Origin of the sequence: Kineococcus gypseus (genome assembly GCF_050871305.1) — a bacterium.
Lineage (GTDB): Bacteria > Actinomycetota > Actinomycetes > Actinomycetales > Kineococcaceae > Kineococcus > Kineococcus gypseus.
Map to the genome: position 1 here is coordinate 1 of NZ_JBJLRD010000040.1, position 42,446 is coordinate 42,446.

Below are 42,446 nucleotides of genomic sequence, written 5' to 3' on the forward strand. Positions count from 1 at the left end.
ACATGCGGGTTGTGGTAATGTTTGTCGCGCGCGCGGTGGGGGCGGTAGCGGGGCCCCCGGCGGGCCCCGCGGGGGTCGCCCTGGCCCCGGAGGAGCGCAAGAGCCAGGGCCTGCTGCTCGACGAGCCGGTGTACCGCAACATCACCCTGTCGACGTTCGGGCGCTTCGCGCGCGGCCCGCTGCTCGACGAGCGCGCCGAGCGCGCGGCGGCCCGCGAGCGCATCGCCGCCCTGGACCTGCGCCCGGACGACCCGGACCGGCCGGTGCGCACCCTCTCCGGCGGCAACCAGCAGAAGGCGATGCTCGCGCGCTGGCTCGTGCACGGGTGCCGCGTGCTGCTGCTGGACGAGCCCACGCGCGGCGTGGACGTGGGCGCGCGCGCCGAGATGTACGCCCTGGTGGGTTCCCTCGCCGAGGCCGGCAACGCCGTCGTGGTCGTCTCCAGCGAGATCGAGGAGGTCCTCGGCCTGTCCGACCGCGTCCTCGTCGTCGCGGAGGGCCGCGTGCTGCACACCGGCCCGGCCGACCGCATCGACGAGCACGGCGTGCTCGACCTCGTCATGGAAGGACGTGCCGCGTGAGCGAGCAGCTGCCCCCCTCGCTGTCGACCGCGGGTTCCGTCCCGCCGGAGGCGGACCACCCCTCGCCGCTGCAGCGCGGCGGTCCGGCGCCCGGCGCCCCGGCGGGCCGGCGCGGGCGGGCGCTGAGCGGGGCGGGCGGGCGCAGCGTCGGCCTGGTCGTCGCCCTGGCGCTGCTGTGCGTCGTCGGCGTGGCCACGGCCGGCGAGCGGTTCGCCAGCGTCGACAACCTCATGACGGTCCTGCGCCTGGCGGCCGTCGTCGGCGTGCTGAGCATCGGGATGACGTTCGTCATCACCGGCGGCGGCATCGACCTGTCGGTGGGTTCCGTGCTCGGCCTGGCGTCGGTGTGGGCGACGACGCTGGCGACGCAGACGATCGCGCAGGACACCCACTGGCTGGTGATGGTGTCCACCGCGCTGCTCGTCGGCACCGCCTGCGGCGTCGTCAACGGCGTGCTCATCGCCTACGGGCGGGTCGTCGCCTTCATGGCCACCCTGGCCATGCTGGTCGCCGCGCGCGGCCTGGCGGAGATCATCTCGAACCGCCGCACGCAGATCGTGCAGGTGCAGCCCTTCCTCGACGCCTTCCAGGCCGACGTGCTGGGCATCCCGGTGCTGGTGTGGGTGTTCGCGCTCGTGGCGGTGGCCGGGTGGTTCGTGCTGAACCGCACGACGTTCGGCCGGCGCACCGTGGCGGTGGGCGGCAACCCCGAGGCCGCGCGCCTGGCGGGCATCGCCGTGCGGCGGCACACCGCCTACCTGTACGCCCTCTCCGGCCTGACCGCCGGCATCGCCGCGGTGATGATGCTGGCGCGCACCACCGCCGGTTCGTCCACCCACGGCCAGCTCGTCGAGCTCGACGCCATCGCGGCCGTGGTGGTCGGCGGCACCCTGCTCGCCGGCGGGCGCGGCAGCATCGTGGGCACCGTCTTCGGCGTCCTCATCTTCACGACCCTGACGAACGTCTTCGTGCAGAACAACCTCTCCAGCTCGGCGCAGGCCGTCGCCAAGGGCGCGATCATCGTCGTCGCCGTGCTGCTCCAGCAGCGCCTCGCCGCGCGCTCGCGGCGCACCTGACGACCCCGCACCCGAGCACGACGCCCGCTCCCGCAGCGCCACCCCGCCCAGGAACCGACCCCAGGAGGATCCCCATGCCCGCACCCCGCAGCGCGCTGCGCCGCTGGCTCGTCCGCACCGGTGCCGCGGCGGCCGCCGCCGCGCTGCTGACCGCCTGCACCTCCAACACCCCGGCCGAACCCGAGGGCGGCTCCTCGGCCGCGCCCGCCGCGGCCGCCGGCGGCAACGACGAGCCGGGTGAGCAGGTCGTCATCGGCTTCTCCGCCCCGGCCGCCGACCACGGCTGGATGGGCGCCATCACCTCCGCCGCCCGCGCGGAGGCCGAGCGCTACGAGGACGTCGAGCTGCGGGTCGCGGAGGGCACCAACGACGTCAACCTCCAGATCAGCCAGGTCGAGCAGTTCATCAACGACGGCGTCGACGCCATCGTGCTGCTGCCCTACGACGGCGCCGCGCTCACCCAGGTCGCCACCCGCGCCATGGAGGCGGGCATCCCCGTCGTCAACGTCGACCGGGAGTTCTCCAGCCCCTTCGCCGCGCGCACCACCGTCCTCGGCGACAACTACGGCATGGGCGTCTCGGCGGGCACGTACGTGTGCGAGCAGGTCGGCGACGACCCGGGCGCCGTCGTCGCCGAGATCGCCGGCATCGACTCGCTGCCCCTGACGCAGGAGCGCAGCCAGGGCTTCGCCGACGCCCTGGCCGACTGCGGCCTGGACGTCGACAACCGCGTCGCCGCGGACTTCACCGTCCAGGGCGGGCAGCAGGCCGCCGCGAACCTGCTGCAGGCCGCCCCGCGGATCGACGCGCTGTGGAACCACGACGACGACCAGGGCGTCGGCGTCATGGCCGCGATCGACGAGGCCGGGCGCGACGAGTTCGTCATGGTCGGCGGGGCCGGCTCGGCCAACGTCATGCGCGAGATCCAGGCCGGCGACTCCGTGCTCAAGGCGACGGTGATCTACCCCTCGACCCAGGCGGCCGACGGCGTCCGCCTGGCCCGGCTCATCGCCCAGGGCAAGTCCATGGGCGACCTCGTCGAGGTGGAGGTGCCCCGCACCGTCCAGCTGTACGCGCCCGTCGTCACGGCCGAGAACGTCGAGCAGTACCTGCCCACCGCGTTCGAGTCCTGAGGCCCCCGGCGCCGGCGCGGGTCAGCGCCGGCGCCGGCGCCCGCGGGCGGTCCAGCCCAGGTACGCCGTCAGCGAGCCGACGGCCGCCACGCCCAGCGCCGCCAGCTTCGTCTCGTGCGGCTTCAGGCGCTCGGGGTCGGTGGAGGCCAGCAGCGCCAGCGCCTCGATCCCGGCGGCGGTGACCATCGCGACGACCAGGCGGTTGCCGATGCGCTCGACCCGCGCCACCAGCGGGTCCAGCTCGTCGGTGCGCACCGAGACCGAGACGCCGTCGCGGTCCAGGACGTCCAGCAGCCGCCCGAGCTGCCCGGGCAGCTCCACGCCCAGCGAGGCGGCGTCCACCCCGGCCTGGCGCAGCCGGCGCGCGATGGCCACCGGGTCCAGGTGCCCGGTCACCAGCCGGCGCGCGTAGGGGCCCAGCACGCTGCCGATCTGGAAGCCGGGGTCCAGCGTGGAGCCCAGCCCCTCCGTCATCACGATCATCTTCACGACCAGGGCCAGGTTGCGCGGCAGCGCCAGGTGGTGCCGGCGCAGGATCTCCAGCACGTCGCGCACGACGTCGGCGATGCGCACCTTGCCCAGGGGCAGGCCCTCGTAGCGGCTGAGCAGGTAGCCGGCGTCCGCGGTGAGCCGGCCGCGGTCCACCCGCTGCTTGGTCACGCCGATCTCGGCGAACGCGGCCGCGATGCGCGCGGGGTCGCGGCGCTCGAACGCCGCCAGCAGCCCCGCCAGGTGCCGGCGGGTGCGCTCGTCGACCTCGCCGACCATGCCGTAGTCCAGCAGCCCGATGCGCCCGCCGGGCTCGATGAGGAAGTTGCCCGGGTGCGGGTCGGCGTGGAAGAAGCCGTGCTCGAAGACCATGTCGGCCATGAGGCGGGTCGCGCGCGCCGCCAGGGCGCTGCGGTCCACCCCCGCCTGGTCCAGGGCCTGCAGGTCGCTGATCTTGGTCCCGCGCAGCCGCTCCAGCGTGATCACCCGCGAGGTGGTGGTGTCCCAGTGCACCCGCGGGACGTGGATGTCGGGGTCGCCCTGGAAGTTGCGGGCGAAGCGCTCGGCGTTCTGGCCCTCCTGCAGGTAGTCCAGCTCCGCGCGCAGGGTGTCGGCGAAGTCGGTGGTCAGGCCCACCAGGTCGTAGTCGGCGGCCGCGGACCAGCGCTGCGCCGCGCGCGCGGCCAGCGCCCGCAGGATCTCCAGGTCCGCCTCCACCTCCTCCACCACGCCGGGCCGGCGCACCTTGACGACGACCTCGCTGCCGTCGGCCAGCGCGGCCGCGTGCGCCTGCCCGATGGAGGCGCTGGCCAGCGGCACCGGGTCGAAGCGCCGGAACACCTTCTCCGGGTCCGCGCCCAGCTCCTCGCGCACCGCGGCGCGCACCACCTCCAGCGGCACGGGGGAGGCGCGGTCCTGCAGCTTCTCCAGCTCGTGCTGGAACGCCGGGCTGAGCAGGTCCGGGCGCGTGGAGAGGATCTGCCCGAGCTTGACGGCGGTGGGGCCCAGCTCCTCCAGCACGAGGCGCACGTGCACGGCGACGGAGTGGGTCTGCTCCAGGCCCGCGCGCGCCGGGGCGCGCCGGTCGGTGCGCACCCAGCGCTCCATCCCCAGGGCGTGCACGAAGTAGCCCAGCCCGTGCCGGTACAGGACCCGGCTGATCTGGAGGTAGCGGTCCTGGTGGCGCACGGACCCCATCCTGACCCCTCGAGGCGCGGCGCGCGACGGCCCGCCCCGCTGCGGGAGCGGGGCGGGCCGTCGGTGCGCCCCCCGAGAGGGCCGAGCTCACAGCTTGCGCGAGATGAGGGCCTGCTTGACCTCGGCGATCGCGCGGGTCACCTGGATGCCGCGCGGGCACGCCTCGGAGCAGTTGAAGGTCGTGCGGCAGCGCCACACGCCCTCCTTGTCGTTCAGGATCTCCAGGCGCAGGTCCGAGCCGGTGTCGCGGCTGTCGAAGATGAAGCGGTGGGCGTTGACGATGGCCGCTGGGCCGAAGTACTGCCCGTCGTTCCAGAACACCGGGCAGCTGGAGGTGCACGCCGCGCACAGGATGCACTTGGTGGTGTCGTCGAAGCGCTCGCGGTCGGCCTGGGACTGGATCCGCTCGCGGGTCGGCTCGGCGCCCTTGGCGATGAGGAAGGGCATCACCTCGCGGTAGGAGGCGAAGAAGGGCTCCATGTCGACGATCAGGTCCTTCTCGACCGGCAGGCCCTTGATCGGCTCGATCGTGATGGGCTTGGCGATGTTGAGGTCCTTCAGCAGCACCTTGCACGCCAGGCGGTTGACGCCGTTGATGCGCATGGCGTCGGAGCCGCACACGCCGTGCGCGCACGAGCGCCGGAACGTCAGGGAGCCGTCGACCTCCCACTTGACCTTGTGCAGCGCGTCCAGCACGCGGTCGGTGCCGTACATGGTGAGGCGGTGGTCCTCCCAGCGCGGCTCGTCGTCGCGCTCGGGGTCGTACCGGCGGATGCGCAGCGTCACGTCGAAGCTGGGCACCTCGCCGGTGCCGCCGATGGTGCCGCCCTCGCGCGGCTGCGCGCCCCCGGAGCCCTCGCGGGCGCGGTCGGCGGACTTGGCCGGGCCGGCCTCGGCGTTGGTCTCGGAGGGGTCCTGTTCGGTGGTGGACATCAGTACTTGCGCTCCATCGGCTGGTACCGCGTCTGGACGACGGGCTTGAAGTCCAGGCGCATCGTGGTCTTCCCGTCGGCGCCGGCCTCTCGGTACACCATCGTGTGCCGCATGAAGTTGACGTCGTCGCGGTTGGGGTAGTCCTCGCGGAAGTGCCCGCCGCGCGACTCCTTGCGCTCCAGGGCGCCCAGGCACATCACCTCGGCGAGGTCGAGCAGGAAGCCGAGCTCCAGCGCCTCGAGCAGGTCGAGGTTGTAGCGCCGCCCCTTGTCCTGCACGGCGGCGCGCGCGTAGCGCTCGCGCAGGCGCTCGATGTCCGTCAGCGCCTGCTTGAGGGTGGCCTCGGTGCGGAACACCTGGGCGTTCAGGTCCATCGACTCCTGCAGCTCCGCGCGGATCGCGGCGATCCGCTCGGTGCCGGCGGGGCGGTCGCGCAGCTCGGTCAGCTGCGCCACCACGGCCGCCTCGGGGGCCTCGGGCAGGGCGACCCACTGCGCCTTCGAGGCGTACTCCGCCGCGGCGATGCCGGCGCGGCGGCCGAAGACGTTGATGTCCAGCAGCGAGTTGGTGCCCAGGCGGTTGGAGCCGTGCACGGACACGCACGCCACCTCGCCGGCGGCGTACAGGCCGGGCACGACGTGGGTGTTGTCCGAGAGAACCTCGGCCTCGACGTTGGTGGGCACCCCGCCCATGGCGTAGTGGGCCGTCGGGTACACCGGGACCGGCTCGGTGTACGGCTCCACGCCCAGGTAGGTGCGGGCGAACTCGGTGATGTCCGGCAGCTTGGCGTCGATGTGCGCCGGCTCCAGGTGCGTCAGGTCGAGCAGGACGTAGTCCTTGTTCGGCCCGGCGCCGCGGCCCTCGCGCACCTCGTTGGCCATCGAGCGCGCGACGATGTCGCGCGGCGCGAGGTCCTTGATGGTGGGCGCGTAGCGCTCCATGAACCGCTCGCCGTCGGCGTTGCGCAGGATGCCGCCCTCGCCGCGCGCGGCCTCGGACAGCAGGATCCCCAGGCCCGCCAGGCCGGTCGGGTGGAACTGGAAGAACTCCATGTCCTCCAGCGGGATGCCGCGCCGGTAGGCGATGCCCATGCCGTCGCCGGTCAGGGTGTGCGCGTTGGAGGTGGTCTTGAAGACCTTGCCCGCGCCGCCGGTGGCCAGCACGACGGACTTGGCCTGGAAGACGTGGATCTCGCCGGTGGCCAGCTCGTACGCCACCACGCCGGCGACGCGCTTGTCGCCGGGCACGCCGTTGCTCGGCGGGGTCTGCGCGGCCGGCTGCCCGACGGCGCCCTCGATCTCGTCGCCGGTGCGCGCCTCGCCGGCGGGCACGAGCAGCAGGTCGAGCACGTAGAACTCGTTGAAGAACTCCACCTCGTGCTTGACGCACTGCTGGTACAGGGTCTGCAGGATCATGTGGCCGGTGCGGTCCGCGGCGAAGCACGAGCGGCGCACGGGCGCCTTGCCGTGGTCGCGGGTGTGCCCGCCGAAGCGGCGCTGGTCGATGCGCCCCTCGGGGGTGCGGTTGAAGGGCAGGCCCATCTTCTCGAGGTCGAGGACCGCGTCGATGGCCTCCTTGCACATCACCTCGGCCGCGTCCTGGTCGACGAGGTAGTCGCCGCCCTTGACGGTGTCGAAGGTGTGCCACTCCCAGTTGTCCTCCTCGACGTTCGCCAGCGCGGCGCACATGCCGCCCTGGGCCGCACCGGTGTGCGAGCGCGTCGGGTAGAGCTTGGTGAGCACCGCGGTGCGGGCCCGCTGGCCGGCCTCGAGGGCCGCGCGCATCCCTGCGCCGCCGGCGCCGACGATGACGACGTCGAACTGGTGCGTCTGCACAGCTTCCTCCTTCGGTCCGGTCAGTCGGAGACGGTCGGGACCTCGTCCGCGGGGGCGCAGAACGAGAAGTCGTGGGCGGGGGAGGAGCAGGGGTCGAACGTGAAGATGACCAGGGTCCCCACGACGATCACCACGAGGGTCGCCAGGTACAGCGCCATCTTGAGCCAGAACCGCGTGCCGTCGCGCTCGGCGTAGTCGTTGATGACGGTGCGCACGCCGTTGGCGCCGTGCAGCATCGCCAGCCACAGCATCAGCAGGTCCCAGGTCTGCCAGAACGGGCTGGCCCACTTGCCGGCCACGAAGCCCCAGTCGACCTGGTGGATGCCCTCGCCCGTCATGAGGTTGACGAAGAGGTGGCCGAAGACCAGCACGATCAGCGCCAGGCCCGACATGCGCATGAACAGCCAGCCGTACAGCTCCCAGTTCGTGCGCGTGGAGCGCGTGCGCCGGTACGGCGAGCGCGGCGCCTCCAGCGCGGGCGCGTACCGGGCGCCGGGGGTCTGCTCGGGTGCACTCATCTGCGGGCCCCTCAGTGGGAGAAGACGATGGACAGGTGGCGCACCAGGAACGGCACCATGAGCACCGTCCACAGCACCACGACGCCCCAGAACAGCTTGCGCTGGTGCTGGGTCCCCTTGTGCCAGAAGTCGACGAGGATGATGCGCACGCCGTTGAGGGCGTGGAAGACCACCGCGCCGACGAGGCCGGCCTCGCCCAGGCCCATCACGGGGTTCTTGTACTGCGCGATCACGCCGTCGTAGACCTCCGGCGAGATGCGCACGGTGGCCGTGTCGAGCACGTGCACGAGGAGGAAGAAGAAGATCAGCACGCCCGAGATGCGGTGCGCGACCCAGGACCACATGCCCTCGCGACCGCGGTAGAGCGTGCCCGGCGGCTTGACCCTGGTCCTGCTGGCGCTCCCCTGGGGCGGGGTGAGGCTCGTGGCCACCGGCGTCCTCCTCGTTCGGTCCGACGCCGGGTCCCCCCGGGCTCCGGCGCACGGGTGGCGGCGTCCGTCGACCATGGTAGGCGGGCCGGGCCCGGCGGCCCCGCCGCGGAGGGCCGTGCGGAGGTTTTGTGACGAAGGACTCACGCCGGGCGAGCCGCCCCGCCCGGACGGGTGGAGGGCCCTGCCGGGACCGGCACCCCTCCGCCCGCTCGGGTGCGATCCGGCCCGCGGCACGGGGCGCCCCGGTAGGTTCGCCCCGACGTGCCATCGGACGGGGAGGGGCCTCACGTGCAGCAGGCTGGCGGGACGGACGGGACCGGCGCGACGGGCGCGACGGGCGCGACGGGCGGGGGCGACGCGGCGGCGCGGGCGGCGGCGGGCGTCGCGGGCGGCGCCGAGGGCGCCGAGGCCCGCCCGGGGGTGGTGCCCTGGTCGGCCGACGACCTCGAGCACGCCCTGATCGACCTGTCCGACTTCCACGCCGTGGTGCCCGCCGGCGGCGCGGGGACGCGGCTGTGGCCGCTCTCGCGCAGCGACCGGCCCAAGTTCCTCCTGGACCTCACCGGCCGCGGGCGCACCCTGCTGCAGTCGACCTGGGACCGCCTGCTGCCGCTGACCTCCCCGGAGCGCACCTGGGTGGTCACGGGCCGCTCGCACGCCGACGCGGTGTGCGAGCAGCTGCCCGAGCTGCCGGCGGACAACGTGCTGCGCGAGCCGTGCCAGCGCGACTCCGCCGCCGCGATCGGCCTGGCGGCCGCAGTGCTGGTGCGCCGCGACCCCGAGGCCGTGCTGGGCTCCTTCGCCGCCGACCACAACATCTCCGGCCGCGACGACTTCGAGTCCTCCGTGGAGGAGGCCGTGGTCACCGCCCGGCGCGGCTTCGTCGTCACCATCGGCATCGCCCCCTCGCACCCGGCCACCGGCTTCGGCTACATCCGCCTGGGCAAGCGGCTGCGCCTGCAGGGCGCGCCCAACGCGCGCCGGGTGCTGCAGTTCAAGGAGAAGCCGGACGCGCGCACCGCCTCGGCGTACCTGTCCACCGGCGACTACCGCTGGAACGGCGGCATGTTCGTCACCCGCGCCGACGTCCTGCTGGAGCTGCTGGCCGAGCACGCGCCGGCCCTGCACGCGGGCCTGCAGCGCATCGCCGACGCCTGGGACACCCCGCGCCGGGACGCGGTGCTGGCCGAGCAGTGGCCGGCGCTGCCGTCCATCGCCATCGACCACGCGGTGGCCGAGCCGGCGGCCGAGGCCGGCCGCGTGGCGGTCGTGCCGGCCACCTTCGGCTGGGACGACGTCGGCGACTTCTCATCCCTGGCCGAGCTGCTGCCCGCCGAGGTCGACGAGCCGCGCGTGCTCGGCGACCCCGACCTGGTGATCACCGACCAGGTCGCCGGCGGCCTGGTCGTGCCCGGCACCGGCCGCGTCGTGGCGCTGCTGGGCGTGGACGACATCGTCGTGGTCGACACCCCCGACGCGCTGCTGGTGACCACCCGCGCCCGCGCCCAGGAGGTCAAGAAGCTCGTCGAGCGCGCCCGCGACGCCGGGCTGGACTCGGTGGTCTGAGCGGGTGGCCGCGGTCGGGGGGCACCCGGCCGCGGGGGTAGCGTCCGGGGCGTGAGCAGCGAGACGGCCGGCGGCGCGCGCACGGCGCCCCCGGTGCCCGGCGCGGCCCCGGCCGCGCCGGAGCGCGGCGGGACGGCCCTGGGCGGGCCCTCGCCGCGGCTGCTGGCCGGCCTGGCCGCCGCCCACCTGCCCGCGGTGGTGGCGCTGCGCCGCGACGTGCACGCCCACCCGGAGCTGGCGCGCGCGGAGCACCGCACCACCGCGGCCGTGAGCGCGCTGCTCTCCGCCGGCGGGCTGGAGGTGCGCGCGCTGCCGGGCACCGGGCTGGTCGCCGAGACGGGCCCGGCGCGCGGGCCGGCGGTGGGGGTGCGCGCCGACCTCGACGCGCTGCCGCTGCAGGAGCTCACCGGCCTGCCGTACGCCTCCACCGTGCCGGGCGTGGCGCACGCGTGCGGCCACGACGTGCACACCGCCACCGTCGCCGGCGCCGCCCTCGTGCTGGCCGACCTGCACCGCGCCGGCGCGCTGGGCCACCGGGTGCGCCTGCTCTTCCAGCCCGCCGAGGAGGTCATGCCCGGCGGGGCGCTGGACCTGGTGGCCGCCGGGGTGCTCGAGGGCGTGGCGGCGCTGTACGGCCTGCACTGCGACCCCACCCTGGACGTGGGCACCGTCGGGCTCAAGGCCGGGCCGATCACCTCCGCCTCCGACCACGTCACGGTGCGCCTGTCCGGCACCGGCGGGCACACCTCGCGCCCGCACCTGGCCGGCGACCTCGTCTTCGCGCTCGGGCAGGTCGTCACCCAGCTGCCCGCGGTGATCGCCCGGCGCGTGGACCCGCGCGCGGGGGTGAACCTGACCTGGGGCGCTGTGCACGCCGGGGACGCCGCCAACGCCGTGCCCGCCGAGGGCTACGCCGCGGGCACGCTGCGCTGCATGGAGACGGACGCGTGGCAGCACGCCGGCGAGCTGGTCGAGGAGGTCGTGGCCGACCTGGTGCGCCCGTACGCGGTGCGCTCGGAGGTCTCGCTGGTGCGCGGGGTGCCGCCGGTGGACAACGACGCCCGGGCCACCTCGGTGCTCGAGGACGCCGCGCGCGCGGTGCTGGGCCGCGAGGCGGTGCTGCCCACCCGGCAGTCGCTGGGCGGGGAGGACTTCGCCTGGTACCTGCACGACGTGCCCGGCGCGATGGTGCGCCTGGGCACGCGCACCCCCGGCGGCCCCGTGCACGACCTGCACCGCGGCGACTACGCGCCCGACGAGGCGGCGATCGGCGCGGGCGTGCGGGTGCTCGCCGCCGCGGCCGCCGCTCCGCGCGCGCTGCTCCGGTGAGGTCGTCCTGGCGGCCCGGAGGGTCGCGCTCCGGTCACGTTGCGCGCCGAGTGGACCGGGAACGCCCAGGATGCGCACTACGATGACCGCGCGCTCGCCGGATCGCCTCCGGCGCGGGGCGCGCCCGACCCGCCGGACGACACGCCCGACGACCAGGAGGACACCACCCGTGAAGACCTTCACCCGACTCGCGCCGGCCGCCGCCGTCGGTGCCGCCCTGCTGCTGCTGGCCTCCTGCGGCGAGCGCCCGGACGACACCGCCGCCGACGGCTCCGGCGCCACCGGCGGGGGCGGGAGCTTCTCGGCCTGCATGGTGCTGGACACCGGCGGCGTCGACGACCGCTCCTTCAACCAGTCCTCCTGGGCCGGCATGGAGGCCGCCGCGGAGCAGAACCCGGACATCCAGATCGACTACGTGCCCTCCGCGGACGACGCGCAGTACACGCCGAACCTGCAGGCGCAGGTGCAGAACGGCTGCGACACCGTCATCGGCGTCGGCGGCCTGATGGCCGACTCCATGAAGGAGGTCGCCACCGCCAACCCCGACCAGTCCTTCGCCGAGATCGACTCCTCCTCCGAGCTGGAGAACGTCTACGGCCTGCAGTACAACACCGCCGAGGCGGCGTTCCTGGCCGGCTACCTCGCCGCGGGCATGACGCAGACCGGTGTCGTGGGCACCTGGGGCGGCCTGCCCATCCCGCCCGTGACCATCTTCATGGACGGCTTCTGGGAGGGCGTGCAGCACCACAACCAGCAGAAGGGCACGAACGTCCGGGTCCTGGGCTGGGACGAGAACAACCCCGGCGGCGGCACCTTCGCCAACAGCTTCGTCGACCAGGGCGCGGGCCGCTCCATCACCGAGACCCTCGCCAGCCAGGGCGCCGACATCGTCATGCCGGTCGCCGGCCAGGCGGGCCTGGGCGCCGGCGCGGCCGCGGAGGCGGCCGGCGGCAGCCTGAACCTCATCTGGGTGGACACCGACGGCTGCGTCAGCGCCGAGCAGTACTGCGACTACTTCATGTCCTCGGTGACGAAGAACCTCACCGACTCGGTGCGCGACTACGTCCTGGCCGCCGCCGAGGGCGAGGCGCCGACCGGCTCCTACGTGGGCACCCTGGAGAACGAGGGCGTGGGCCTGGCCCCGTTCAACCGCTTCGAGGACCGCGTGCCGGCGGAGCTGAAGACCGAGCTGGAGCAGGTGCGCCAGGGGATCGTCGACGGCACCATCCAGATCACCTCGCCGAACGCCGTCTCCGCCGGCTGACGCGCGCAGCACCGCAGCAGCACCCAGCAGCACGCAGCACGCAGCAGCACCGCACCGACCGACGCAGGGCGACGAGGGGAACGACGCGCACGTGGAGCTGGAACTCCGGGGCATCACCAAGCGCTTCGGGTCCCTCGTCGCCAACGACGGGATCGACCTGACCGTGCGCGAGGGCGAGATCCACGCCCTCCTCGGCGAGAACGGCGCGGGCAAGAGCACGCTGATGAACGTGCTGTACGGCCTGCACCGGCCCGACGAGGGGCAGGTCCTGATCGACGGGCGCCCGGTGGAGTTCTCCTCCCCGGGCGACGCCATGGCGGCGGGCATCGGCATGGTGCACCAGCACTTCATGCTGGTGCCCGGCTTCACCGCCACGGAGAACATCGTGCTGGGCGCCGAGCTCACGCGCGGCGGCGGTCTGCTGGACCGCCGCCGCGCGCGCGAGCGGGTGGTGGAGACCTCCCGGCGCTTCGGGCTGGCCGTGCCCCCGGACGCCCTGGTCGGCGACCTCGCCGTGGGCGTGCAGCAGCGCGTGGAGATCCTCAAGGCGCTGCTGCGCGAGGCGAGGGTGCTCGTGCTCGACGAGCCGACCGCGGTGCTCACGCCCGCCGAGACCGACGACCTCATGCGCGTCATGCGCGAGCTGGCCGATGCGGGCACCTCCATCGTCTTCATCACGCACAAGCTGCGCGAGGTGCGGGCGGTGGCCGACCGCATCACCGTCATCCGCCGCGGGCGCGTGGTCGGCTCGGCCGAGCCGAGCGCCTCGGCCGAGGAGCTGGCCGCCCTGATGGTCGGGCGCGACGTGCGCCTGGTCGTGGACAAGGCGCCGGCCGCCCCGGGCGAGGCGGTGCTGGACGTGGCGGGCCTGCGGGTGACCGACCCCTCCGGCGCCGTGCTCGTCGACGACGTCAGCCTGACCGTGCGCGCCGGCGAGGTGCTGGCGATCGCCGGGGTGGACGGCAACGGCCAGAGCGAGCTGACGCGCAGCGTCGTGGGCCTGCAGCCGGCCGCCGCCGGCGCGGTGCGCCTGTCCGGCGAGGACGTCACCGGCCTGCCGGTGCGCGAGCTGCTGCGCCGGGGCGTGGGCTACGTGCCCGAGGACCGCCTGCACGACGGCCTGGTGGCCTCCTTCAGCATCGCCGAGAACCTCGTGCTCGACCTCGTGGACACCCCCGCCTACTCCACCGGCCCGTCCGTGGACCGCGCCGCGGTCGAGCGCAACGCCGCCGAGCGCGTGGCCGAGTTCGACATCCGCGCCGCCGGGCCGCAGGCGGCGGTGTCCACCCTCTCCGGCGGCAACCAGCAGAAGGTCGTGCTGGCCCGGGAGATGTCCCGCCCGCTGAAGCTGCTCGTGGTCGCCCAGCCCACCCGCGGCGTCGACGTCGGCAGCCAGGAGTTCGTGCACCAGCGCATCGTCGCCGAGCGCGACCGCGGTGCCGCCGTCCTGCTCGTGTCCACCGAACTCGACGAGGTGCGCGCCCTGGCGGACCGCATCGTCGTCATGTACCGCGGCCGCGTGGCCGGGGAGGTCGGCCCGGACGCCGACTCCGAGCAGCTGGGCCTGCTCATGGCCGGCGCGCAGCCGCAGGGAGGAACCGCGTGAGCACCGACGCCCCGGCGAGGCCGGGAACGCCCCCGGCGGGCAGCCCCGCGCGCCGCCGCCCCTCGCGGGGCGGGGAGCTGCTCGTCACCGCCTTCGCCGTGCTCGGCGCCCTCGTCGTGGGTGCGGTGCTCATCGCGATCGGCGACGCGCGCACGCGCGCCGCGGCGAGCTACTTCTTCTCCTACCCGTGGGACACCCTCACCAACGCCTGGTACGCCGTGCGCGACGCCTACCTGGCGCTGCTGGAGGGCGCGCTGTACAGCCCGGACCTGTCCGGCAAGGGGGCGCTGGGGCCGGTCTCGGAGACCCTCGTCAACGCCACGCCGCTGGTGCTGGGCGGGCTGGCGGTGGCGCTGGCGTTCCGGGTGGGCCTGTTCAACATCGGCGCGCAGGGCCAGCTGATCCTCGGCGCGATCGCCGGGGCGTGGCTGGGCTTCGCGGTGGACCTGCCCGCGGGCCTGCACCTGGTGGCCGCGCTGCTCGGCGGCCTGCTCGGCGGCGCGCTGTGGGGCGCCCTGGTCGGCTGGCTCAAGGCCCGCACCGGCGCCCACGAGGTCATCACCACGATCATGCTGAACTACGTGGCGATCAACCTGCTGAACCTCCTGCTGACCACCCGCGGGTTCCAGCGCCCGCCCTACGGGCAGGCCATCTCCGAGCAGGTCGACGGCTCCGCGCGCCTGCCGCTGCTGCTGGGCAGCCCGCTGCGCGTGCACGCGGGCCTGCTGCTGGCGCTGCTGGCGGCCCTCGGCGTGCACTGGCTCTTCTCCCGCGCGCGCCTGGGCTTCCGGCTGCGCGCCGTCGGCGCCAACCCCGACGCCGCCCGCACCGCCGGCATGGACGTCGGCCGCCTGCAGGTGGTGGCCATGGGCCTGTCCGGGGCGCTGGCCGGGCTGGCCGGCGCCTCGCAGGTTCTCGGCGTCAGCGGCAGCGTCACCGGCAGCGTCGCCGGCACCATCGGCTTCGACGCCATCACCGTGGCGCTGCTGGGGCGCAACAACCCCTGGGGCGTGGTCGGCGCCGGCCTGCTCTTCGGCGGCCTGCGCGCCGGCGGCGTGCAGATGCAGTCGGCCACCGGCGTGCCCGTCGACCTCGTCGGCGTGCTGCAGGCCCTCATCGTGCTGTTCATCGCCGCCCCCGCCCTGGTGCGGGCGGTGTTCCGGCTGCGCGCCGGCGGTGCCGGCGTGGGCACCGAGCTGGCGGGGGGGTGGAGCCGGTGAGCGCCGCCCGGCCGCAGGCGCGGCCCGCCGAGGTCGTCACCCACGAGGTCGTCGAGCCGCCCGTCAGCCGCCGGCTGCGCGTCGTCACGGGCGTGCTGCTGCTGCTCGTGGGACTGGTCGCGGTCGTGGGCTGGGGCCTGGGCTCCGGCCCGGGCGACGCCACCTTCTCCTTCGGCGGGGGCACCGCCGTGCAGCTGCCCGACCTGACGCTGCCGGGCACGGCCACGCCCGTCGTGCTGGGCGCGGTGGTGGCCCTGCTGGGCGCCTACCAGCTCGTGCGCGGCTTCCGCGCCCGCCGGGCGCCGCTGGTGGCCGGCGTCGCGGTCCTCTGCTTCGTCGTGGCGTTCCTGGCGTGGGCCATGAGCGGCGCCGAGGGCGCCTCCATCGACCTGGTGGGCCTGCTGCGCCAGACGCTGTTCCTGGCCACGCCCCTGGTGCTGGGCGCGCTGGCCGGGGTGCTGGGCGAGCGCAGCGGCGTGGTCAACGTCGCCATCGAGGCGCAGCTGCTCACGGGTGCGTTCACCGCCGCGCTGGTCGGCTCGCTGGCCACCAGCCTGGGCGCCGGGGTGGTCGGCGGCGTGCTCGCGGGCGCCCTGGTGGGCTGGCTGCTGGCGGTCTTCGCGATCCGCTACCGCGTCAACCAGGTCATCCTCGGCGTGGTCCTCAACGCCGCCGCGCTGGGCTTCACCGGCTGGGCGTACAAGGCGCTGATGCAGTCCGACACCCAGCGCTACAACGCCCCCGGCGTGCTGCAGCCGCTGCCGGTGCCGGTGCTCTCCGAGGTCCCCGTCCTCGGGCCGCTGCTCTTCCAGGCCAACGTCGTCGTCTACCTGATGTACGTGCTGATCGTGGTGCTGCAGGTGGTGCTCTTCCGCACCCGCTGGGGGCTGCGCACCCGCGCCGTGGGCGAGCACCCGAAGGCCGCGGACACCCTGGGCGTGCCGGTGCTGCGCGTGCGCTACGTCAACGTCGTCCTGGCCGGCGGCATGGCCGGGCTGGGCGGGGCGTTCCTGTCCGTGGGCACCATCGGCCCGTTCACCGAGAACATGTCCGCCGGCAAGGGCTTCATCGCCCTGGCCGCGGTCATCTTCGGCCGCTGGACGCCGCGGGGCGCCGTGGCGGCCTCGCTGCTGTTCGGCTTCTTCGCCGCCCTGCAGACCCTCGTGGGAGTCCTGCCCTACGGCTCCGAGGTGCCGGCCAGCCTCCTGTCGGCCCTGCCGTACCTGGCCACGGTCTTCGCGGTGGCCGGCTTCGTCGGGCGGGTGCGCCCCCCGGCGGCGAGCGGGGAGCCGTACCCGTCGTGAGCGAGGGGACCACCGTGACCGGCATCGACTTCGACGCCCTGCGCGCCGCCGCGCGCGCGGCGCTGGCCCACTCGTACTCGCCGTACTCGCGCTTCCCCGTCGGGGCCGCCGCGCTCGTCGACGACGGGCGCGTGGTGAGCGGGGCGAACATCGAGAACGCCTCCTACGGCGTGACGCTGTGCGCCGAGTGCACCCTCGTGGGGCAGCTGCGCATGAGCGGCGGTGGGCGCCTGGTGGCGTTCGCCTGCGTCGACGGCGCCGGCGGGGTGCTCATGCCGTGCGGGCGCTGCCGGCAGCTGCTGTACGAGTTCGGCGGCCCGACGCTGCTGGTGGACACCCCCCGCGGGGTGCTGCCCATGACCGAGGTCCTGCCCGACGCGTTCGGCCCGCACGACCTCGACGACCCGACCCGCAGGAACGCCCCAGAGGAGCCCCGCCCGTGAGTCAGCGGTTCGCCGCCGTCGACGTCATCCGCACCAAGCGCGACCGCGGGGAGCTCTCCGACGAGCAGATCGACTGGGTGCTCGACGCCTACACCCGCGGCGAGGTCGCCGAGGAGCAGATGTCGGCGCTCGCGATGGCGGTCCTGCTCAACGGCATGACCCGGCGCGAGGTGTCCCGCTGGACCGCGGCGATGATCGCCTCCGGCTCGCGCCTGGACTTCACCGACCTGCCGCGGCCCAGCGTGGACAAGCACTCCACCGGCGGGGTGGGCGACAAGACCACCCTGCCGCTGGCGCCGCTGGTGGCCGCGTGCGGCGCGGCGGTGCCGCAGCTGTCCGGGCGGGGCCTGGGCCACACCGGCGGCACCCTGGACAAGCTGGAGTCCATCCCGGGCTGGCGCGCCTCGCTGGAGCTGCCCGAGATCCGCCGGCAGCTCACCGACGTGGGCGCCGTGATCTGCGCGGCCACCGGCGACCTCGCCCCGGCCGACAAGAAGCTCTACGCGCTGCGCGACGTGACCGGCACCGTGGAGGCGATCCCGCTGATCGCCAGCTCCATCATGAGCAAGAAGATCGCCGAGGGCACCAGCGCGCTCGTGCTCGACGTCAAGACCGGCTCCGGGGCGTTCATGAAGGAGCTGGCGCAGTCGGTGGAGCTGGCCGAGGCCATGGTGGCGCTGGGCACCGACGCGGGCGTGCGCACCACCGCGCTGGTCACCGACATGTCCACCCCGCTGGGCCGCACCGCCGGCAACGCGCTGGAGGTGCGCGAGTCCGTGGAGGTCCTCGCCGGCGGCGGGCCCGCCGACCTGGTGGAGATCACCCTGGTCCTGGCCCGCGAGATGCTCGCCGCTGTGGGCCTGGACGCCGTCGACCCCGCCGACGCCCTGGCCGACGGGCGCGCCATGGACGCCTGGCGGCGCATGGTCGCCGCGCAGGGCGGCGACCCCGACGCCGCGCTGCCCACCGCCGCGCACACCCACGACGTGCTCGCCGGCGCCGACGGGTACCTCACCGAGGTCGACGCGCTGGCCGTGGGCGTGGCGGCCTGGCGCCTGGGCGCCGGGCGGGCCCGGCGCGAGGAGGCCGTGCAGGCCGGTGCGGGCGTCGAGCTGCACGCGGTGCGCGGCGAGCGCGTGCGCGCCGGTCAGCGCGTGGCCACCCTGCACACCGACACCCCCGAGCGCTTCGCGTGGGCGCTGGAGGCGCTCGAGCCGGGCCTCGCCGTCGGCGACGCCGCGCCCGCCCCCGTGCCGCTGGTGCACCGCCGCGTCACGGCCTGAGACCGGACGGGGGAGGAGCAGCGCGGCCCGCGTGCCCCGGGCCGCGCGAGCTGACACGATCGTCGCTCGACCGACAGCCGCGACCGGACAGGGACGAGGGGACGAGATGTCGACGCCGGGGAACGAGCAGTACGGGCCGCCGCCGGGCTACGGGCAGCAGGGCGGGTACGGCCAGCAGGGCGGCTACGGGCAGCCCGGCGGGTACGACCAGCCGTACGGCGCCAGGCCGCGCAACGGCGCCGGCACCGCCTCGCTGGTGCTGGGCGTCATCGGCCTGCTGCTGTGCTGGGTCGTCGGCATCGGGCTGCTGCCGGGAGTCATCGGGCTCGTCCTCGGGATCGTCGGCCTGCGCCGCGCCCGGCGCGGGCAGGCCACCAACCGCGGCGTGGCGCTCGCCGGTGTGATCACCAGCGCGCTGGCCGTCGTGGTCAGCGCCGTCTTCCTGGCGCTGACCATCGCCGTCGGCTCCGCGTTGTGGAACAACGGTGGCGCCGACCTCACGCAGTGCCTGCGCGACGCGGGGAACGACGTCGCCGCCCAGCAGCAGTGCCAGCAGGAGTTCAACGAGAACCTCGGCGTGGACCAGGACGTCGCGCAGAGCTGAGCCGCCCGTCAGGCGGCGTCGGTGAGGGTCTTGAACTCCTCGTCGGTCAGCTGCACGTCGGCCGCCCCGAGGTTCTCCTCCAGGTGCGCCACCGAGGAGGTGCCGGGGATCGGCACGACCACGGGGGAGCGGCGCAGCAGCCACGCCAGCGCGAGCTGGCCGGTGGTGGTGCCCGGGTGGTTGCCGGCCACCGCGTCCAGCGGCCCGCCCGGGCGCGCCAGGGAGCCGGCGTCCACGGGCGCCCACGGGATGAACGCGATGCCCTGCTCGGTGCAGAAGTCCAGCAGCTCCTCGGCGCGGCGGTCGCCGAGGTTGTAGCGGTTCTGCACGGAGGCGACGGGCAGTCCCGCGGCCTGCGCGGCGCGCACCTCCTCCACGTCGACCTCGGACAGGCCGACCTGCTTGACGAGGCCCTCGTCGAGGAAGGACTTGATCTCGCCGAACTGCTCCTCGCGCGGGACCTTCGCGTCGATGCGGTGCAGCTGCCACAGGTCGACCTGCTCGACGCCCAGGCGCCGCATCGACATGAGCAGGCACTGGCGCAGGTACTCCGGGCGCCCCAGCGGCGGCCACACGTCCGGGCCGTGCCGGGTCAGCCCGCCCTTGGTGGCGATGACGACGTCGCCGTAGCCGGAGCCGTCGTGCAGGGCCTCGCGGATGAGGTCCTCGGAGACGTACGGGCCGTAGGAGTCAGCGGTGTCGATGAACGTCACGCCGAGCTCGACGGCGCGGCGCAGCACGCGCAGCGCCTCGTCGTGGTCCTTCGGCGGGCCCCAGATGCCGGGGCCGGTGATGCGCATCGCGCCGAAGCCGAGGCGGTGGACGCTCTTGCCGCCCAGGTCGATGGTGCCGCTGTCCGCGACGGTCACGGGTTTCCTCCTCGGGGGGTCGGTGGACGGCGCCCGCGGGCGCCGCGACGACGCTACGTCCGCTGCGCCACGGCCGCCACGGCACGGCGCGGGCCGGGGTTGCGGTGCCGCGCCGGGGCCCTGCGCCCGCCCGGCCGCCCGCCGCCGGGGCGCCACCAGTTGGCCGGCCCCAGCGCGGCCACCAGCGCCGGTGCCAGCACCCCGCGCACGACGGTGGCGTCGATGATGATGCCCAGCGCCAGCGCCGTGGCGAGGATCTTCACCTCCGTGGCCGGCACCCGCGAGAGCGAGATGAACGCCAGGAACAGGATGAGCGCGGCGGAGCTGACCAGGCGGCCGGTGCGCGCCACGCCGTCCACCGTGGCGGCGTCGGTGTCCCCGCTCTCGTCGTACTCCTCGCGGATGCGCGAGAGCAGGAAGACCTCGTAGTCCATCGAGAGCCCGAACAGGAACGCGAAGACCGCGATGGGCACCCACGTGGTGATCGAGCCGGAGGCGGTCTGGTCGAACAGCGCCTCGGTGAGGAACCCCTCCTGCCAGATGAGCACCGTCATCCCGTACGCGGCGGCGATGGAGACGACGTTGAGCAGCAGCGCCTTCAGCGGCAGCACCACCGAGCGCAGCGCCACCGCGAGCAGGGCGAAGGTGACGACGACGATGAGGCCGACGACCCACCAGGCGTTGCCGTAGACGGCGTCGAGGAAGTCGGCGTCCTGGGCGGGCACCCCGCCCACGCGCGCGCCGGTGGCCTCGGCCGCCGCGCGCACGGCGGCCACCGCGTCCGCGCCGGCGGAGGTGGTCGCGTCGCGCTCGGTCCACACCTCCACGATCGACGTCGTCCCGTCGCTCCACGCCGCCGGCGCGAGCGCCCCGGCCACGCCGTCCACGGCGCCGACGGCCGCCAGCACGGCGGCGGGGTCGTCGGTGAGCACCTCCACGGGCAGGGTCAGGCCCGCGCCGGGGGAGGCGCCGTCCAGCAGGCGCACCGCCTCGGCGGCCGGGCCGCCGGTGGAGGCCAGCGAGGCGTCGCTGGGCTGGCCCAGGCGCAGGCCCAGCACGGGGGAGGCCAGCGCCAGCAGCAGCGCGCTCGCCAGGACGGTGGAGACCCAGCGGTGGCGCACCACGAGCGTGCCCACGCGCCGCCAGGCGCGGCTGTCGGGGGCGGCGGCGCGCCGGTGCGGCCAGTCCAGGCGCCGCCCGGCGATCAGCAGCAGCGCCGGCAGCAGCGTCAGCGAGGTCAGCACGCTGACCAGCGGGATGAGCAGCCCCGTGAAGCCGACGCTGCGCAGGAACGGCACCGGCAGCACGATGAGCGCGGCCAGGCTGACGGCCACCGTGACGCCGGAGAAGAGCACCGAGCGCCCCGCGGTGGCCAGCGCCGCCTCCACGGCCGCGCGCGCGTCCAGGCCGTTGCCGAGCTCCTCGCGCCAGCGCGTGACGATGAGCAGGGCGTAGTCGATGGCCACGCCCAGGCCGATGAGCGAGAGCAGGAACTGCACGATGAAGGAGATGTCGGTCAGGCCCGTCAGGGCCCACACGACGGCGAAGGTCGTCAGGATCGAGGCGGCGGCCACCACCAGCGGCATCACCGCCAGCGCCGAGCCGAAGACCAGCAGCAGCACGACGAGGGCGCCCACCGCGCCGAAGAGGGTCTCGGCGAGCACGTCGGCGCCCCCGCCGCCCTCCTCCTGCCCGGCGGCCAGGGCGTCCTTGCCCGTCACCGCCACCGGCGGGCCCTGGGCGCTCGCCCGCGCCGCCACCCCCTGCAGGGCCGGCAGCGCGGCGGCGAACGGCGCCGGGCCGGGCACCGGCGGGTAGTGCACGAGCACCACGCCCAGCGTCCCGTCGTCGGAGAGCAGCTCGGGGCTCTCGGCGAAGGAGGTCGTGCGCGCCCCGGGCACCGCCGCGGTGACGGCCGCCACGAGCGGCTGCGCCGCGGCCGCCTGGACGGGGGCCGTGCCGTCGCCGACGACGAGCAGCAGCGGGGCGACGTCGCCGCCGGAGCCGAAGCGCTCGACGACCTCGCGGTTGGCCTCGTAGCCGGGCTGGCCGGGCAGGCCGAAGTCGTAGGTCAGGGCGTCGACGGCGCGCGGGGCGGCGAAGGCGCCGAACGCGGTCAGCAGGACCCAGGCGGCCAGGACCCACCAGCGGCGGGCGACGACGAGGCGGGCGAGACGGTGCACGTGGTGATCGTCGGGGGCGGCGGGCCGTCGCGCAGCCCGGGCGGGGCGATCCGGCGTGGTCCTGCCGCGCCGCGCCTCAGCGCGGCTCCGCCGGGGCCCGGCCCCCCACCCCGGCGTCCTCGCCGAGCCGGCGCTGCCACCACGTGACGTCGTGCCAGGCCCCGTGCTTGAACCCCACCCGCCGGTAGGTGCCCACCCGCTCGAAGCCCGTCGCCACGTGCAGGCCGGTGCTGGCCGGGTTCGGCTCGGTCACCCCCGCCAGGACCGCGTGGTACCCGCGCCGCTCCAGGCGCGCGAGCAGCTCGCCGTACAGCAGGCGCCCGGCGCCGGTGCGCCGGCGCCCGGTCTCGGCGTACACGCTCACCTCGCACGACCAGCGGTAGGCGGGCCGGGCCGCGAACGGCCCGGCGTACGCGTACGCCACCACCCGCGGCCCGTCCGCGCCGGCCTCCTCGGCCACCAGCCAGGCGTGCCGCTGCTGCGCCCGCGCGATGCGCCGGCCCACCTCGGCCGCGTCCGGGGGCTCCTCCTCGAAGGAGACGGCGGTGCCGCGCACGTACGGGGCGTACAGCGCCGCGCAGGCGCCGGCGTCGTCGGGCGTGGCGTCGCGGACGCTCAGCGGGGACACGCCCGCAGGTTAGGGGCGGGCGCGAGCTGCCAGGATCGGGGGGTGAGCACCCTCGACGACATCCGCGCCCTGCCCAAGGTGTCCCTGCACGACCACCTCGACGGCGGCCTGCGCCCGGCGACCATCGTGGAGATCGCCTCCGCCAACGGGCACGTGCTGCCCACCACCGACCCCGACGAGCTCGCGCAGTGGTTCCGCGAGTCCGCCGACTCCGGCTCCCTGGTCCGCTACCTCGAGACGTTCGAGCACACCGTCGCGGTCATGCAGGACGCCGAGTCGCTGGCCCGGGTGGCCACCGAGGCCGTCCTCGACCTCGCCGAGGACGGCGTGGTCTACGGCGAGCTGCGCTACGCGCCCGAGCAGCACCTGCGCGCCGGGCTGAGCCTGGACGAGGTCGTCGTCGCGGTGGAGGAGGGCATGCGCCGCGGCGAGCGGCTGGCCGCCGAGGCCGGGCGCCCGATCCGCGTGGGCACCCTGCTGACCGGCATGCGCCACGCCGACCGCTCCCTGGAGATCGCCGAGCTGACACTGCGGCACCGCGACGACCCCGACGGCCGCGTCGTCGGCTACGACATCGCCGGCGCCGAGGCGGGGTTCCCGCCCGCCCGCCACCGCGAGGCGTTCGACCTGCTGCACGCGGCGGGCTTCCCCGTCACCATCCACGCCGGCGAGGCCGCCGGGGTGGAGAGCATCGCCGAGGCGCTCTTCCCGTGCGGGGCGCAGCGCATCGGGCACGGCGTGCGCATCGTGGAGGACGTCGAGTTCGGCGGGGGCACCGACCGCCTCGGCCTGCCGAACGCCCGGCTGGGCCGGGTGGCGACCTGGGTGCGCGACCGCGGCGTCGTGCTGGAGCTGGCGCCGTCGAGCAACGTGCAGACCGGCGCGGCCACCAGCGTGGCCGAGCACCCCGTCACCGCGCTGAAGGACCTCGGCTTCTCCGTCTCGGTGAACACCGACAACCGGCTGGTCTCGGCCACCACCCTCTCGCGGGAGTTCGCGCTCCTGGTGGACGAGGCGGGCTGGACGCTGGAGGACGTCGAGCGCGCCACCATCACCGCGCTGTCGGCGTCGTTCCTGCCGTTCCCGGAGCGGCTCGCGCTGGCCGCCGAGGTGGTCCGCCCCGGTTTCGACGCCGCCGCCGGCTGAGGGGTCAGGGCCGCGGGCGGACCGCGCGCTGCTGCCGGGCGATCGCCTTCCAGCGGCCCGCGCGCTCCGCCCGCAACCGCGCGTCGGTGCGGGCGGCGAAGAACTCCCGCTCGCGCTCGAGCTTGCGGTAGCTCTCCAGGCGCCGGCGCCCGATCACCCCGGCGTCGATCGCGGCGAGCACCGCGCAGCCGGGTTCGCAGGCGTGGGTGCAGTCGCTGAAGCGGCAGTCCACCGCGAGGTCCTCCACGTCCGCGAACGCCCGCTCCACGCTGGGCGCGGGACCCTCCGCGCCCAGGCCGACGCTGCGCAGGCCGGGGGTGTCCACGAGCACCAGCCCGCCCGGCACCGCCAGCAGTTCGCGGTGCACGGTGGTGTGCCGGCCCTTGCCGTCGCCGGAGCGCACCGCCGCGGTGGCCAGGCGGTCCTCGCCCAGCAGCGCGTTGGCCAGGGTGGACTTGCCCGCCCCCGAGGGCCCGACGAGGGCGACGGTGCCGCGCAGCGCCGCGCGCAGGTCCTCCACGCCGGCGCCGCGCTCGGCGCTGACCGCGTGCACGCCCGCGCCCGGTGCGGCCGCCTCCACCTCGGCCAGCGCCTCGGCCAGCTCCGGCCCGCTCAGCAGGTCCGTCTTGGTGAGCACCACCACCGGCTGGGCGCCGGAGGCCCAGGCGAGCGCGAGGAACCGCTCGACGCGCCCGAGCGGGGCGCGGCGCGCGGGCGCGACGACCACGGCGACGGTGTCCACGTTGGCCGCCAGCACCTGCTCGTCCGAGCGCCCCGACACGTCGGCGCGCGTCACCGCGGTGCGCCGCGGCAGCACCGCGAGCAGCCGCGGCTCCCCGCCCGCCAGGCCGAGGACGACCCAGTCGCCGGTGGTGGGCTCGGGCAGCGCGCCGCGCGCGGCGGCCACGCGCTGCGGGCCCAGCGGGGTGCGCACGTCGAGCGCGCCGCGGTGGGCGCGGGTGACCCGGGCGGGCACCAGCGGCCCGGGGTGCTCGCGGTGGTGCCGCGCCAGCGCCAGCTCCCAGCCCTCGTCCCACCCGTAGGGGGCCAGGGGGTGCTGCGCGGCGCTCGTCTCCTGCGCGGGAACGGTCACGGCACGACGGTAGGAACCCGTCCCCGCGGCGGGCGACGGGTTTTCCCGCGGCCGCTACCGCGCTCGCGGCTCAGCCGGTGAGGGAGACCTCGTGGAACAGCGGCGCGAGCAGCCGCGCGTCGTCCGGTGCGGGCCCCTCCCGCGGAGGCAGCACGCGGGTGCCGGCGGCCGCGGCGGCGCGGCGCACCGCGGCGGTGAACGCTTCCCCGGCCCAGCGCGCGTCGAGCACCTCCACCCCGCCGGCCACCAGCGCCGCCGTGGCCGGCTCCTGCGGCAGCGCGGCGGCAGCCCCGTCGCCCAGCTCGGCGACCACGGCGTCGGCCAGCCGCTCCAGCGTCGCGCCGCCGGTGAGCACGCACGAGCCGCCCGCGGCCAGCACCGCCAGGGCCGTGCGCACGGTGGGCAGCAGCCGCCCCGCCCCGAGCACCCCCACCACGACCGGGGGCACCGAGCCGGGCAGGCGGGGCACCAGCAGGTCGAGCTTGTCGGCCCAGCCAGCCCAGCGCACCGCGGTGTCGATGCAGTGGTCCACCGCGGCCAGCGCCTCGGAGAGCCGGCAGCCCTCGGTGCGGCGCACCAGCTCCACCAGCTCCGCGCGGCGCGCCTCCAGGTCCACCGCCACCGACAGCAGCGCCCGCCCGCGCCGCAGCGGCGCGGTGGCGGCCACGGCGGCACCGCCCCCGGCGGCCGCGGTGAGCACCTTGCGCACCACGTCCTCGCCCACGGCGGGCTCCGCGGCGGGCTCCGCGGCGGGCTCCGCGGCGGGCTCCACCGCCTCACCCACGGCAGGCCCGCAGCAGCAGCCGCGCGTCCAGGCGCGCGTCCGGGCCGGCCGGGGCGTCCAGCCCCAGGCGCTCGCGGGTCGCGCCGGCGAGCCAGCCGCGACGCTCCGGGCCGGCGGGGCCCCACACCGTCACGGCGGTGGCGCCCTCCAGCAGCGTGCGCGGGTCCGTGCCGGCGCGCACGGTGCGCACGCCCAGCACCGGGCCGGGCGGCGGGGGCAGGGTGCGCCGGCCGGTGGCCACCACCGCCGGCGGCGCCCACCACCCGCCGCGCGGCAGGCCCAGCGGCAGCACCGCCCCGCCTGCGACCGCGGCCGCCGCGCGCGCCACCTCCGGGCGCGGGCACGGGCCCACGCGCACGGAGCGCTCCAGCGGGTCGCCCACCCGCAGCGCCGCGGCGCCGGCGTCCAGGCGCGCCACCAGCTCCTCGGCCAGCGGCTCGACGACCAGCGCGCGCGAGCCGCCCGGGCGCGCCTGCGCGCCGTCGGCCAGCCCTGCCAGCAGCGCCGGCACGACCTGCGCGAGGTCCGCCCCCTCGAGCACGACGTCCACGGCGGTGGTGCCGGGGTCGGCCACCAGGGGCGTGCCGCGGTCGGCGAGGTCCAGGGCCAGCTCGCGCAGCCGGCGCGCGTCGCCGTCGGCGCGCACGGCCAGCAGCCCCTCGCCCTCCCACAGCACCGCGTCGGCCACCGGGTCGCCGCCGGGCGCGCTGGCCACCAGACCGGGGGGCAGCCCCGCGTCGGCGCAGGCGCGCACGACGCGCTCGGCCACGGGCGCGGCCTGCGCGTCCGGGCGCAGCAGCACCCCGGCCCCGGCGGCCAGGGCGGCGGCGACGGCGGTGACCACCGCCGCCGGCGCGCTGCGCCAGCTCGTCAGCACCGCCACCGCCCCGCCCGTGCTCGCGCCGGCGCCCAGCACGTCGAGCTTGTCCGCCCACCCGGCGGTGGAGAACGCCGCGTCCAGCAGCCGCGGGCCGTCCACGGCCAGGCCGGCGGCCACGGGCCGGCCGGTGCTCAGCGCGCAGGTGACGGCCAGGGGGTGGGCGTGCTCGGCGAGGACGTCGGCCAGGGTGAACAGGTGCCGGGCGCGGTCCTCGCCGCTGAGCCAGGCCCACTCGGCGCGGCTCGTGGCCACCGCGCGGGCCAGGACGGCGCTGAGCACCTCGTGGCCGGTGTCGGCCACGTCCAGCAGGTGCTCGCCGGTGGCGGGCTGCGCCACGGGGGTGCGCGGGGAGGCGTCGTCGCCACCGGTGGCCGTCAGCTCGGCGGGCAGGCCGGCGGCCGCGGCGTCCTCGCGCGGGGGTCCCTGCCCGCGACCCGGCCGCGCCCGGAGGTGGCGGGGCGCCGCCTCCGCTGCTTCGGGTAGTGGCGAGGTCACGATCAGTGAGTCTACTGAGGCGGGGGCCGGTTCCCGGGGTGATCGCGCGACCCGGTCGGGGGGCTGGCAGGGTGAGCGCGTGCACTCCCACGGCCCCGCCGCCCCGCCCCCGCCCGTCTGGGAGAGCGTCCCGGCCTCGGCCGGCGACGAGCGCGAGGTGGCCTGGTACGCCGGCGACCACCACATCCACACCACGTTCTCGCGCGACGCGATGTACACCGTGGACGACCAGGTGCGCCGTGCGCGCGCGTGCGGGCTGGACTGGATGGTCATCACCGACCACGGCGGCCCCGACCACGCCAAGCAGTCCGTGGCCGCGCAGACCCCGCTCATCGCGCAGGCGCGCCGCGACCACCCGGTGCTGGTGTTCCAAGGCATGGAGTGGAACATCCCCGGCGCCGAGCACGCCACGTTCATCGCCCCCGAGCACGAGGGCACCCCCGGCCTGCTGGAGCGCTTCGAGCGGCTGTTCGACGGCGACGTCGTCGCCGCCGCCTCCAACCCCGCCGGCCCGCGCCTGATCGAGCACTCCGTGCAGGGCGGGCCCGAGGCCGAGCGCCTCGGCCTGGAGGCGCTGGCCTGGCTGGTGGAGGAGCTGCGCACCGGCGCCGTCGGCGAGGCGCTCGTGCTCTCGAACCACCCGATGCGCACCGGGCGCGTCTCGCCGTCGAAGGTGCGCGGCTGGCGCGACGCCGCCCCCGGGGTGTTCGTCGGCTGGGAGGGCGCCCCGGGCCACCAGGCCGCCGCGCTGCCCGCGCCGCTGGGGCGCGGGCGCGGGCGCGGGCAGTACGACGAGGTGCCCGGCCCGTGGTCGTTCCCCGGCTACGACCTCGAGCAGTACCGCACCTGGGGCGGTTTCGACGCCGCCACCGCGCGCGTGGGCGGGTTGTGGGACTCGCTGCTGGCCGAGGGCCTGCCGTGGTGGATCACCGCGAACTCCGACAACCACTTCGACCACGGCGACACGCTGGCCGTGGGGGAGGCCTCGCGCGAGCACTACGTGCGCCACGGGCACCGCGGCACCCCCGTGGACACCGGTGTCGCGCAGCACGGATACGTCGACTTCGCCCCGGGGTTCTACTCGCGCACCTGCGTCGGCGCCGAGCGGCGCGACTACCGCTCCGTCATGGCCGCGCTGCGCGCCGGGCGGGTCTTCGTCGTGCACGGCGGGCTCGTGCGGGCCGTCGAGGCGCGCGTGCGCCCGGGGGGCGAGGGGCCGGGCGTGACGTTCGGCGCGCGCACCGCCGTGCGCCGCGGCGGGGACGTGGAGGTGGAACTGCTCGTCGACCCGGCGGTGGAGCCCAACGGCAGCGGCGAGGTGCCGCGCTCGGCGCGCTGGGACGTCGTCGTCGGCACCGTCACCGGCCGCGTCGCCGACACTGAGCGGGACCTGTGGCAGGCGCCCGGCACGCGCGTGGTGGAGAGCTTCGAGGTGCCGGCCGGCGCCCGCACCCGCCAGCGCTTCAGCGTGACGCTGCGCGGGGTGCAGGACCCGTTCTACGTGCGCTTCCGCGGCGGCGACGGCCGGCACGCCGACGCCGACGGGCACCCGCTCGTCGACCGCGTCGGCGACTCCGACCCGTGGGACGACCTGTGGTGCTACACGAACCCGGTGTTCGTCGACGTGGGGTGAGGCGGCGCGGGACGGGGGGACGGACCGGGGGCCCGTCGCGCGGTGCGCGGCGGGCCCCCGGTCCGTCGGCGGGCGGGCGCGCTCAGAGGGCCAGCTCAGAGGGCCGGCTCGGAGGGCCGGCTCAGCGGCGCCGGCCCGGCCGGGGCGTCCCAGTCCACGTGGTGCCGGCGCATCCAGGCGTGCGGGTCCCCGGCGCCGCGCAGCACGAGCGGCAGCACCAGGTCCCTCATGAACCGCCCCACCGCGCCGGGCGACTTCGCCGAGCTGGTGCGCCAGCCGGTGGCCACGACCTTCTCCGCCCGCGCGCGGCGGGCGCGCTCGAACACCTCGAACGCCTGCGGCACCGGCAGGTCGCGCAGGCAGCGCGCGAGCACCACGGCCGCCTCGATCGCCTGCGAGGCGCCCTGCCCGGCGGCGGGGGAGGTGGCGTGCGCGGCGTCGCCGAGCAGGACCGTGCGCTCGTCGTGCCAGACCGGCACGTGCGGCAGGTCGTACGTGGTCCACGCCCGCAGCTCGCCGGGCGTGGCGTCGACGAGGTCGACGATCGCGGAGCGGTCCACGCCGTAGAACCCGTGCAGCTGCTCGCGCCACTGCGCGTCGGTGGTGGCCTCGATCCGCCCGGGCTCCGGCTCGGACGTCAGCGGCGGGTTCGCGAACCACCACGTCGGCCCGCCCGGGGTGGCCAGGTACCCGGCGAAGGCCTTCCGGCCGAACACCATCGTCATCCGTCCCGGCTCGGCGCCGGCGGGCACGTGCTCGGAGTACCCGGCGAGGTTGAGCACCGGCACGAACCGCGGCTGCGGGGCGGCGGGGTCCAGCAGCCGGCGCACCGTCGAGCGCACCCCGTCGGCGCCGACGAGCACGTCCGCGGTCACCGCGGTGCCGTCGTCGAACTCGGCCACCACCCCCTCGGGGGTGCGGCGCGCGCCCACCAGCCGCGAGCCGTAGCGCACGTCGACGCCCCGGCGGTGCGCCTCCTCGTGCAGCAGCCGGTACAGCTCCGCGCGCTTGAGCGAGACGCCCGCCGGGGCCGCCGGGTCGTCGACGCCCGTGCTCGTGGAACCCAGCACCCGCCCGGCGCCGTTGCGGAACTCGATGCGCGGGGTGGGCACCCCGGCCGCGAGCACCGGGCCGTCCGCGCCGATCGCGCGCAGCGCGTCCAGGCCGTTCGTCTGCACGCCGAGCCACGCGCCGACGTCGCCGGCCGGTGCCGGGTACGCCTCGTGCACCGTCGCGGCGATCCCCGCGCGCTGCAGCGCCATCCCCAGCACGGGACCGGCGATGCCGCCCCCGACCACGACCGCGCTGGCGGCGCGCACGCCGCTGCCCGAACCGTCCATGGTTCCCCCCACTCCCCGCTCGCCCCGCGTCCTCGCGGTCAGCCCTCGGCCCGGCCGTCGCGGCCGGGCGCCCCGTCGCCGCGCAGGTGCGCGGCGAAGAAGTCCTCGATGCGCCGCCACGCGTCGGCGGCCGCCTCCGGGTCCGGGCCGACGTGCAGCACCCGGCGCAGCAGCGGTCGCAGCGGGCGCGGGCCCACCATCGCGTCGTTGAGGAAGCTGTGCCCGGCACCGGGGTACTCGCGCACGTCGTGCTCGACGCCCAGGCGCTGCAGGACCTCCTCCAGGCGGGCGGCGCTGCCGCGCAGCGCCGGGTCGGCGCCGCCGTAGCTGGCGACCACCGGGCACGCCCCGGCCAGCGCCCGCTCGGGGTCCTCCGGCAGGCGCGCGTAGTTCGCCGACGCGACGTCGAAACCGCGCGAGGCGGTGAGCAGGGCGAAACCGCCGCCCATGCAGAACCCGAGCACGCCGGTGCGCCCCGTGGAACCCGGCGCGGCCGCCAGCCAGGCGCGCGCGGCCTCCACGTCCACGAACGGGCGCCCGTGCCCGGCGGCCACCGCCCGCATCGTGGAGACCAGGCAGCGGCGCGCCCCGCCGGCGGTGAACAGGTCCGGCATGAGGGTCAGGTAGCCGGCGGAGGCCATCCGGGCCACCTGCCGGCGCATGACGTCGTCGACGCCGAAGGCCTCGTGCACGACCACCACGCCGGGCCAGGGCCCCTCGCCGGCGGGGGTGCCCAGCAGCGCGCGCAGGCCGGGGGTGCCGCCCGGTCCCGGGTCGAGCACCACCTCGCTCAGGGCGGGCGCCGCGCCGGGCGCCGCGGCGGCGGTGGACCCTCCGACCGGCTCACCGGGACCGTGCACGGGGACCTCCTCGACGTGGCTGCGGGCCGAGGGTCGCAGCGGCGCCGCACCCGGGCAACGGTGCCCGGCGCGCACGGCACAGGACCGCCGCGTGCGCGCAGGTCCCTGCCAGGCGCGCCGCGAACGCGTGCGGCGCCGCTCAGCCGATGCCGGTGGCGGCGCGCACGTCGCGGCGCACCGCCTCCAGCCGCGCCGCCGCGCCGCACCGGGCGTCGGCCAGGGCCTCGTCGCCACCGCCGTCCGGCACGTCCACGACGACCTCGCAGTAGCACTTCAGCTTCGGCTCGGTGCCCGAGGGGCGCACCACCACGCGCGCGCCGTCGGCGGTGCGCCAGCGCAGCCCGTCGGTGGGCGGCAGCCCGTCCACGCCCCCGCGCAGGTCCTCCACGCTCGTCACCGCCGCGCCGCCCAGCGCGGCGGGCGGCCGCTCGCGCAGCCGCGCCATCGCCGCGCCGATGAGGGAGAGGTCGTCCACGCGGATCGAGACGGGGCCGGTGACGTGCACGCCGTCGCGGCGAGCGACGTCGTCGAGGACGTCGAGGAGCGTGCGCCCCGCGGCCAGCAGCCGGCGCGCCAGCCGGGCGGTGAGCAGCGAGGCGGACACCCCGTCCTTGTCGCGCACCACCGCCGGGGCGACGCAGTAGCCGATCGCCTCCTCGTAGCCGAAGGAGATGCCCGGCACGCGTGCGATCCACTTGAAGCCCGTCAGGGCGGGGGAGAAGCGCGCCCCGTGCGCGGCGGCGATGCGCGCCAGGCCCTGGGAGCTGACCACCGAGCACGCCAGCACCGCGCCCGGCGCGGCCAGGTGCTCGCCGAGCACCCAGCCCAGCTCGTCGCCGGACAGCTGCCGCCAGGAGGCGCGGTCCCCGCGCGCGCCGGCCGGCACGGCGGCGCAGGCGCGGTCGGCGTCGGGGTCCACGGCCAGCACCAGGTCGGCCTCCACGCGCGCGGCCAGGTCCAGCGCCAGGTCCAGCGCGCCGGGCTCCTCGGGGTTGGGGAAGGCCACCGTGGGGAACGCCGGGTCCGGCTCGGCCTGCTCGGGCACGGCGTGCACGTCGGTGAACCCGGCGCGGCGCAGCGCCTCGGCGAGCACGGGACCGCCGACGCCGTGCATCGCGGTGGTGACCACGCGCAGCTCGCGCGGGGGCGCCTGCTCATGCGCCGCCGCCTGCTCCCGCGGCAGTTCCGTGGCGGCCAGCACGGCGTCGAGGTAGGCGGCGAGGACGTCCTCGCCGAGCACCCGCCAGCCCTGCTGCGCGCGCGGCAGGTCCGCCAGCGGGCCGACCGCCGCGATGGCCGCGGCGATCTCGCCGTCCACCGGTGGCACGATCTGCACGCCGCGGCCCTCCTCGCCGCCGGCGCGCCCGCCCAGGTAGACCTTGTAGCCGTTGTCCCGCGCCGGGTTGTGGCTGGCGGTGACCATGACGCCGGCGTCGGCGCCCAGGTGGCGCACCGCGAAGGCCAGCACCGGCGTGGGCAGCGGCCGCGGCAGCAGCAGCACCTCGCAGCCGGCGGCGGTGAGCACCGCGGCGGAGTCGTCGGCGAACGCGCGCGAGCCGTTGCGCGCGTCCAGGCCGACGACCACCCGGGGCCGCTCGAAGCGCGCGGTGAGCCAGGCGCCCAGCCCGGCCGCGGCGCGCTGCACCACGGCGCGGTTCATCCGGTGCTCACCGGCGCCGATGGCGCCGCGCAGGCCGGCGGTGCCGAACTCCAGGGCGCCGGAGAAGCGGTCCGCGAGGTCCGCGGCCGCCGCCGCGTCGCCGCGCCCGGCCGCGGCCAGCAGCGCCCGCAGCTCCTCGCGGTCGCCCTCGTCGGGGTCGTCGGCCACCCAGGCCAGGGCGCGCGCCCGCAGCTCGTCGGGCAGGTCGGTCGCGGCGTCGGTCGTGCTCACGGCGACGACCCTACGACCCGGCCGGCGCGCCCCCCGCCCTCCCGGCCGGGCGCGCGGGGCGGGGAACGAGCGGCCGGGGAACGAGCGGCCGGGGAACAACGCGGACGGGTGCCGGGTTCGCCGCGGGTGTGAAGGCGATCGTCTACAGCGAGACCGGTGGCACCGACGTCCTGCGCCTGGTGGAGCGCGAGCCCGCCGAGCCCGGCCCGGGCGAGGTGCGCGTGCGCGTGGCCGTCTCGGGGGTGAACCCCACGGACTGGAAGTCGCGCCGGGGCGCCACCGCGGCCGCCCCCACCGGCGAGGTGGTGCCGAACCAGGACGGCGCGGGCACCGTCGAGGGCCTGGCCGTGGGCGACCGGGTGTGGGTCTACATGGCCGCGCAGGGCCGGCCCACCGGCACCGCCCAGGAGTCCACCGTCCTGCCCGCCGAGCGGGTGCTGCCGCTGCCGGACGGGGTGGGCTTCGACGTCGGCGCCAGCCTGGGCGTGCCGGCGATCACCGCGCACCGGGCGCTGACCGTCGCCGAGGACGGCCCGCGCCGCCTGGCCCCGGGCGCCCTGGCCGGGCGCACCGTGCTCGTCGCCGGCGGCGCCGGCGCCGTCGGGCACGCCGCGCTCCAGTTGGCGCGCTGGGCGGGTGCCACCACGATCGCCACGGTCAGCGGCCCGGCCAAGGCCGAGCTCGCCCGCGCCGCCGGTGCCCACCACGTCGTGAACTACCGCGAGGCCGACGCCGCCGAGCAGGTGCGCCGCCTCGCGCCGGACGGGGTGGACCAGGTCGTCGAGCTGGCGCTGGGCGCGAACCTGGAGCTGGACCTGTCGGTGGTGCGACCGCGCGCGAGCATCGCCGTGTACGCCAACGACGGCGGTGTGCCGGTGCAGCTGGACGTGCGCCGCACGATGGTGCTCAACACCCGCTTCCAGTCGATCCTCATGTACACGATGGGGCAGGAGAACCTCGACGCCGCCGCGCAGGACGTCACCGCGGCCCTGCGCGACGGGGTGCTGCCGGTGGGCGAGGAGCACGGCCTGCCGCTGACGCGCTTCCCGCTGGAGCGCACCGCCGACGCGCACGACGCCGTCGAGGCCGGCGCGGTCGGCAAGGTGCTGATCGACGTGGCGGGCGGCGACGGCGCCACGGGCGCGTGAGCACCGCCCCGGCCTTCGACGACCTGCTGCGCCGCGCCCTGGCCCTGCCCGGGGATCGGGTGCTGCTGGGGCTGGCCGGCCCGCCCGGGGCGGGCAAGACGACGCTGGCGCGCGCCCTCGTGGCCGCCGCGCGCCACGCCGCCGGTGACGAGCGCGCGGCCCAGCACGTGCCGATGGACGGCTTCCACCTGGCCGACGTCGAGCTGGACCGGCTGGGGCGCCGCGGGCGCAAGGGCGCCCCGGACACCTTCGACGCCGCCGGCTACGCCGACCTGCTGCGCCGCCTGCGCGAGCGGCGCCCCGGTGAGGTCGTCTACGCCCCCGCCTTCGACCGGGAGGTCGAGCAGCCCGTGGCCGGCAGCGTGCCGGTGCACCCCGCCACGCGCCTGGTCGTCAGCGAGGGCAACTACCTGCTGCTGGACGAGGGCGCGTGGCCGCGGGCGCGCGCGCTGTTCGACGAGGTGTGGTTCGTCGGGCACGGCGGCGCCGGGCGCGTCGAGCGCCTCGTGCGCCGGCACGTCGAGTTCGGCAAGGACCCGGCGACGGCCGCGGCGTGGGTCGCCGCCGTCGACGAGCCCAACGCCGCGCTGGTGCGCGCGAGCGCGCACCGCGCCGACCTGCTCGTGCCGGGGGACCTGGAGCTGCCGGAGCTCCTCGAGCGCTAGGCGCGCCCGGGGAGTTCGGGCGGGAGGTCCCGGGGTTTCAGGCCGCGGCCAGGTCGCGTTCACCGCCGGGTCACACGTGATCGCCAAGGTCCCCGGCGGCCCCGCGACCCCGCGCGGCCTACCGCCCCTCCACCCCCAGGGACACCGCTGTGCACCCAGACCGTCACCTCCAGAGCCCCGACGACGTCGAGGGCCCCGGAACCCGCACCCCGCCGCACACCGACCGGCGCACGCTCCTGCGCGGCGCCGGGCTGGTGAGCGCGGGCCTCGTCGGCGGACTGCCGGCGGTGCGGGCCACCGCCGCGAGCGCCGCCCCGGCCCGTCGCGAGCCGGCGGGCGGGTACGTGTGGCTCGCCGGCGACCACCACGTCCACACCCGCTACAGCAACGACGCGATGTTCCGCGTGGACGACCAGGCCACGCGCGCGGCGACGTACGGTCTGGACTGGATCGCCATCACCGACCACGGCAACGTCCCGTTCGCCACGCACAGCATCGAGCCGCTGCACGCCGAGATCGACGCCGTGCGCCGCAAGTTCGGCGACGACCTGCTGGTGTTCCTCGGCCTGGAGTGGAACATCCCCGGCGCGGAGCACACCTCGCTGCTGCTGGCGCCCGGCCCGCGCGAGGCCGAGGTGCTGCAGGAGTTCGTGGACCGCTACGACGCGCTGGTCGTCGGCGCCCGCGACGGCACGCCGCAGAACGAGGCGCTGGCCCGCGAGGCGCTGACCTGGCTGGCGGGCGCCGTGCGCGGGCGCCGCGTCGCCGACGCGCTCGTGCTCCCCAACCACCCCGCTCGCAAGGGGATCGACTCGCCCGCCGAGCTGCGCGGCTGGCAGGACGCCGCGCCGGACCTCGTCATCGGGTTCGAGGGCGCTCCGGGGCACCAGGCCGCGGGGCTGCCCGAGCCGGGCATGGCCCGCGGTCGCGGGCTCTACGACAGCTCCCCGGGGACGTACTCCTTCCCCGGCTACCCCGCCGAGAGCTACCGGACGTGGGGCGGTTTCGACTGGATGACCGCCACGGTCGGCGGGGTGTGGGACAGCCTGCTCGCCGAGGGCCGCAGGTGGTGGATCACGACGACCTCCGACGGGCACCAGGGGTGCGGGGACTGGGTGAAGAACCCCGTCGACCCGCTCGACGAGAGCGGCTACGCCGACACCCCCTACGACGCCGCCGGCAACACCTTCAACACCACCGGCGTCTACCCCCCGCCGGTCGACGCGGGCCGGCCCGTCACCGAGTACAGCTCGTTCCCGCCCGGCGTCTACAACAAGACCTGGGTCGGCGCCAGGAGCAGGGACCCCCTGGACGTCATGGAGGCCATGCGCGCCGGGCGGATGTGGGTGTGCTTCGGCGACCTCGTCTCCGGCCTCGACGTGCGCGTGCAGCCGCTGCGGCAGGGCCGGCGGGCCGCCTCGATGGGCGGCACCCTGGAGGTGCGCGCCGGCGAGGAGGTGGAGGTCGTCGTCAGCGTCGAGCTGACCGACGGCGTGAACCACGCCGGCCTGGTCCCCGAGCTGGCTCGGGTGGACCTCGTCGTCGGTGCCGTCACCGGGCCCGCGGCGGACCGCCAGGCCGTGCGGGCACCGGGCACCCGGGTCGTCACGTCCTGGGACACCACCGGGCGCAGCGGCACCGTCGAGCTGCGCCACACGGTGCGCGCCGACGGCCCGCTGTACGTGCGCGTGCGCGGCACCGACGGCAAGCGCGGTCAGGTGGGTTTCCACGGCGCCGACGTCGACCCCCACGGCCCCGCGATCGACGTGCCCGGCCAGGTGAACCCCTGGGAGGACCTGTGGTTCTACAGCAACCCCGTCTTCGTGAGCACGACCGGGCGGTGAGCACGACCGGGGGCTGACCGTGCCCGGCACCCGGCCGTCCTCCCGCACCGGTGGGAGGATGGCCGGGTGCAGCGCACCCCCGTCGTGGTCCTCGCCGGCTTCCTCGGCGCGGGCAAGACCACCGTGCTCAACCACCTGCTGCGCTCGGCCGCCGAGGTGCGCCTGGGGGTGGTCGTCAACGACTTCGGCGCGGTGGGCGTCGACGCGCTGATGGTCGCGGGGGTGGCCGACGACACCGTCTCGCTGGAGAACGGCTGCCTGTGCTGCAGCACCGAGGACGGCAGCGTCGAGGAGCTGCTGACGCGCCTGCTGGCACCGCGCGGCGGGCAGGCGCTCGACGCGGTCCTCGTGGAGGCCAGCGGGGTCGCCGACCCGGCCGCGATGGTGCGCCGCGTCCTGCTCAGCGACGTGCCGGGCGTCGAGTACGGCGGCCTCGTCGTGACCGTCGACGCGGTGGAGTTCGAGAGCACCCGGCTGCGCCACCCCGTGCTCGACGACCACGTGGCCATGGCCGACGTGGTGGTGCTGACGAAGACGGACCTGGTGGGCGGGCAGGACCTCGCCCGCGTGGCCGCGCGCTGCCGGGAGCTGAACCCGTGGGCCCCGGTGGTGCCCTCCGCGCGCGGGCGCGTCGACGCCCGGCTGCTCTTCGACGAGCGCCCCGCCGCCCAGCGCCAGCTCGCGCTGGGCGAGGTGCTGGACGGGCCCCCGGACGGGCCGGGCGAGCACGACGGGCACCACGACCACCTGCACGCCCTGTACGAGGCGGTGGAGTTCCGCTGCGACGAGCCGCTGGACCCGCGCGCGTTCGTGCGGTTCCTCCAGCAGCGCCCCTCCGGGGTCTTCCGCGTCAAGGGCTTCGTGCGCTTCGCCGCCCCCTCGCACCCGCAGCGCTTCGTGCTGCACACCGTCGGCGCGGCGGTGCGCTTCGAGCGCACCGCCTGGCCGCGCGGCGCGCCCCGCCGCACCGAGCTGGTCCTCATCGGCGCCGGGGTCGACGAGGAGCACCTGCTGGCCGGGTTGCGCGCCTGCGTGGCCGCGGGCCCGGTGGAGGACGAGGAGATGGCGATGATGGGCGTCCTGCGCGACACCGAGGGCGTGGACACCGGGGGCGCCGACACCGGGGACTGACCGGCACCCGTCCCGCGGCCGGCCCCGCCGGCGGGTCCTCAGCAGGCGAGGTCGCGTCGCCGGTACCGCGCGGCGCCCGCGGCCGCCAGCACCACGGCCAGGGCCGTCATCACCAGCGCCGCCGTCGCGTCGGCGGGCTCGAGCGGCACGAGCGCCAGGTGGCTGAACGGCGACAGCTCCCGCACCCAGCCCGGCGCCCCGGTGCTGTCGGCGACCGCCTGCAGCAGGAAGCCCGCCACCGCGGGCAGCGAGCCCACCAGCGCGACCGCCGAGGGGGACCAGCCGACGGCCAGGACCGCCGCGCCCAGGCACAGCAGCGCCACCGGCACCACGTTCCACGCCCCCCGCAGCGCCTCGCCCGGCGCGAGACCGCCCCCGGCGGCGGCGACACCGGCCCACGTGGCGAGCCCGGCGACCGTCACGAGCACCAGCACCCCGCCGCAGGCGGCGGCCGCCTCGGCGCCCAGCAGGCGCAGGCGCCCCACCGGGCCGGCGGCCAGCAGCACCAGGCGCCGGTCGGTCTCCGCGCGCACGAGGTCGGCGACGCGCACGGCGGCGCAGGCGCCGGCCGGCAGGGCCAGCAGCGCCAGGAGGGTGGCGGTGAAACCCCGCACGCTGCCCAGGTCGCCGAAACCCGCCCGCCCGGCCAGTTCCGACACGGCGCGCTGGTCCGCCAGGAAGTCCGTCACGGCGGGGGCGGTGGCGCCGATGAGCAGGAAGTACGCGCCCGTGCCCGCGCACCAGCCGGCCAGCGGGCGCAGCGCGCGGCGGGCGGCGAACCCGGCGACACCGCCCAGCAGCGCCGTGCGGGCCCGGCGGTGCGCCGGGCGGGCGAGCAGCCCCTCGCCCACGTCGCGGCGGCCCGCGAGCACCAGCGCCAGCGCCGCAAGCGCCGCCGCCGCGGTCAGCAGCACCAGCAGCGGCGCGAGCCGGTCGCGCCCGTACGGGCTGCTCGCGCCGAGCAGGCCGAACGGCGAACCCCACCGCAGCCACGACAGCCCCGGCACGCCCTCGGCCACCGCGCGGGTCAGCAGCCCGGCGCCCAGCACCGCGACCGCGGTGCCGGACGCGGTGGAGCGGGTGTCGAACACCTGCGCGGTCAGCGCGGCGAGCGCCGCCGAGAACAGCCCCGCGGCGGCCAGGCCCGCGCCGTGCACGAGCGCCCCGCGCCCCCCGGCGCCGGTGAGCGCCAGCGCGAGCGCCACGGCGGCGCCGGCCGCCACCGCCGTCACCGCCACGGCGAGCAGGCAGCGGCCCACCGCGGCGCGCAGCGTCAGCCGCCCGGACAGCAGCAGGTTCCAGCGGCCGGACTCCTCCTCGCCGCGGGTGGTGCGGGTGGTGGCCAGCACCGACCACGCGCCGAGCAGCACCGCCAGGACGGTGCCGGTGCGCCACACCGCGAAACCCCCGGCGAGCTCCAGCGCGACCGGCGCGCCGAACAGGGTGCGCACGGCCGGGTCGTCGGCGATGGCGCGCAGCGCCGCGGCCGCGGCGGGGTCGGCGACCACGCCGGCGTGGCTCGCCGCGACCAGGCCCGACAGCGCCGCCGCCAGCAGCACGACCACCGCGCCGCCGCGCCGCACGTGGCGCAGCGCCAGCCGCAGCACCGCGGCGCCCGGCGCCCCCGCCGCGCCCGCGGTGCCGCCCGTGCCGGCGGTCCCGGCCGCACCCCGGCGCCGGGCGGTCGCCGTGCCGCTCACCGCGCGCCCCCGTCCCCGTAGTGCTCCAGGAAGACCTCCTCCAGGCCGGGTTCGCGCACGCTCAGCGCGCTGACCCCCGCCCCGGCGAGGACCTGCAGCACCGGGCCCGGGGGACCGGTGAGGGAGAACCGCACCCGGCCCTCGCCGGCCGGTTCCACCGCCGCCACGCCGGGCACCGCCGACAGCGGCGGCGGCGCACCGGTGAACGTCACCGTGACCTCGCTGCGGTGCAGGCCGCGCAGCTCGTGCACGGGGGCGACCTGCACGAGCCGGCCGGCTCGCAGGATGCCGACGCGGTCGCACACGGCCTCCACCTCGGCGAGCTGGTGCGAGCACAGGAACACCGTGCGCCCGCGCGCCCGCGCCCCGCCGACGGCGCGGCGGAACTCCCGCTCCACGAGGGGGTCCAGGCCGCTGGTGGGCTCGTCGAGCACGAGCAGGGGCGCGCGCGAGGAGAACGCGGCCACCAGGGCCACCTTCTGCCGGTTGCCCGTGGAGTACGTGCGGGCGGGCCTGGAGGTGTCCAGGGAGAACCGCTCGACGAGCTCGTCGCGCAGGCCGGTGTCGGTGCCGGCGCCCGTGGCGGCGAGCAGGTGCAGGACCTCCGCGCCGGTCAGCCTCGGCCACAGCGCCACGTCGGCCGGGACGTGCGCGAGCAGCCGGTGCGCGCGCGCCACGTCGGCCGCGTCGACGCCGAACACCTCCGCGCGCCCGGACGTGGGCCGCGCCAGGCCGAGCAGCAGGCGGATCGTGGTGGACTTGCCGGCGCCGTTCGGGCCGAGGAAGCCGAACACCTGCCCGGGCGGGACCTCGAGGTCGAGCGCGTCTAGGGCGCTCGTGCGCCCGTAGCGCTTGGTGAGCCGGACGGTGCGCACGGCTGGGACGTCCACCGGTGCCTCCCGCGATCGAGGTGGGAGCCACCGCCGACCGGGCTCCCCGGCACTGCGCCGGTCAGGCTACGCCCGCCGCGGGGCGCGCGACAGGGACCCGCGGCGGGTGCGGCGGGCGCCGCGCGCGGGGCTCACCAGTCGGTGAAGTCGAACTCCTGGAAGTCGCGCACCTCGGTGGCCCAGCGCTGCGCCACGAAGGCGACGTGGTCGGGGTGCTCGTCGTAGGCGCGGTAGGCGGCCTCGTCGGCGAAGCGCATGGCGAAGCGGAAGCGGAACGCGCTCTTCGGGCTCACCTGGCGGCTGACGGTGAACCCCTGCACGCCGGGCACGGCCGAGAGGACCTCGCGGGCCCCGGTGAGGAACGCCCGCTCGGCGTCCGAGCCCTCGGGGTGCACCAGGGTGAAGCAGACGGTGTGCTCGATCACGTGGTCCCCGTCCTCCGGGGGCGCCGGGTCGCGCCCGGGCAGATCGTGCCAGCCACCCCGGCGCCCGGTGCGGGCGGGGCCGTCGTCCGAGGGTCGCGAGCAGCTCGGTGCGGGTGCGCGCGGTCAGCCCGGCGGCGGTTCCGCGCCGCCGCGGCGGGGTAGGTGCACGCCGAGCGGTGTTCCGCGCCGCCGGCCGGTGGGGCCGCCGGCCACCGTCGAGGGAGGGGGCCCGGTGCCGATCGAGCAGGCGTCGCTGCTGCAGGAGCTGCTGTCCGCCTACGCGCCGTGCGGGCGCGAGGAGGCGGTGCGCGCGGTGTGCGAGCGGGAGCTGGCGCCGCTGGTGGACGAGACGTGGACCGACCCGGCGGGCAACCTCGTCGGCCTGGTGCGCGGCGCGGGGGCGGGCTCCGGCGGCGAGCCCGGCGGGCGGGCCGGCGGTGCGGCGCCGGTGGTGCGGGTGATGGCGCACATGGACGAGCTGTCGATGATCGTCAAGCGGGTCGAGGACGACGGCACCCTGCGCGTGGAGCAGCTGGGCGTGATGTACCCGGGGAACTTCGGCCTGGGGCCGGTGGCGGTGCTCGGCGACGAGCGGGAGCTGACCGGCATCCTGACCCTGGGCTCGGAGCACACCACCGCCGAGACCACCCGCGTGTGGGAGACGAAACCCGACCAGGGCGACAAGGCCATGGACTGGTCGCACGTGCACGTCTTCACCGGGCTGTCCGCGCAGGAGCTGGCCGCGGCCGGGGTGCACCCGGGCACGCGCGTGTGCGTGCACCGCTCCAAGCGCACCCTGGTCGAGCTCGGTGAGCACGTCGGCAGCTGGTTCATGGACGACCGCGCCCTGATCACCGTCGCGCTCACCGCGGCGCGGCTGCTGCGCGAGGGCGGGCGGCGCCCCGCCGCCGACGTCTACTTCGTGTTCACCACCAGCGAGGAGATGGGCGGGGTCGGCGCCTCCTACGCCGCCCGCGTCCTGCCCGGCGACGTCACCCTCGCCCTGGACGTCGGCCCCGCGGAGGCGGAGTACCGCACCGCGGTGGACGAGGCGCCGATCGTGGCGTACGCCGACGCCGCCGTCGTCTACGACGTGGGCGTCGCCGACCACCTGTGCCGCCTGGGCGCCGAGCTGGGCCTGCCGCCGACCCCGGCGGTGTTCAGCTCCTTCGAGTCCGACGCCTCGCAGGCGAAGTCGAAGGGGCTCAGCGCGCAGGCGGCGCTGCTGTGCCTGCCGACGCTGAGCACCCACGGCTACGAGGTGGTCCACGCGCGGGCCATCGGCAACTGCGCCCGCCTGCTGGCGGCCTACCTGCACCGGCCCGTGCCCTGAGCGCGGGCCCGCGCCCCGAGCGCGTGCCGCGGCGGGGCGGGGCGGTCCGAGCAGGGGCGGTCAGAAGCGGAACGGGATGGGGATCGGCCCGCAGCAGCACACCCCGCGCACGTCGGTGGCCATGAGCAGCGAGGCGGCCCGGTAGCACGCGAGGAAGCGCAGCGCGCTGGGCACCGCGCCGCCGAGCACGCCGCGCCGGCGCACCAGCTCGCGCACGGCGCCGGAGCAGGAGTCGCCGCCGTGGGCGACGCGGTGGGCGCAGGAGAAGCCCTTCCGCGGCGAGACGCGGCGCTGGTAGGTCTCGCACAGGGCGTCGAACGCGCGGGCCGCGGGGCTGCTCATGCACCGACGCTAGCGGCGCCGGACCCCGGCGGCCCGCCGAGCGGGAGCGCCCGCCGCCCGCCGCCGCCCGCCGCCCGAGCGCTCCCGCCGGGTCGGCGCGGTGCCGCGGCCGTACGCTCCGCGGGGGCGCCCGGCCGCGCCCCCGCCCGCGTCGTGCAGCACCGGAACCGGAGGGGAGGGCCCGTGGCGCCGCAGCCCCCGCACCGTTGAACCCCTCCCCGCAGGCGCCCGGTCCGGGCCGCCGTCCCCGCAGCACCCCGCCCCCCGCACCGGTGACCGCCGGGGGCGGGCCGCTGCCCGCCCCCGCGAGCACTGGAGGAACCGTGTCCCCGCACGCCCCCCGCCCCGCCCACC

The 42,446-nt window shown here is 76.7% G+C and carries 37 protein-coding genes; 19 read left to right on the forward strand and 18 right to left on the reverse strand.

The window, feature by feature from the left end:
* From ACRYMN_RS14755 to ACRYMN_RS14765, 3 genes are all read left to right on the forward strand, one after another.
* On the forward strand, nucleotides 1-581 hold a 581-nt coding region (locus ACRYMN_RS14755), incomplete at its 5' end, for an ATP-binding cassette domain-containing protein (protein ID WP_432496536.1).
* Nucleotides 578-1,657 carry an ABC transporter permease gene (locus ACRYMN_RS14760; protein WP_432496538.1) on the forward strand — a complete coding sequence of 360 codons (1,080 nt, stop codon included), beginning with the start codon at nucleotides 578-580 and terminating at the stop codon, nucleotides 1,655-1,657. The genes ACRYMN_RS14755 and ACRYMN_RS14760, both read left to right, overlap by 4 nt.
* Before the next feature lie 74 nt (nucleotides 1,658-1,731).
* Nucleotides 1,732-2,790, forward strand: coding sequence for a substrate-binding domain-containing protein (locus tag ACRYMN_RS14765; protein WP_432496540.1), 1,059 nt, complete (start codon nucleotides 1,732-1,734; stop codon nucleotides 2,788-2,790).
* Nucleotides 2,791-2,811: 21 nt separating this feature from the next.
* Here ACRYMN_RS14765 and ACRYMN_RS14770 read toward each other — a convergent pair whose 3' ends face one another.
* The 5 genes from ACRYMN_RS14770 to sdhC all read right to left on the reverse strand — a co-directional run bounded on the left by ACRYMN_RS14770 (nucleotide 2,812) and on the right by sdhC (nucleotide 8,193).
* Nucleotides 2,812-4,476, reverse strand: a complete 1,665-nt coding sequence (locus ACRYMN_RS14770) for an ABC1 kinase family protein (protein ID WP_432496542.1) — start codon at nucleotides 4,474-4,476, stop codon at nucleotides 2,812-2,814.
* Between the two features lie 87 nt (nucleotides 4,477-4,563).
* Nucleotides 4,564-5,409 carry a succinate dehydrogenase iron-sulfur subunit gene (locus ACRYMN_RS14775; protein ID WP_432496545.1) on the reverse strand — a complete coding sequence of 282 codons (846 nt, stop codon included), beginning with the start codon at nucleotides 5,407-5,409 and terminating at the stop codon, nucleotides 4,564-4,566.
* The gene (locus ACRYMN_RS14780; protein WP_432496548.1) at nucleotides 5,409-7,244 is read right to left on the reverse strand and encodes an FAD-binding protein; all 1,836 of its coding nucleotides are present in this window, start codon (nucleotides 7,242-7,244) and stop codon (nucleotides 5,409-5,411) included. Before ACRYMN_RS14780 ends, ACRYMN_RS14775 begins: the two co-directional genes overlap by 1 nt.
* Nucleotides 7,245-7,264: 20 nt before the next feature.
* On the reverse strand, nucleotides 7,265-7,762 hold the full coding sequence (locus ACRYMN_RS14785; RefSeq protein WP_432496550.1) for a succinate dehydrogenase hydrophobic membrane anchor subunit: 498 nt from the start codon (nucleotides 7,760-7,762) through the stop codon (nucleotides 7,265-7,267).
* A gap of 11 nt (nucleotides 7,763-7,773) precedes the next feature.
* On the reverse strand, nucleotides 7,774-8,193 hold the full coding sequence (gene sdhC / locus ACRYMN_RS14790; RefSeq protein ID WP_432496552.1) for a succinate dehydrogenase, cytochrome b556 subunit: 420 nt from the start codon (nucleotides 8,191-8,193) through the stop codon (nucleotides 7,774-7,776).
* Between the two features lie 423 nt (nucleotides 8,194-8,616).
* Between sdhC and ACRYMN_RS14795 the strand changes: the two genes are divergently transcribed.
* From ACRYMN_RS14795 to ACRYMN_RS14835, 9 genes are all read left to right on the forward strand, one after another.
* Nucleotides 8,617-9,759 (forward strand): mannose-1-phosphate guanylyltransferase, encoded by a 1,143-nt coding sequence (locus ACRYMN_RS14795; protein WP_432496618.1) that lies wholly within the window; start codon nucleotides 8,617-8,619, stop codon nucleotides 9,757-9,759.
* 138 nt (nucleotides 9,760-9,897) lie between these two features.
* On the forward strand, nucleotides 9,898-11,088 hold the full coding sequence (locus ACRYMN_RS14800) for an amidohydrolase (RefSeq protein ID WP_432496620.1): 1,191 nt from the start codon (nucleotides 9,898-9,900) through the stop codon (nucleotides 11,086-11,088).
* 169 nt (nucleotides 11,089-11,257) lie between these two features.
* Complete coding sequence (locus ACRYMN_RS14805) at nucleotides 11,258-12,352, forward strand: BMP family lipoprotein (protein WP_432496554.1); 1,095 nt, start codon at nucleotides 11,258-11,260, stop codon at nucleotides 12,350-12,352.
* Nucleotides 12,353-12,443: 91 nt separating this feature from the next.
* Complete coding sequence (locus tag ACRYMN_RS14810) at nucleotides 12,444-13,958, forward strand: ABC transporter ATP-binding protein (protein ID WP_432496557.1); 1,515 nt, start codon at nucleotides 12,444-12,446, stop codon at nucleotides 13,956-13,958.
* Entirely contained in the window at nucleotides 13,955-15,178 is a 1,224-nt protein-coding gene (locus tag ACRYMN_RS14815) for an ABC transporter permease (RefSeq protein ID WP_432496560.1), read from the forward strand. Before ACRYMN_RS14810 ends, ACRYMN_RS14815 begins: the two co-directional genes overlap by 4 nt.
* The gene (locus ACRYMN_RS14820) at nucleotides 15,175-16,482 is read left to right on the forward strand and encodes an ABC transporter permease (RefSeq protein ID WP_432496562.1); all 1,308 of its coding nucleotides are present in this window, start codon (nucleotides 15,175-15,177) and stop codon (nucleotides 16,480-16,482) included. Before ACRYMN_RS14815 ends, ACRYMN_RS14820 begins: the two co-directional genes overlap by 4 nt.
* Nucleotides 16,479-16,925 (forward strand): cytidine deaminase, encoded by a 447-nt coding sequence (locus tag ACRYMN_RS14825; protein ID WP_432496564.1) that lies wholly within the window; start codon nucleotides 16,479-16,481, stop codon nucleotides 16,923-16,925. Before ACRYMN_RS14820 ends, ACRYMN_RS14825 begins: the two co-directional genes overlap by 4 nt.
* Nucleotides 16,922-18,208 (forward strand): thymidine phosphorylase, encoded by a 1,287-nt coding sequence (locus tag ACRYMN_RS14830; protein WP_432496567.1) that lies wholly within the window; start codon nucleotides 16,922-16,924, stop codon nucleotides 18,206-18,208. Before ACRYMN_RS14825 ends, ACRYMN_RS14830 begins: the two co-directional genes overlap by 4 nt.
* Nucleotides 18,209-18,314: 106 nt before the next feature.
* Nucleotides 18,315-18,812 (forward strand): DUF4190 domain-containing protein, encoded by a 498-nt coding sequence (locus tag ACRYMN_RS14835; protein ID WP_432496569.1) that lies wholly within the window; start codon nucleotides 18,315-18,317, stop codon nucleotides 18,810-18,812.
* Between the two features lie 8 nt (nucleotides 18,813-18,820).
* Here ACRYMN_RS14835 and ACRYMN_RS14840 read toward each other — a convergent pair whose 3' ends face one another.
* The 3 genes from ACRYMN_RS14840 to ACRYMN_RS14850 form a co-directional block, all read right to left on the reverse strand.
* Complete coding sequence (locus tag ACRYMN_RS14840) at nucleotides 18,821-19,681, reverse strand: aldo/keto reductase (protein WP_432496571.1); 861 nt, start codon at nucleotides 19,679-19,681, stop codon at nucleotides 18,821-18,823.
* A 53-nt stretch (nucleotides 19,682-19,734) separates the two neighbouring features.
* Nucleotides 19,735-21,864, reverse strand: coding sequence for an MMPL family transporter (locus tag ACRYMN_RS14845; RefSeq protein ID WP_432496574.1), 2,130 nt, complete (start codon nucleotides 21,862-21,864; stop codon nucleotides 19,735-19,737).
* Nucleotides 21,865-21,940: 76 nt separating this feature from the next.
* Nucleotides 21,941-22,492, reverse strand: coding sequence for a GNAT family N-acetyltransferase (locus tag ACRYMN_RS14850; RefSeq protein WP_432496577.1), 552 nt, complete (start codon nucleotides 22,490-22,492; stop codon nucleotides 21,941-21,943).
* A 42-nt stretch (nucleotides 22,493-22,534) separates the two neighbouring features.
* On the opposite strand from ACRYMN_RS14850, the gene ACRYMN_RS14855 reads away from it, so the two are divergent.
* Nucleotides 22,535-23,638, forward strand: a complete 1,104-nt coding sequence (locus ACRYMN_RS14855) for an adenosine deaminase (protein ID WP_432496580.1) — start codon at nucleotides 22,535-22,537, stop codon at nucleotides 23,636-23,638.
* A gap of 4 nt (nucleotides 23,639-23,642) precedes the next feature.
* Here the strand turns inward: ACRYMN_RS14855 and rsgA are convergent, their stop codons facing one another.
* The 3 genes from rsgA to ACRYMN_RS14870 form a co-directional block, all read right to left on the reverse strand.
* Nucleotides 23,643-24,731 carry a ribosome small subunit-dependent GTPase A gene (gene rsgA, locus ACRYMN_RS14860; RefSeq protein WP_432496582.1) on the reverse strand — a complete coding sequence of 363 codons (1,089 nt, stop codon included), beginning with the start codon at nucleotides 24,729-24,731 and terminating at the stop codon, nucleotides 23,643-23,645.
* A gap of 70 nt (nucleotides 24,732-24,801) precedes the next feature.
* Nucleotides 24,802-25,503 carry an aldehyde dehydrogenase family protein gene (locus tag ACRYMN_RS14865; RefSeq protein ID WP_432496585.1) on the reverse strand — a complete coding sequence of 234 codons (702 nt, stop codon included), beginning with the start codon at nucleotides 25,501-25,503 and terminating at the stop codon, nucleotides 24,802-24,804.
* Between the two features lie 4 nt (nucleotides 25,504-25,507).
* Entirely contained in the window at nucleotides 25,508-26,890 is a 1,383-nt protein-coding gene (locus ACRYMN_RS14870; protein WP_432496587.1) for an aldehyde dehydrogenase family protein, read from the reverse strand.
* A gap of 79 nt (nucleotides 26,891-26,969) precedes the next feature.
* Between ACRYMN_RS14870 and ACRYMN_RS14875 the strand changes: the two genes are divergently transcribed.
* Nucleotides 26,970-28,523 carry a PHP domain-containing protein gene (locus ACRYMN_RS14875; protein WP_432496590.1) on the forward strand — a complete coding sequence of 518 codons (1,554 nt, stop codon included), beginning with the start codon at nucleotides 26,970-26,972 and terminating at the stop codon, nucleotides 28,521-28,523.
* Nucleotides 28,524-28,618: 95 nt separating this feature from the next.
* Here the strand turns inward: ACRYMN_RS14875 and ACRYMN_RS14880 are convergent, their stop codons facing one another.
* The 3 genes from ACRYMN_RS14880 to ACRYMN_RS14890 all read right to left on the reverse strand — a co-directional run bounded on the left by ACRYMN_RS14880 (nucleotide 28,619) and on the right by ACRYMN_RS14890 (nucleotide 32,614).
* On the reverse strand, nucleotides 28,619-29,863 hold the full coding sequence (locus ACRYMN_RS14880) for an FAD-dependent oxidoreductase (RefSeq protein WP_432496592.1): 1,245 nt from the start codon (nucleotides 29,861-29,863) through the stop codon (nucleotides 28,619-28,621).
* Nucleotides 29,864-29,901: 38 nt separating this feature from the next.
* On the reverse strand, nucleotides 29,902-30,648 hold the full coding sequence (locus ACRYMN_RS14885) for a dienelactone hydrolase family protein (RefSeq protein WP_432496622.1): 747 nt from the start codon (nucleotides 30,646-30,648) through the stop codon (nucleotides 29,902-29,904).
* A 214-nt stretch (nucleotides 30,649-30,862) separates the two neighbouring features.
* Complete coding sequence (locus ACRYMN_RS14890; RefSeq protein WP_432496594.1) at nucleotides 30,863-32,614, reverse strand: phospho-sugar mutase; 1,752 nt, start codon at nucleotides 32,612-32,614, stop codon at nucleotides 30,863-30,865.
* A 128-nt stretch (nucleotides 32,615-32,742) separates the two neighbouring features.
* Between ACRYMN_RS14890 and ACRYMN_RS14895 the strand changes: the two genes are divergently transcribed.
* From ACRYMN_RS14895 to ACRYMN_RS14910, 4 genes are all read left to right on the forward strand, one after another.
* Complete coding sequence (locus ACRYMN_RS14895; protein ID WP_432496596.1) at nucleotides 32,743-33,762, forward strand: NADPH:quinone reductase; 1,020 nt, start codon at nucleotides 32,743-32,745, stop codon at nucleotides 33,760-33,762.
* Entirely contained in the window at nucleotides 33,759-34,427 is a 669-nt protein-coding gene (locus ACRYMN_RS14900; RefSeq protein WP_432496598.1) for a nucleoside/nucleotide kinase family protein, read from the forward strand. Before ACRYMN_RS14895 ends, ACRYMN_RS14900 begins: the two co-directional genes overlap by 4 nt.
* Nucleotides 34,428-34,576: 149 nt before the next feature.
* A complete protein-coding gene (locus ACRYMN_RS14905) occupies nucleotides 34,577-36,271 on the forward strand; it encodes a PHP domain-containing protein (protein ID WP_432496601.1) in 1,695 nt (564 codons plus the stop codon).
* A 66-nt stretch (nucleotides 36,272-36,337) separates the two neighbouring features.
* Nucleotides 36,338-37,402, forward strand: a complete 1,065-nt coding sequence (locus tag ACRYMN_RS14910; protein WP_432496603.1) for a CobW family GTP-binding protein — start codon at nucleotides 36,338-36,340, stop codon at nucleotides 37,400-37,402.
* Between the two features lie 38 nt (nucleotides 37,403-37,440).
* Here ACRYMN_RS14910 and ACRYMN_RS14915 read toward each other — a convergent pair whose 3' ends face one another.
* From ACRYMN_RS14915 to ACRYMN_RS14925, 3 genes are all read right to left on the reverse strand, one after another.
* Nucleotides 37,441-39,102, reverse strand: coding sequence for a polyketide antibiotic transporter (locus ACRYMN_RS14915; RefSeq protein WP_432496605.1), 1,662 nt, complete (start codon nucleotides 39,100-39,102; stop codon nucleotides 37,441-37,443).
* Nucleotides 39,099-39,992 (reverse strand): ABC transporter ATP-binding protein, encoded by an 894-nt coding sequence (locus tag ACRYMN_RS14920; protein ID WP_432496607.1) that lies wholly within the window; start codon nucleotides 39,990-39,992, stop codon nucleotides 39,099-39,101. Before ACRYMN_RS14920 ends, ACRYMN_RS14915 begins: the two co-directional genes overlap by 4 nt.
* A 131-nt stretch (nucleotides 39,993-40,123) precedes the next feature.
* Nucleotides 40,124-40,417, reverse strand: coding sequence for a Dabb family protein (locus ACRYMN_RS14925; protein WP_432496610.1), 294 nt, complete (start codon nucleotides 40,415-40,417; stop codon nucleotides 40,124-40,126).
* Between the two features lie 232 nt (nucleotides 40,418-40,649).
* Between ACRYMN_RS14925 and ACRYMN_RS14930 the strand changes: the two genes are divergently transcribed.
* On the forward strand, nucleotides 40,650-41,750 hold the full coding sequence (locus tag ACRYMN_RS14930) for a M42 family metallopeptidase (protein ID WP_432496613.1): 1,101 nt from the start codon (nucleotides 40,650-40,652) through the stop codon (nucleotides 41,748-41,750).
* A 60-nt stretch (nucleotides 41,751-41,810) separates the two neighbouring features.
* Here ACRYMN_RS14930 and yidD read toward each other — a convergent pair whose 3' ends face one another.
* The gene (yidD, locus tag ACRYMN_RS14935) at nucleotides 41,811-42,092 is read right to left on the reverse strand and encodes a membrane protein insertion efficiency factor YidD (RefSeq protein ID WP_432496616.1); all 282 of its coding nucleotides are present in this window, start codon (nucleotides 42,090-42,092) and stop codon (nucleotides 41,811-41,813) included.
* Between the last annotated feature and the right edge of the window lie 354 nt (nucleotides 42,093-42,446).

Bases quoted from the DNA above. Each gene is read 5' to 3' on its own strand.
- ACRYMN_RS14765 (WP_432496540.1), top strand. From the start codon at position 1,732: ATGCCCGCACCCCGCAGCGCGCTGCGCCGCTGGCTCGTCCGCACCGGT.
- ACRYMN_RS14770 (WP_432496542.1), bottom strand. From the start codon at position 4,476: ATGGGGTCCGTGCGCCACCAGGACCGCTACCTCCAGATCAGCCGGGTC.
- ACRYMN_RS14775 (WP_432496545.1), bottom strand. From the start codon at position 5,409: ATGTCCACCACCGAACAGGACCCCTCCGAGACCAACGCCGAGGCCGGC.
- ACRYMN_RS14785 (WP_432496550.1), bottom strand. From the start codon at position 7,762: ATGAGTGCACCCGAGCAGACCCCCGGCGCCCGGTACGCGCCCGCGCTG.
- ACRYMN_RS14835 (WP_432496569.1), top strand. From the start codon at position 18,315: ATGTCGACGCCGGGGAACGAGCAGTACGGGCCGCCGCCGGGCTACGGG.
- ACRYMN_RS14880 (WP_432496592.1), bottom strand. From the start codon at position 29,863: ATGGACGGTTCGGGCAGCGGCGTGCGCGCCGCCAGCGCGGTCGTGGTC.
- yidD (WP_432496616.1), bottom strand. From the start codon at position 42,092: ATGAGCAGCCCCGCGGCCCGCGCGTTCGACGCCCTGTGCGAGACCTAC.